Raw genomic sequence first — 57,406 nt, 5'->3', positions numbered from 1 at the left:
CCACCCGAACCTGTTGCCGGCCTTTTTCGCCAGCGATGTCGAAGCGGCCCTGCGCGGCAACGGACCCGCGACGCCCGCCGTCGCCGCAGCCTTTGCCGCCGCCGAGGACCAGCTGCGGCGCGGCTATGTCACCAAGCCGATCTTCTCGCGCGAAGGTGCGGGCGTTACGCTTTATCAGGACGGCCTGCGCCCCGAATCCGCGCCCGACGACAGCTATTCGCATCATCCGATGGTGGTGCAGGCCTTGGCGCCCTTGCCGGAATTCGACGGTTTCCATCCGGTTTTGGGCGCATGGATCGTCGGCGAGGCTTGCGTCGGTTTAGGTATTCGCGAAGATCGTGCGCGCATCACCCATAACCTTTCCCGTTTCAAACCGCATTTCATCGAGGGCTAGACATGTCGAAACGCAAACGCTCCCGCCATGTGGCGTTGATCCTTGCCGGTTCGGCCGTGCTCGGCCTTGCCGCTTGCGAGGATGAACGTGTCGATGCGCAATCCTTCCCCGATCTCGCGAGCTGTATCGCCGCGAGCAAGGAGAACAGCCTCTGGTTCACCGAGGCTGATTGCCGCACCAATTTCGCCGCTGCCGAGGCCGAATATCTCGAAACCGCGCCGCGCTACGAATCCAAAGAGCTGTGCGAGCAAGAGCATGGCGTGGGCAATTGCGGCGGCGATCCGGCTGCCGCGGCGGCTCCGGCAGGAACGCCGGCGGGCGAGCAGCAGGCCCAGAACAGCGGCGGCGGCTTTTCCTTCATGCCGCTGCTGATGGGCTACATGATGGGCTCGATGATGTCGCGCGGCGGCGGGATCTTCTCGCAGCCGATGGTGCAGAACGCCAACGGCAGCTATTCGACGCCCAAGGGCGACCAGAGCTTTGCCTCGAACCGCGGCACCGGCAAGGTCGCGACCTCGACCTTCAACAAAGCGCCTTCGACCATCGGCAAGCCGCCGATGACGCAGGCGCAGGTCTCGCAGCGCGGCGGTTTCGGCCAATCTGCAACCACGCGGTCGAGCGGTTCGCGCAGTTTCGGCGGCTAAGCGGGCTGCGGGCGGTAGCCAAGGCTTGCGGCTCGCTCGGGAAAAGCGCAATTTCAGCGCGTTATCGATGGAGCAGACATGACCCCCCAAGCCCAATCCGCCCGCAACCGCGAACTTTGCAACCTTGCTCCGGTCATTCCGGTGCTCGTGGTCGGTGATGCCGAGCGGGCCGTGGGGCTTGCCGAGGCGCTCGTTTCCGGCGGATTGCCGGTTCTGGAAGTGACCCTGCGCACTCCCGCCGCGCTCGAGGTGATCCGGCGCATGTCGCGGGTCGAGGGCGGCCATGTCGGAGCGGGCACGGTTCTGACGCGCGACGACGTGAAGCGCGCCAAGGATGCGGGCGCGAGCTTTGCCGTCTCGCCCGGCGCAACCGAGGCGCTTGTCCAGGCCTGTATCGACGAGGCTTTGCCGCTTTTGCCGGGGGCTGCCACCGCATCCGAGGCGATGCTGCTGCTCGAAGCCGGCTACGACATGCTGAAATTCTTTCCCGCAGAGGCCGCGGGCGGGGTCAAATACCTCAAATCTCTTGCCGGCCCCCTGCCTCAGATCAGCTTCTGCCCGACCGGCGGCGTGACGCTGGAGAGCGCGCCGACCTATCTGGCACTGCCCAGCATTCCCTGCGTCGGCGGCAGCTGGATCGCGCCCGATGCCGATGTCGCCGCCGCCGATTGGGCCGCGATCGAGGCCCGCGCCAAAGCCGCGGCAGCCTTGGGGCGCTAATGCCATGAGCGGCATTGTCGGGCAAGAGGCGGTCGCGATCGAGGATCTGGGCCGCGCCAAACGCAATGTGGTGATCCTTGCGATGGCGCAGGGCATTCTCGGTGCGCAGATGCCGATGAATTTTGTCGTCAGCGGGCTTGCTGGGCAGATGCTTGCCCCCAATCCCTGCATCGCCACCCTGCCCTTGTCGATGATCATTCTCGGCTCGGCCCTGTCGGCGCGTCCGCTCGCGGGCTTCATGGAGCGGCACGGGCGTCAGGCGGGTTTCGTGCTCTCCTGCATCGCGGGTGCCGCAGGTGCTGCGGTGGCCTTTGCGGGGCTGTGGTACAGCTCTTTCCTGCTCTTCACGCTCGGTGGGCTTTTGACAGGCGTCTATATGGCGGCACAGGGGTTTTACCGCTTTGCCGCGACCGATTGCGCGCCGGTCTCGTATCAGGGGCGCGCGATTTCCTGGGTGATGGCGGCGGGGCTGAGCTCGGCTCTGCTCGGTCCCTTTCTGGTGCGTCAGACCACCGATCTTGTCGCAGTGCCGTTTATGGCGACCTATGCGGCGATTATCGGGCTCAATCTGGTCGGACCGTTCCTCTTTGCCTTTCTCGACATTCCCAAGCCGAAAGCCTCGGCCGCCGGAGCAACCGGCGGGCGCAGTCTGCGCGCGCTGATCCGTACGCCCGAGATCGCGGTCGCGATGATCTGCGCCACCGTCACCTATGCGCTGATGAACCTCGTTATGACCTCGACGCCTTTGGCGGTGGTGGGCTGCGGCTTCGAGACGTCGGATGCGGCCAATATCGTCTCGGGCCATGTCATCGCGATGTTTTTGCCCTCGTTCTTTACCGGCCATCTGATTGCGCGTTTCGGCGCGGCGAGGATCATGGCGACGGGGCTGGTCATTCTGGCCGGTGCTGGTGCGGTCGCGCTTTCGGGCGTGGCACTCGGCCATTTCTATCTGGCGCTGGTTCTGCTCGGCGCTGGCTGGAACTTCGGCTATATCGGCGCGACCGCCATGCTCACCAAGGCGCAGCGTCCCGAAGAGCGGGCGCGCTTGCAGGGGCTCAATGACGCAGTGGTCTTTGGCGGGGTGTTTCTGGCCTCGCTCTCGTCTGGCGGGTTGATGAACTGCCTGAGCGGCAATGTCCAAACCGGCTGGAGCGCGGTCAATCTGGCGATGCTGCCGTTTCTGGTTCTGGCGGGTGGTGCGCTGATCTGGCTGATGCTGCGCCCGAAGGAAAGCTGAGCGCGACTGCCGGCAGGCGGCGGGCGGGGGCGCTGCCCCCGGCCCTGCGGGCCTCCCCCGGGATATTTCCGTATGAAAGATGGTGCTCAGAAAAGCGATTGCTGGCCGCCTTCGGGCGGCTCTTCGGCTTTGCCCTTGCGCGGTTTGGGCATTGCCGGATCGACTCCTTCGGGAAGGGCGGCCATGCGGCCGTCCTGGAATTCGATCTCGAAACGGGTCGCTTTCCGGGCGGCTTTGGCGCTTGTCAGCAGGCCATTCGGCCCGTGGATCACGGCAAAGCCGCGTTTGAGCGTTTCGGTATAGCCGAGCGTCTGGCGCAGGCGGTCGAGGCGCTCGAGGCTCTCGCGGCGTGCCGGCAGCGCGCGCGTGATGGCGAGGCCGAGGCGGGCGTCGAGTGCCGCCAGCCGGTCCTTGTCGCGCGCGATCCCGCGTCCTGCATCCGCGATCAGGCGGGCGCGGCTGTTGGTCAGGCTTTGGCCCAGACGGGTGATGCGTTCGCGGCGCAAAGCGAGAGAGCGGGCAAGCGTCGGCGGAAGTTTCTGTCCGAGCGCCGTGAGGCGCTGGTTGCCCGCCCGTGTCGCGCTACGCAAAAGAGCTGCGGGCAAGGCCAGCGCATTCAGTCTTTCGCGGCGCGAGCGGGCGAATTGGCGCAAGGCGGGCTCGAGCCGTCCGGCGAAAAGATCGAACCGTTGGCGTGCCGGATCCGTCAGGCTTTGGGGGCGACCCAAAGCGCGGCCGAGGTCCTGCAGGCGCTGGCGCGGCAAAGCGATGCGGGTTTGGGATGCGCGGCCCATGCGGCCCTGCAGATCGCCGAGCCGGAGCGCGAGTTCGGCGCGGACCGGCACCGCCATTTCGGCGGCGGCGGTCGGCGTCGGCGCGCGGCGGTCCGAGGCGAAGTCGATCAGCGTCGTATCGGTTTCATGGCCCACGGCGGAAATCAGCGGGATGCGGCTTTCGGCGGCGGCGCGCACGACCGATTCCTCGTTGAAGCCCCAGAGGTCCTCGAGGCTGCCGCCGCCGCGCGCCACGATGATGAGATCGGGGCGCGGCACCGGCCCCGAGCCGTCGAGCGCGTTCAGCCCGCGGATCGCCGCCGTCACCTGCGGCGCGCTTTCCTGCCCCTGCACCGCCACCGGCCAGATCAGGACGCGGCTGGGAAAACGGTCCCGCAGCCGGTGCAAAATATCGCGGATCACCGCACCCGAGGGCGAGGTCACCACCGCGATCACATCGGGCAGATAGGGCAAGGGCCGTTTGCGGGTCTCGTCGAAGAGCCCCTCGGCGGCCAGAGCCTTGCGGCGCTTTTCGAGCATCATCATCAGCGCGCCCGCGCCGGCAGGCTCGATCTGGTCGACGATCATCTGGTATTTCGACTGGCCTGGGAAGGTCGTCAGGCGACCTGTCGCGATGACCTCGATGCCTTCCTCGGGGCGCGTCACAAGCTTGGCCGCCTGCCCTTTCCAGGTGATCGCGGCCAGAACCGAGCGGTCGTCCTTGAGGTCGAAGTAGAGATGCCCCGAGGCCGGCCGCGAGACACGGCCAACTTCGCCGCGCACCCGCACGCGGCCGAACTGGTCTTCGATCGAGCGTTTTACCGCGCCCGAAATTTCCGAGACGGTGAATTCATGGGCATTCGAGCCGGCCTCGCCGTTATCTTCCGGCCCGTCGTCAAAGAGCTCCATCCCGTCCTCGCAAGGCTTGTTCCGTCAGGGCAGTCAGACTAGAACGCGGGCGAGCAAGAAGGAAGGGCTGCGCATGAATATCCTCATCCTCGGCAGTGGCGGGCGCGAACACGCGCTGGCATGGGCCATTCGCCAAAACCCCAAATGCGACCGACTGTTCGTTGCGCCGGGGAATGCCGGGATCGAAGGGGTGGCGCGCTGTGTGGATATCGACATCCTCTCCGCCCCCGCCGTCATCGCCTTTTGCGAAGAGGCCGCCGTCGATCTGGTCGTTGTCGGCCCCGAGGCACCTTTGGCGGTCGGCATCGCCGATGCATTGCGCGCGGCCAGCATACTGGTCTTCGGCCCCTCGGCTGCGGCCGCCAAGCTCGAAGCCTCGAAAAGCTTCACCAAAGAGATCTGCGATGCCTGCGGCGCACCGACCGCCGCTTGGGCGCGTTTCGACGAGGCCGGTCCCGCCCATGCCTATATCCGCGAAAAAGGCGCACCGATCGTCGTCAAGGCCGATGGTCTGGCTGCGGGCAAAGGCGTGACCGTCGCCATGACCGAGGCCGAAGCGATTGCCGCGATCGACGACGCTTTCGGCGGTGTTTTCGGGGATGCCGGCGCGGAGGTCGTGATCGAGGAATTCATGGAGGGCGAAGAGGCCAGCTTCTTCATCCTCTCGGACGGGGTCGATTGCCTGCCGATCGGCTCGGCGCAGGACCACAAGCGCGTCGGCGAAGGCGATACCGGCCCCAATACCGGCGGCATGGGGGCCTATTCTCCCGCGCTGGTGCTGACCCCTGCCCTGCAGGAACAGGTCATGGCCGAGATCGTGCGCCCGACGATTGCCGAAATGGCACGGCGCGGCACGCCATTCCAAGGCGTGCTCTTTGCCGGTCTGATGATCAAGGACGGGCGCGCGCGTCTGGTCGAATACAACGTCCGTTTCGGCGATCCCGAATGTCAGGTTCTGATGATGCGTCTGGGCGCGCAGATCCTCGACGCGATTCTCGCCTGTGCCGAGGGTCGCCTGTCCGATGCCCGCGTCAATTGGGCCGATGACCATGCGCTGACCGTCGTGCTGGCCGCCGAAGGCTATCCTGGCTCCTATGTCAAAGGCAGCGTGATTTCGGGTCTGGCGGATCTGCCCGACGACAGCGCGAACAAGGTCTTCCACGCGGGCACGGCCGAAAAGGACGGGCAGGTCATCGCGATCGGCGGTCGCGTTCTGGCGGCGACCGCGCGGGGGGCGAGCCTTCGGGAAGCGCGCGACCGTGCCTATGCTTTGGCCGATGCGATCGACTGGCCGCAGGGCTTTTATCGCCGCGATATCGGCTGGCGCGCACTTTAGGTCTTTCATCCCAGGAATTGGGTCATTATAGTTCACGCCATGACACGGACACGAAACATATCTTCGACCCAGAACGCGCAATCGAGCGCGCGCTTTGTCGTAAGCCTCCGTGGCCTGCTTCTTCTTACGCTTCACTGAGCGGGTCTCCGGGCCACCGCTCAGCGAGGATGCGCCCGGTTCCCAAAAGCTCAAGCGTAAGAAAGAACGAACCAATGTCCGATAAAAACCGCGTCGTCATCTTCGACACCACCCTGCGCGACGGCGAGCAATCGCCGGGTGCAACCATGACCCATGCCGAAAAGCTGGAAATCGCCGGCATGCTGGACGATATGGGCGTCGACGTCATCGAGGCGGGCTTCCCAATCGCCTCCGAAGGCGATTTCGCTGCCGTCAGCGAGATTGCGAAAAATGCGAAAACCTCGGTGATCTGCGGTCTGGCCCGCGCCCAATTCGGCGATATCGACCGCTGCTGGGAGGCGGTGAAACACGCCCGCCGCCCGCGCATCCATACCTTCATCGGCACCTCGCCGCTCCACCGTGCCATTCCCAATCTGGATATGGACCAGATGGCCGAGCGCATCGAGCAGACCGTCAGCCATGCCCGCAACCTGTGCGAGGACGTGCAATGGTCGCCGATGGATGCGACGCGTACCGAACATGACTATCTGTGCCGCGTGGTCGAAATCGCGATCAAGGCCGGTGCGACCACGATCAACATTCCCGATACCGTCGGCTATACCGCGCCGCGCGAATCCGCCGATCTGATCCGCATGCTGCTGGAACGTGTTCCGGGTGCCGACAACATCATCTTCGCGACCCATTGCCACAACGATCTGGGGATGGCGACGGCCAACAGCCTCGCCGCGGTCGAGGCCGGTGCGCGCCAGATCGAATGCACGATCAACGGTCTGGGCGAGCGCGCGGGCAATACCGCGCTGGAAGAAGTCGTCATGGCCATGCGCGTGCGCCACGACATCATGCCCTATACCACCGGCATCGACACCACCAAGATCATGGGGATCTCGCGCCGCGTCGCGCAGGTCTCGGGCTTTCCGGTGCAGTTCAACAAGGCGATCGTCGGCAAAAACGCCTTCCTGCACGAGTCGGGCATCCATCAGGACGGCGTGCTGAAAAACGTCGAGACCTTCGAGATCATGCGCCCCGCCGATATCGGTCTGAACGAGGCCAATATCGCGATGGGCAAACATTCGGGCCGCGCCGCGCTGCGCTCGAAACTGGCCGAGCTGGGCTACGAGGTCGGCGACAACCAGCTGAAGGATATTTTCGTCCGCTTCAAGGCGCTGGCCGACCGCAAGAAAGAGATCTACGACGAGGATCTGGTCGCGCTGATGCAGGACAGCGCCGCCAATACCGAAGACGACCACCTGCAGGTCAAGCATCTGCGCGTGGTTTGCGGCACCGACGGCCAATCGGCTGATCTGACCCTGCTGGTCGGCGGCGAAGAGAAGACGGTCCATGCCACCGGCGACGGTCCGGTCGATGCCTGTTTCAACGCGGTCAAGCAGATCTTCCCGCACGAGGCGCGTCTGAAGCTCTATCAGGTCCATGCCGTGACCGACGGCACCGATGCGCAGGCGACCGTCTCGGTCCGTCTCGAGGAAAAGGGCCGGATCGTGAACGGTCAGGCTGCCGATACCGACACCATTCTGGCCAGCGTCAAGGCCTATGTCGGTGCGCTGAACCACCTGATCCTGCGCCGCGCCAACACCGCGCCCGATGCCGATACCAAAGGCATCACGCAATATTCGCATTAAGCCCGCCACAAGCGTTCTGAGAGAAAAAATGAAGGCGCGGCAGGGTTCTGGCGCGCCTTTTTCAACGGGTTCGGGGAAATCGGCGCCAATCGTGCCGCCATCGGCGAACTGCCGCCAACAAAGTTCGGCGAATTTCGCCCATCGGCGGAAACGAACGAAAAAAATAGGTTTTCGGCGGATGATTGCCGCCTTATATGAAGCCAGTCGTAACGTGACATGCTGTCGCGGCTAGGCGACATGGGGCGTAATCGGCAGGCCGGCAAAGACCGGCGTGAAAGGAATTTCTGACATGGCTTTCGGCGGTTTGTTTTCGACCGATATCGCAATCGACCTCGGCACTGCGAATACGCTGATTTATGTCAAGGGTAAGGGCGTCATCCTCAACGAGCCCTCGGTGGTCGCATTCCACGTCAAGGACGGCAAGAAGCAGGTTCTCGCGGTCGGCGAAGACGCCAAGCTGATGCTGGGCCGCACCCCCGGTTCGATCGAGGCGATCCGTCCGATGCGCGAAGGCGTCATCGCGGATTTCGACAGCGCCGAGGAAATGATCAAATATTTCATCAAGAAGGTCTTCAAGCGCACGACCTTCTCGAAGCCGAAAGTCATCGTCTGCGTGCCCCATGGCGCGACGCCGGTTGAAAAGCGCGCGATCCGCCAGTCGGTTCTGTCGGCAGGCGCGCGCAAGGCGGGCCTTATCGCCGAGCCGATCGCGGCCGCTATTGGTGCGGGCATGCCGATCACCGATCCCACCGGCTCGATGGTGGTTGATATCGGCGGCGGCACCACGGAAGTCGCGGTCCTGTCGCTCGGCGATGTGGTTTACGCGCGCTCGGTCCGTATCGGCGGCGACCGAATGGACGAGTCGATCATCAACTATCTGCGCCGCAGCCATAACCTTCTGATCGGTGAATCTACCGCCGAGCGCGTCAAGACGCAGATCGGTACCGCTCGCATGCCCGACGACGGGCGCGGCGCCGCCATGATGGTGCGCGGTCGCGACCTTCTGAACGGCATTCCGAAGGAAATGGAAATCACCCAAGCCATGGTCGCCGAAGCTCTGGCCGAGCCGGTCCAGCAGATCTGCGAGGCCGTTATGGTCGCGCTTGAAGCGACCCCGCCCGATCTGGGCGCCGATATCGTCGACCGCGGCGTCATGCTGACGGGTGGCGGTGCGATGCTCGGCGATCTCGATCTGGCCCTGCGCGAGCAAACCGGCCTGTCGATCACCTTGGCCGACCAGCCGATGAACTGTGTCGCACTGGGCACCGGCAAGGCGCTCGAGTTCGAAAAGCAACTGCGCCACGTCATCGACTACGACAGCTAAGGCTTTATCGTGGCGCGTAAAGGCCCTGATTTCGCGTCTCCGGTCCGGCGAATTCTGGTTTCGCTGCTGGTTATCGTCCTGCTGGCCGCTTTCCTGTTCTGGAAGATCGACAGCCCGCGCGCGGAACGGATGCGCGCGGCTTTCGTCGACCGCTTCGTGCCCGGTTTCGAATGGGTGCTGCTGCCGCTGACCAAAGTCAGCAATATGGTGGCGGGCTACCAATCCTATGCGCGGCTTTACGACCAGAACCAGGAGTTGCGCCGCGAGCTGCAGAAGATGTCCGCCTGGAAAGAGGCCGCCGTCCAGCTGGAACAGGAAAACGCCAAGCTTCTGGCGCAAAACAACGTCCGCATCGATCCCGCGCTGACCTCGGTCTCGGGCGTGGTGCTGACCGATAGCGGCACGGCCTTCCGCCAGTCGGTGCTGCTGAACGTCGGCGCGCGAGACGGGATCGTCGATGGTTGGGCCACGATGGACGGGCTGGGTTTGGTCGGCCGCATTTCGGGCGTGGGGGAAACCACGAGCCGCGTCATGCTGCTGACCGACCCCTCCTCGCGCATTCCGGTGATCATCCAGCCCTCGGGGCAGCGCGCGCTGATGGGCGGCGACAACACCTCGCTGCCGGTTCTCGATTTCATCGAAAGCCCCGAGAATGTCCGCCCCGGCGACCGTGTCGTCAGCTCGGGTGACGGCGGGGTCTTCCCGCCAGGCCTGCTGATCGGCCAATTGGCGATGGCGACCGACGGGCGTTTGCGCGTGCGTATGGCCGCCGATTACGGCAGGCTCGAATTCCTGCGCGTGCTGCGCAGCCATCCCGCCGAGCAGCTTGCGGATTCGGGTCGTCTGATCCCGCCGCCGCCGCCGGAATTCGTCGGCCCCCGCATGCCCGACCGCCTCCCCGAGGCCGCCCAGACCGAGGGTGCGCCCACCGACAGCGGTCGGCAGTGATGGAGCATGTCCGCCACCGCCGCTACATCGGCATGATCCTGTATACGCTGGTCATGCTTGCGATTTTGCTGGTGCGGCTGCTGCCGCTCGCGCCCGGCAGCATCGGCTGGCCCGGACCCGATCTGATGCTCTGCGTGACGCTGGCCTGGGTGCTGCGCCGCCCCGAACAAGTGCCTGTCCTTCTGATCGGAGCGGTTTTCTTTATCGAGGATATCCTGATGCTGCGCCCGCTGGGGCTGTGGACGGCGCTTGTCATCCTCGCGACCGAGGCTGCACGTCACCGTGAGCACCGTTGGCGCGAGCTGCCGTTCATGGTTGAATGGCTGCGCGTCGCGATCCTGATCGCCTTGATCGTGCTCGCCAACCGCTTTGTTCTCGCGCTCTTCTTCGTCGATATGCCGTCGCTCGGTCAGGTCATCTTGCAAATGCTCGCCACCATTCTCACCTATCCGCTTGTCGTGGTCGTCACGCGTTGGACCCTTGGTCTGCGCCGCGCCGATTATATCGAGGCGGATATCATGAGGCAGCGCTGAACATGCGGAAATCTCCCAAGGAAATCGTCGAAAGCACCCGCAGCATCTCGCGGCGCGGCCTGCTTTTGGGCTCCGTCCAGCTTGGCGTCATCGGGGCCTTGGGGATGAAGCTGCGCTCGATGCAGCTCGATCACGCCGAAGAATACCGCATGCTTTCGGACGGCAACTCGATCAAGATCCGTCTGCTTCCGCCGGCGCGCGGGCTGATCCTCGACCGCAACGGTACGGTTCTGGCGGGCAACGAGCAGAATTACCGCGTCACCATCACCCGCGAGGAAGCGGGCGATGTCAGCGCCGTCATCGGCCGCCTGCGCCAGATCATCCCGATGAGCGACACCCAGACCGCCACCCTGATGAGCGAGATCGACCGGCGCAGCGCCGTCACCCCCGTCAGTGTCGCGGACCGGCTGAGCTGGGACGAATTCGCCTCGATCGCGGTGAACGCGCCCGCCCTGCCCGGCGTCTCGCCTGAATCGGGCCTTTCGCGCAGCTATCCGCGCGGTCCCGATTTCGCCCATGTCATCGGCTATGTCGGGCCGGTTTCGGATTACGACCTCTCGAAGATCGACGAGCCCGATCCGGTTCTGCGTCTGCCCGAATTCCAGCTCGGCAAGGTCGGGATCGAGGCCAAGCTCGAGGAAGAGCTGCGCGGCAAAGCCGGCGCGCGCCGTATCGAGGTCAACAGCGCTGGCCGCGAGATGCGCGAGCTTAGCCGTCAGGAGGGCCAACAAGGCGCGACGGTGCAGCTGACGATCGACGCGGGCCTCCAGAATTTCGCGACCCAGCGTCTGGGCACCGAAAGTGCCGCGGCGGTGGTGATCGACGTGACCAACGGCGATATCGTGGCGATTGCCTCTTCGCCGGTTTTCGATCCCAATATGTTCGTGCGCGGGATCTCCTCGCAGGATTATGGCGCGCTGATGAACCATGATCACCGCCCGCTGGCCGACAAATCGGTGCAGGGCGTCTATCCGCCCGGTTCGACCTATAAAATGGTCTCGCTGCTGGCAGGGCTCGAGGCCGGCATCATCAACAGCGGCTCGCATTTCTATTGCCCGGGCTATCTGCAGGTGGCCGGTCGCCGCTTCCACTGCTGGAGCCGTGGCGGCCATGGTTCGGTCAACGGGGTCCAGAGCCTCGAAAAATCCTGCGACGTCTATTATTACGAGCTCGCCCAACAGATCGGCATCGACCGGATGTCGGCCATGGCGCGGCGTCTGGGGTTCGGCACGCGCCACGACCTGCCGATGTCGGCCGTCGCCGAAGGGATTGCGCCCGACCGCGACTGGAAGCGCAAGCGCCACAATCAGGAATGGCAGGTCGGCGACAGCATCAACGCGAGCATCGGTCAGGGATATGTGCTGACCTCGCCGCTCCAGCTTGCGGTGATGACCGCGCGGATCGCCACCGGCAAGGAAGTCGCGCCGCGTCTGGTGCGCTCGATCGACGGCGTCACCCAGCCCGCGCCCGAGTTCCCGAGCCTCGGCATCGCGGAATCGAGCCTGCGTGTCGCGCGACAGGGCATGGATGCCGTGGTCAACAATGCCCATGCGACCGGCGCGCGCTCGCGCATCGTCGCGCCGGAGTGGCGTATGGCGGGCAAGACCGGCACCTCGCAGGTCCGCAACATTACCGCTGCCGAACGCGCACGCGGCGTGATCCGCAACGAGCAGTTGCCGTGGAACCGCCGCGACCACGGGCTGTTCGTCTGCTATGCGCCTTATGACAACCCGCGCTATGCGGTTTCGGTCGTGGTCGAACACGGCATGGGCGGCGGCTCGGCGGCGGCGCCGATTGCGCGCGACGTCTTGTTGTTCGCGCTTGCCGGCGGCATGCCGCCCCTGAGCGCCTATCCCGAAAGCCAGCGCGGCGCGATCGAGGAGATGCGCGCCAAGCTCAACCTCACGCCGACGGTGGCGGCGCAGCAAACGGCACGGACGCGGGCCTGAGCGGATGAGCTATCTCGATTACAAGGTTGCCCAGACCCCGACTGGCATCAAGAAGATCCTTTATCTCAACTGGCCGCTGGTCTTTCTGATCACCGCCGTCTCCTGCATCGGTTTCCTGATGCTCTATTCGGTTTCGGGCGGCGATATCGACCGATGGGCGGGGCCGCAGATGGTGCGTTTCGCGGTCGGCATGGTCTTGATGCTGGGGCTGGCCTTCGTGCCGATCTGGTTCTGGCGCTCGATTTCGGTCGTGGCCTATGTGGTCTGCGTACTGTTGCTGATCCTCGTGGAAACCATGGGCCATGTCGGCATGGGCGCACAGCGTTGGCTCGATCTGGGGCCCTTCAAGCTGCAACCCTCCGAGCTGACCAAAGTGGCCTTCGTTCTGACGCTCGCCGTCTATTACGACTGGCTGCCGGTCGAGAAGGTCTCGCGTCCGCTTTGGGTGCTGATCCCCGTCCTGCTGATCCTGCTGCCGACCGGCCTCGTGCTGATGCAGCCCGATCTCGGGACGTCGATCATGCTGATCGCGGGCGGCGGGATCGTGATGTTCGCGGCGGGTGTGAGCCTGTGGTATTTCGCGGGCGTCATCGCGATTGTCGTCGCCATGGTCACCGCCGTGATGGAGAGCCGCGGCACCGATTGGCAGCTGCTGCACGATTACCAGTTCCGCCGGATCGACACCTTCCTCGATCCGGGCTCGGACCCGCTTGGCGCGGGCTACAACATCATGCAGGCGCAGATCGCGCTCGGCTCGGGCGGATGGTCGGGGCGCGGTTTCATGCAGGGCTCGCAATCTCGGCTGAACTTCCTGCCCGAAAAGCACACGGATTTCATCTTCACATCGCTGGCCGAGGAGTTCGGCTTTGTCGGCGCGGCCTCGCTGCTGGTTCTGTATATGCTGATCCTCGGCTTCTGCCTGCATTCGGCACTGACCAACCGCGACCGTTTCGCCAGTCTCACGACAATCGGCATTGCGGGAACGTTCTTTCTGTATATGGCGATCAATATGGGCATGGTCATGGGGCTTCTGCCCGCCAAGGGCTCGCCTTTGCCGCTGGTCAGCTATGGCGGAACCGCTATCATGATCGTCTTGATTTCCTTCGGCATTGTCCAATCGGCCCATGTCCACAGACCAAGGTAGGCGATGAAGGTTCTTTTTGCGGCCCCCGCGCGGGATTGGGACGAATGGCATCGCGCCCTGATCGCGGCCGCGCCCGAAATGGACCTTGCCCGCGAAGGCGATCCTGCAAGTTTCGATGCGCTGATCTATGCGCCGGGCTATCCCGAGGACGGCAGCACGCTCGATTTCACCCCATTCACCAAGGCCCGCGTCGTCCAGAGCCTCTGGGCGGGGGTCGAGCGTATCGTGACCAATCCGACCCTGACCCAGCCCTTGTGCCGCATGGTCGACCCCGGCCTTGCGCGCGGGATGAGCGAATATTGCACGGGCTGGGTGATGCGCGCCCATCTCGGGATGGACCATTACACGCAAGACGGGATCTGGCGTCACGCGATCGTGCCGCCGTTGGCCTCCGCGCGGCGGGTGACCATCCTCGGCATGGGCGAGCTCGGCCGTGCATTGGCGCAATGCCTGCGGGGTTTGGGTTTTTGCGTGACCGGCTGGTCGGCCTCGGGTCGGCCGGTCGAGGGGATCACGGTCTTGGATGCGCCCGCATTGGGGCAGGCTTTGGCGGGGGCCGATATTCTCGTCTCGCTTTTGCCCGACACGCCGGCCACGCGCGGGCTTTTGAACGCGGAGACCTTGGCGATGCTGCCCGAGGGCGCATGGCTGATCAACGCCGGACGCGGCACGGTTCTGGTCGAGGAGGATCTGCTCGCGGCGCTTGATGCGGGGCGGGTGGGCCATGCCGTTCTCGATGTCTTCACGGCCGAGCCTTTGCCTGCCGGGCATCCCTTCTGGTCCCATCCGCGGGTGACAGTCACCCCCCATATCAGCGCCGCAACCCGCCCCGAGACCGCAGCCCCCGTCGCGGCCGAAAACCTGCGTCGCGCGATGTCGGGCGCGCCGCTGCTGCATCTCGTGGACCGCAGCCGCGGTTACTGAGGCGCGCGGCGAAACCTCGCGGTCGTAGTCCGGATCCTATGTCCGAACGCAGAGCCCGATCATGGGCAGGGGGGCAAGCGTTTTCCCGATTGTGGAAAAAGCCGCTCCCTGTTAAAGGTCACCTCCTTTCCGAACATCCGTCCTGGCCTCCGCGATCACGCGGTGCCGCAATCAGACATTCTGTTACCGGATTTTCCGATGCAAAGCTCCATGTTCCGCATGGCCCTGATCCTGGGCCTGCTTTCCGCCGTCGGTCCTTTCGCGATCGACATGTACCTTCCTGCCCTGCCCCAAATCGCCGAGGATCTGAACTCGACGCAGGCGGTGGCGCAGCAGACCCTTTCGATCTATTTCCTCGTCTTCGGCATCGCCCAGATGATCTATGGCCCGATGGCCGATGCGCTCGGCCGTCGTCGGCCGCTGATGATCGGGGTCGGGGTGTTCCTTGTCGCCTCGATCGGGGCGATCCTTGCGCCCGATATGACGACGCTGATCATTGCGCGGGCCTTTCAGGCCTTCGGGGCGGCGACGCTGATGGTGGTGCCGCGCGCGATCGTGCGCGACATGTCCTCGGGGCCGGATGCGACGCGGATGATGGCGGCGATCATGATCGTGATCTCGGTCTCGCCGATGTTGGCACCGATGTTCGGCTCGGGCGTTCTGGCCTTCGCGGGCTGGCGGATGATTTTTGCCTGCCTCGCCGCCGCGGCGGTATTGGCGCTGGCGCTCATCCTCTTCGTTCTTCCCGAGACCCTGCCGCGGGACGCCCGCCAACCCGTGCGCGCCGATGCGATGCTGCGCGGGCTCTGGACCTTGCTGCGTTCGGGCAAGTTCATGGGGCTTTCGATGATCGGCGGCTTTTCGATGGCGAGCTTCTTCGTCTATCTTGCCGCCGCGCCCTTCGTCTATGCCGAGGACTTCCAGCTCTCTCCCACGGGTTTCTCCTTCGTCTTCGCGGTCAATGCGATCGGCTTTTTCACCGCATCGCAATTCGCGGGTTATCTGGGCGAGAAACTGGGAATGGAGCGGCTGATCGCTTTCGGCGTGACCGGTTTCGTCTTTGCCATCGGTTTGCTGACGCTGGTCCTCGCGCTTGGGGGCGTATCTTTGCCGGTGGTGGTGATCGGGCTCTTCTTCGCCAATGCCTTCCACGGCGTGGTGATGCCCACTGCGATGGTCATGTCGCTTGATCCGCATCCCGAGATCGCGGGGCTTGCCTCTTCGCTTGGCGGCACGATCCAGATGCTGACCGGCGCGGTGATGATCGCGGTTTTCGGCCCGCTTTTCGCAATGGGCTCGCTCGGCATGGTTGGCGCCATCGCGATTTGCGGATTGCTGGGGTGGGTCGCGGCCTTTCTGGCGCTGCCGCGCCTGCGTCTGGCGCTGCGTCCCTGAAGTCGCCAACGGCGGATCCACGAAAAAGCCCCGCCCGAGAGATCGGACGGGGCTTTTTCATGAGGCGTTTCGCGCGCAGTCTTCGGGGGCGCGCGATCAGATGTTGATCTGCTGGCCCAGCTCGATCACGCGGTTCGAGGGCAGCCGGTAGAAGTTCGTGGCCTCGGATGCCGAACGGTAAAGCCCGACATAGATCCGCGCCGCCCATGCGGGCATCAGATGCGCACGCCCCACCCGCAAAGCGCGGCGGTTGAGGAAATAGCTCGTGTCCATCACATCGAACTTCAACCCGAAGCGTTTGGCATGGGCCAAAGCCTTGGGCACATTGGGCTGCTCCATATAGCCGAAGCGGCAGGTGACCGTGTAGAAGCGCGGACCGATCCCCGTGATGAGCAGCCGGTCCTCGGGATCGACGCGCGGGGTATGGGCGACCTCGACCTTGGTGATCAGGTTTTGCTCGTGCAGCACGCGGTTGTGCTTGAGGTTGTGCATGAGCGCGCTTGGCGCGATCGTCGGATCTGCGGTCAGGAAGACGGCTGTGCCGGGCACGATGGTCGGCGGCGATTTGGTCAGGCGGTCGACCAGAAAATTCAGGGAGATCGCCTCGCTGCTCAGCTTGCGCTGCAAAAGCGTGGTGCCGCGCACCCAGATCAGCATCAGGCTGATGACGCCCGCCGCGAAGACCAACGGGATATAGCCGCCGTCGATCACCTTGATGAGGTTCGCGACAAAGAAGATCAGCTCGATCGCAAGGATCGGCAGCATCAGCGACAGCACCCAGATCCAGCGCCAGCCCCATGCGTAATGGAAGACGATGATCGCGAGGATCGAGGTGATGACCATGTCGCCCGTCACCGCGATACCGTAGGCATTGGCGAGATTGGCCGAGCTGCCGAAAGCCAGCACCAGCGCCACCACGCCCACCATCAGGATCGAATTGACCCGCGGCATATAGATCTGCCCGAGCTGTTTGTCCGAGGTGTGCTGGATCTCGAGCCGCGGGGTCAGCCCAAGCTGGACCGCCTGTTGTGCGACCGAAAAAGCCCCCGAAATCACCGCCTGGCTCGCGATGACCGTCGCCATGGTCGCCAGAAGAACCAGCGGCAGGCGGAACCAGTCCGGCGCCATCAGGAAGAAGGGATTGCCGATGTTTTCGGGATGGGCAAGGATCATCGCCCCCTGCCCGAGATAGCTGAGCGTCAGCGCGGGCAGCACCAGCCCCGTCCAAGCGACGCGCACCGGCTTTCGCCCGAAATGGCCCATATCGGCGTAAAGCGCCTCGGCACCCGTGACGGCCAGAAAGACCGAACCGAGCACCGGCAGCGCACCAAAGCCGTTATGGATCAGGAAATCGAGCGCGCGCAGCGGATTGAGCGCCTGAAGGATACGGGCATCGTCGAAAATATGGGTCGCTCCGATGACGCCCATCGTGACGAACCAGACCAGCATGATCGGGCCGAAAAGCCGCGCGACCGCCTCGGTTCCCGAACGCTGGACGGCGAACAGGACCATGACGATGGCGCAGGTCAGCGGCACCACCCAAGGGGTGAAGGCGGGCGTGATGAGCTCGAGCCCCTCGACCGCCGAGAGGACCGAAATTGCGGGGGTGATCATCGAATCGCCGAAAAACAGCGAGACGCCGATGATGCCCAGAAGATAGATCGGCCAGGCGCGCTTTTTGCCCAAAGCGCCCTGCGCCTTGGCGACCAGCGACAGCGTGCCGCCCTCGCCGCGGTTGTCGGCGCGCATGATCAGCACGACGTATTTCAGCGACACGATCAGCATGACCGTCCAGAAGAGCAGCGAGACGATGCCGATCACGGCATCCTCGGGCAGGCCCTCTTCATGGGCATGGACAAGGGATTCGCGCAAAGCGTAAAGCGGCGAGGTGCCGATATCGCCGTAAACCACGCCGAGACAGGCAAGCACGAGGCCCGCACTCAGCTTTTGTTCGGTATGGGCGGGCGGCGCGGGATCTGCGTTGCTGTCGGGCATGGGCGCAAAGCTCTGTCCGGAATTGTCGTCCTCTTTCGCGGCGCTATCCGCTCCTGTGCCTTGATTGGTCGGGGATGGAGAGGTACCTGCGGGCTTGGTCTTGCCGCGGGGTTCCGGGCTGGTGTCGTCGCCGTCGTGATGATCACTTTCGGCCATCTGGGATGCACCCTATCTGAGACCCGACGATGCGGGCGTTTGCCGCGCATAGCAATCACGGCTTTGTCAAAACGGCAAGATGGCGCGTGAGGTTCCATCATCGCGCCCTTGCGATGTGACGCAACGCTCGGAAAATCCGGCGCTATTGGGCCAAAAGCCGCTCGTAGAGATGGGTCAGAAAGGCGCCCGCTTCGTCGAAAGGCGCGCGATCGGGGCCGAGAACCGCGCGAATCTGGATCTCGAAATCGGCATAATGCTGGGTCAGCGCCCAGATCGAGATGATGAGGTGATGGGGATCGACACGGGCAATCCGCCCCTCCTCCATCCATTGCGCGATGACGGCGGCTTTTTCCTCGACCAGCGCGCGCAGCCCCCCGCCGAGAATCGCCTCTAGACGGGGCGCGCCCTGCAGGATCTCGTTGGCGAAAAGCCGGCTTTCTTGCGGGAAATCGCGCGAGAGCGCCAGTTTGCTGTGCATATAGGCAAGGATCTGCTCTTTGGGTTCTCCGGCCGGATCCATAATGTGCAAAGGCGCGAGCCAGAGGTCGAGCAATGTCTCGAGAAGTTGGCTGTAGATCGCCTCTTTCGACGCGAAATAGTAGAGGACATTGGGCTTTGACAGCCGCGCCGCCTCGGAAATCTGGTCGATGGTGGTGCCGGCGAAACCGCGCGCCGCGAATTCGCGCAAAGCCGCATCAAGGATGATCTGGCGGTTCTTCTGCTGGATCCTGCTGCGGGGTCTGACGTGCTCGCTCATGCTCAAATCCGGTGCAATTCCAGTCGGGTGGCGAACGTCCGGCGCAGCTTCTTGGCCGGAGCATCACGCGGGAGCTTGACTGACTCTTTACCCGTGCTAGCCTGATCCTGACCAAATGGTCAATATTCGTGAGGGAATGATCGATGGTATCAAGGCAAAGGCCGACCCGAACGCGCGCAGCAGTAAGCTGCGTTCCGGCAGAGCGCGCCAAGACGCGCCCGAACAGCCCTTTGTCATCCACTCGATCCGCGCATCCGCAACCGGATTTGCGGCCCTGAGCCAAGGCTTGCCGGGCGCGCTCCCCTGTGGCCCGACAGGCTGACAGACGAAACGATAGACGGACAGACCCATTCAACCGACCGTTCGCGAGAAGACGGCGGCCAGACAGGAAGGACGGAAGATGACCAGCGACAGCGGGGCGGCTTCGGCCGATCGGACGATCGGCAGCAATATCCGGATCAACGGCGACAGGCTGTGGGCCAGCCTGATGGAAATGGCCAGGATCGGACCGGGCATTGCCGGCGGCAACAACCGCCAGACGCTGACCGATGCCGATGGCGAGGGACGCCGCCTTTTCCAGCGCTGGTGCGAAGATGCGGGCATGGTCATGAGCCTCGACCGCATGGGCAACATGTTCATGCGCCACGAGGGCGAGGATCCCGCGCTTGATCCGGTCTATATCGGCAGCCACCTTGATACCCAGCCGACCGGCGGGAAATATGACGGGGTTCTGGGTGTTCTGGCGGGGCTCGAGGTCGTGCGCGCCATCCGAGATCAGGGCATCCGTACCCGCCGCCCGATTGTCGTGACCAACTGGACCAACGAGGAAGGCGCGCGTTTCGCCCCCGCGATGATGGCCTCGGCGGTCTTCGCGGGCGAGCTGGGTTTGGAACAGGCCTATGACAAGCGCGATTCCAAGGGGCTGCGCTTTGGCGACGAACTGGTGCGGATCGGCTGGCAGGGCGACGAGACGCCCGGGGACCGCAAGATCCATGCCATGTTCGAATATCATATCGAGCAAGGTCCGATCCTCGAGGCCGAGGGCAAGGATATCGGGGTTGTGACCCACGGGCAGGGTCTGCGCTGGATCGAGTGCACGGTCACCGGCAAGGGCCAGCATACCGGCTCGACGCCGATGCGGATGCGGCGCAATGCGGGGCGCGGCCTCGCGCAGCTCACCGAGCTGGTCCACGAGATCGCGATGAAGAACCAGCCCGCGGCCGTGGGCGCGATCGGCCATATCGACGTCTATCCCAACAGCCGCAACGTCATCCCCGAGAAGGTTGTCTTCACCGTCGATTTCCGCAGCCACCTTTTGCCGGTGCTTTTGTCCATGGTCGCGGAATATCTCGGGAAAGCGCCCGAAATCTGCGCCGCGCTCGGCTGCGAGTTCAAGGCCGAGATCGTCGGACAGTTCGATCCGCCCGCCTTCGATCCCGTGCTGCTCGAGCGCATCCGTCAGGCCTCGGACGATCTCGGCTATAGCCGTATGGATATCGTTTCGGGCGCGGGTCATGACGCCTGCTGGATCAACAAGGTCGCGCCGACCGTGATGATCATGTGCCCCTGTGTCGACGGGCTTTCGCATAACGAGGCCGAAGAGATCAGCCCCGAATGGGCCGCGAAGGGGGCGGATGTGCTGTTGCGCGCCGTTCTCCAGACGGCGGAGGTTATCGGCGATTGAGGCATAGCGCGGGGGCGCTGCCCCCGCACCCCCGAGGTATTTCGATCAAAGCGAAGGAAGACGGATGAGCACGGTCATCAGGAACGGCACGATTGTCACGGCGGATCTGACCTATAAGGCAGATGTTTTGATCGAAGGAGGCAAGATCGCGGCAATCGGTCCGGGGCTGGCCGGTGACGAGGTTCTGGACGCGACCGGCTGCTATGTCATGCCCGGCGGGATTGATCCGCACACCCATCTCGAGATGCCCTTCATGGGGACCTATTCGGCCGATGATTTCGAAAGCGGCACGCGGGCCGCTTTGGCGGGAGGGACGACGATGGTGATCGATTTTGCCTTGCCCGATCCCGGCCAGAGCCTTCTGGACGCGCTCAAGGTTTGGAGCAACAAATCGGGGCGCGCCCATTGCGACTATTCCTTTCATATGGCGGTGACCTGGTGGGGGCAGCAGGTCTATGAGGAAATGGCCGAGGTTGCCGCGCGCGGCGTGACCAGCTTCAAACATTTCATGGCCTATAAAGGCGCGCTCATGGTCAATGACGACGAGCTTTTCGCGAGCTTCCGCCGCGTCGGCGATCTGGGCGGATTGGCGATGGTCCATGCCGAGAACGGCGATGTCGTGGCCGAGCTTTCGGCGCGGCTTTTGGCCGAGGGCAATACCGGTCCCGAGGCCCATGCCTATTCGCGCCCGCCTCAAGTCGAGGGCGAGGCCACCAACCGTGCCATCATGATCGCCGATATGGCGGGCGTGCCGCTTTATGTCGTCCATACCTCTTGCGAGGATGCCCACGAGGCGATCCGGCGCGCGCGTCAGGCCGGAAAGAGGGTCTGGGGCGAGCCTTTGATCCAGCATCTGACGCTCGACGACAGCGAATATGCCAATCCCGATTGGGACCATGCCGCGCGGCGCGTGATGTCGCCGCCCTTCCGCAACAAGCAGCACCAAGACAGCCTGTGGAACGGCCTGCAATCGGGTAGCCTCTCTTGCGTTGCCACCGATCATTGCGCCTTTACCACCGCGCAAAAGCGCACGGGGATCGGCAATTTCACCAAGATCCCCAACGGGACCGGCGGTCTCGAGGACCGTTTGCCGATGCTGTGGACCCATGGTGTCGGAACCGGTCGTCTGACGCCCAACGAATTCGTGGCGGTCAGCTCGACCAATATCGCCAAGATCCTCAATATGTATCCCAAAAAAGGCGCGGTTCTGGTCGGATCGGATGCGGATCTGGTGATCTGGGACCCGGATGCGGAAAAGGTGATCTCGGCAGGCGCGCAACAAAGTGCGATCGATTACAACGTCTTCGAGGGCCAACGCGTCAAGGGCCTGCCCCGCTATACGCTCAGTCGCGGGCGCGTGGCCTACCGCGAGGGCAAGATCGAGAGCCCCGAGGGCCATGGCGAATTCGTGGCCCGCGAACCCCAGCCTGCCGTCAACCGCGCGCTTTCGGCCTGGAAGGAACTGACCGCGCCGCGTCCGGTTTCGCGTTCGGGGATCCCCGCGAGCGGGGTGTGATGGCCTGCGGGGACGGCGCTGCCGTGCCGCGTTTCGGAGGTCTTGCCGTGATCACGCTGGTGCCGCGGTGGCGGCCCGACACATCCCCCGCAACTGCCGGACAAGAAAGGGAAGGCTGACGTGCAAAGCCGCAGTGTTATCCAGGCCGAAAAGGTCTCGCTGACGTTTCAGACCAATGACGGGCCGGTCCATGCGCTCAAAGACGTCGATCTCGCGATCGACAAGGGCGATTTCGTCAGCTTCATCGGCCCTTCCGGCTGCGGCAAGACGACTTTTTTGCGCACGATTGCCGCGCTCGAGCGCCCGACTTCCGGCGCGGTCATCGTCAATGGTCTTGATGCGGATGAAGCGCGGCGCGCGCGCGCCTATGGCTATGTCTTTCAGGCTCCGGGCCTCTATCCTTGGCGTACGATTGCTGGGAATATCTCGCTACCTCTTGAAATCATGGGTTTTTCAAAGGGAGATCGGAAAGAGCGTATCGACCGAGTCCTCGATTTGGTCGAGCTTTCGGGCTTTGCCGGAAAGTTTCCGTGGCAGCTTTCGGGCGGGATGCAGCAGCGCGCCTCGATCGCGCGGGCGCTGGCATTCGACGCCGATATCCTGCTCATGGACGAGCCTTTCGGCGCCTTGGACGAGATCGTGCGCGACCGGCTCAATCAGGCGGTGCTGGCGCTTTGGCGCAAGACCGGAAAGACCATCGGTTTCGTGACCCATTCCATTCCCGAGGCGGTCTATCTCTCGACCAAAATCGTTGTGATGTCGCCGCGTCCGGGCCGGATAACCCGCGTCATCGAAAGCCCGCTGCCCCCCGAGCGCCCGCTTGAAATCCGCGACACGCCCGAATTCATCGAGATCGCCCAACAGGTCCGCGAGGGGCTGCGCGAGGGGCACAGCTATGACTGACCGCAAGGGAGGCGCGGCATGAAGACGGTGCTTCCGGTTCTCGCGGTGGTCGCGGTGATCATTGCGCTCTGGTACGGGGCGGCGGTCTGGCTCAATGCGCCCTGGGCACGCGATCAGGCGGCACGGGCGGGCGAGACTTTGGGTTTTTCGCAACTGGTTTCGGCGACGATGGTGCAGGAGAGGCCTGTCCTCCCTGCCCCGCATCAGGTCGCGAAAGGTGTATGGGACGGAGTTTTCGGGCAGAAGATCACCTCGAAACGCAGCCTCGTCTGGCATTCCTGGGTCACGCTTTCGGCCACGATGGCGGGCTTTGCGATCGGCAGTCTCGCGGGGATCGCATTGGCGATCGGCATCACCCAAAGTCGGGTGATGGATCTTTCGGTCATGCCTTGGGCGGTCGCGAGCCAGACCGTGCCGATCCTCGCGATTGCACCGATGGTCATCGTGGTTTTCGCCAGCATGGGCATCACCGGACTTTTGCCCAAGGCGGTGATCGCGGCCTGGCTCTCGTTCTTTCCGGTACTCGTGGGCATGGTCAAGGGCCTGAGGACGCCCGACCGGATGCAGCTTGACCTGATGCGCTCGTGGAGCGCCCATCCCTCGCAGGTCCTTTTGCGCCTGCGCCTGCCCTCGGCGATGCCCTATCTTTTCGCGAGCCTCAAGGTGGCGATTGCGGCGGCTCTGGTCGGCACCATTGTCGGAGAACTGCCTGCGGGCGCGACCGCAGGTCTTGGCGCGCGGCTCTTGTCGGGGAGCTATTACGGGCAGACGATCCAGATCTGGTCGGCACTGTTCATGGCGGCAGCGCTGGCGGCGGTTCTGGTCATGCTGATCGGCGTGATCGAGAGGATCACCTTGAAGCGGATGGGGTTGGCGCGATGACGGGGGCTTTGTCGATGGCGGCCGTCTGGGTCGCGGCCTTCTGGCTCAACATCCGGCTGGCACGGCGCGAGGGCCCGCTTTACGCCTTTCTCGTCGCGGCGATCTTTGGCGCGACGGTGCTGGTGTTGTGGGAAATGGCCGTGCGCCTTTACCAGATCCCCAATGTCATCCTTCCGGCGCCAAGCGCGATCTGGCAGGCATTTCTGGGCAATCTTCCGCTGCTGTGGGGCGATTTTGTCCAGACCATCCTGAAAGGCGCGCTCTCGGGCTGGGTGCTCGGGGCTTTGGCCGCCATCGCGACCGCCATCGCCATCGACCGCAGTCCGTTTTTGCAACGCGGGCTGCTGCCGATCGGGAATTTCGTCGCTGCCCTGCCGATCGTCGGCATCGCCCCCATTCTGGTGATGTGGTTCGGCTTCGACTGGCAGTCCAAGGCCGCCGTCGTTGTGGTCATGGTCTTTTTTCCGATCCTCGTGAACATGGTCGCGGGGCTTGCTGCCACCGATGCGCTGCAGCGTGACCAGATGGCGACATGGAATGCGGGCTATTGGCAATCCTTGTGGAAGCTGCGCCTGCCCGCCGCCATGCCCTTCCTTTTCAACGGGCTCAAGATCACGACGACCCTTGCGCTGATCGGTGCGATTGTCGCCGAGTTTTTCGGCAGCCCGACGCGGGGCATGGGCTTTCGGATATCGACTTCGGTCGGACAGTTGAACATGGCTCTGGTCTGGGCCGAGATTGCCGTGGCGGCGGTCTCTGGGACCGCTTTTTATGGAATTGTCGCGTGGATCGAGAAAAAGGTGACCTTCTGGCACCCCTCGCAGCGCCAATAACGGGCGAAACCGCCCCTCAACAGTGGAGAGCAAGGATGAAGAAGTTCCTGACCGGTACGACCCTTTCGGCCGCTTGCGCTATTGGTTTCGCCAGCGGTGCCTTTGCCGCCGACGACCTGAGCCTTCAGCTCAAATGGGTCACCCAAGCCCAGTTCGCGGGCTATTATGTCGCCAAGGACAAAGGCTTTTACGACGAGGAAGGCCTGAACGTCACCATCAAACCGGGCGGCCCCGATATCGCGCCGGTGCAGGTTCTGGCCGGCGGCGGCGCAGATGTGACCATCGAATGGATGCCCGCAGCGCTTGCCGCCCGCGAAAAAGGCCTGCCCATCGTCAATATCGCCCAGCCTTTCAAGAAATCGGGGATGATGCTGACCTGCCTCAAGGAAAGCGGGGTCGCCGACCCCAAGAGTGACTTCAAGGGCAAGACCCTTGGCGTCTGGTTCTCGGGCAACGAATACCCGTTCCTGAGCTGGATGAACCATCTCGGCCTTTCGACGGATGGCGGGGCGGATGGGGTAACGGTCCTCAAACAGGGGTTCAACGTCGATCCCTTGCTGCAAAAGCAGGCCGCCTGCATTTCGACCATGACCTATAACGAATATGGTCAGGTGCTGGATGCGGGGATCAAGCCCGAGGATCTCGTGAACTTCAAATATGACGATCAGGGCGTCGCGACGCTGGAAGACGGGATCTATGTGCTCGAAGAAAAGCTCAAGGATCCCGCGATGGAGGACAAGCTTGCGCGCTTTGTCCGTGCTTCGATGAAGGGCTGGAACTATGTCAAGGAACACCCTGAAGAAGCAGCGGAAATCGTGATCGAGAATGACGAGACCGGCGCCCAGACCCTCGAGCACCAGACCTATATGGCGACCGAGATCGCCAAGCTTCTCGAAGGCTCGACCGGCGCTTTGGACGAGGCCGATTACCAGCGTACCGTCGCGACCCTGCTGTCGGGCGGATCGGATCCGGTGATCTCGAAAGAGCCCGCGGGCGCATGGACCCATGCCGTCTCGGACAAGGCTTTCGCGCAGTAGGCTTCGCCTGCCGACGCGACCGAAGGACCGGAGCGCCGCCTTTGACGCGGCGCTCCGTTTTCGTTCAGCGCTTGCAGAGCCGCGCGCTCCGGCATAGGGCAAGGGCATGAGCGATACCCCGAACGAGCCGAAAAAGCATACATTCATCGAGGATGCCCAAGGGCTTGCCTATGGCAGCTTCATGGCCTCGATCGGTGTTCTGATCCTGACCCATCTGGGCTTCGTCACCGGCCAGACGGCGGGACTGGCCGTGATGATTTCCTATGCCACGGGCTATGGTTTCGCGCCGATCTTCTTTCTGGTGAACCTGCCTTTCTACTGGCTGGGCTATCGCCGTTTCGGGCTGGGCTTTACCATCAAGAGCTTTATCGCGGTCGCGCTTTTGTCGGTTCTGGTCGCCACCCTGCCCTCGGAAATCAGCTTCGCGCATCTTGATCCGCTGGTCGGCGCGGTGCTCTTCGGCTTTCTGACCGGCTCGGCGCTGCTCGCGCTGTTCCGGCACGGGGCCTCGCTTGGCGGTATCGGGATCGTCGGGCTTTATCTTCAGGACAAGACCGGCTTTCGCGCGGGCTGGACCCAGCTGATTTTCGACGCTTGCCTATTTGCATGGGCCTTTGCGATCCGCGACTGGCAGACGGTTGCCTGGTCGTTCCTCGGGGCGCTGGTGGTCAATCTCGTCATCGCGATCAACCACCGCCGCGACCGCTACGTCGTCTGAGGACAGCTGCCTCCGGTCAAACCGGCACGCCAAGCGCGCGTTTGACATTGGCGGTCCAGCCCAGATAGCGCTGATCGCCGGCCATGATGGCGGGGCGTTTGATCAGCGAAGGCTTGGCCTCCAGCATCTCGACGGGCGTTTTGGCGCGCTCGTCCTCTTTCATGCCGCGCCATGTCAGGCTGGCCCGATTGACGAGTTTCTCGCCGAATTCATCGGAAAGAGCGGACCATTCCTGCGTGGAAAGCGGTGCGGTCTTCACATCGCGGAAGGTCACGCTCCACCCTTCGGCCTCAAGCGCGGCCTGCGCCTTCTGGCAGGTCGAGCAATGGGCCAGCCCGTAGATTTTCAGCTCTTTCGACATATCGGCTCCTTGGTATTGACGGGGCGACTGTGCCAAGGGCCGGACGGGAAGTCGAGGGGGGCATCCCCCCTCGGGACAGGTTCGGGCCTAGTGGCCGGATTTGTCGTCCTCGTCGTGGATGCGGGCCTTGATGCGGCGCATGCTGTACCAGACCGCAAGGATGACCACAGGCGTCAGCGCCGCGATCAGCACGCCTTTCTCGACGCCGATCTTTTCGGCGAAAGGATAAAGCGCATAGCCGAGCAGCCCGACCGCGTAATAGCTGATCGCAAAGACCGAGAGCCCCTCGACCGTGTGCTGGAGCCGCAATTGCAGATCGGCGCGGCGGTCCATGCGGCGCATGACCTCCTGGTTTTGCTCGCTGCGCTGGACATCGACGCGGGTACGCAACAGCTCACCCGCCCGTTCCGTCCGGTCGAGCAAAGCCTTGAGCCGCATTTCGGCCGATTTCGCGGTCCGCATCGCGGGGGCATAGCGGCGCGCCATGAACTCTGTCAGCATCTGGCGGCCCATAAAGCGGGTTTCGCGCAGAACCTTGATGCGGTCCATGACGATGGCCTCATAGGCGGCCGTCGCACCAAAGCGGAAGCTGTGCTGGGTCGCGGCTGCCTCGAGGCGCGAGGAGACCGACAGAAGATCCTGAAGCGTGGTCTCGGGCGAGCGGCTGTCGTCGCTCATGCCCTGCACGATCCGCGTGAGCTGCGGATCCAGCGCATTGAGCTGCTGCGTCAGATCGCGCGCCCGCCCGAGCCCGAGCATCGACATTGAACGATAGGTCTCGAGCTCGAGGATCCTTTGCACGGTGCGGCCGATCCGGCCCGGCCCGACGCCCGGCCGGACAAAGACCGCGAAGCGCATGAAGCCCGCCGGATCGATGCGGAAATCGCCCGCGACAATGGCGGATTCCTCGAGCACCCAGACCGCCGCCATGGAATCGCGGGCGAACCATTGGTTGAGCTTGGGCATGATCTCCTCCGGCTCTTCCGGCAGGGTCTCGACCTGGATCATCACGGCGGTGAGGCGCTTGCCGGGGGCGGCACGCTGCCAATCCTCGGGGAAGACTTCGGCAGCGGCGGGATCGAAGGGCCGCTGCGGCACGCCCGGCGTGAAGGCGGCATAGGTCACGAATTCGGTATGGCTTTCCCAGCGCAGCTCGTAGCGGCCAAGCTGGGCCGCAAAATGGCCCGCCGAAGTATCGGGGCGCGGCACGCCGTGGCGGTGGCAAAGATCGCTCAGATGTTCGGTGTCGCGGCTGCGGTCGCGGTTCGCGGCGTCATGCGGCTCCTTGAAGGCCAGAAAAACGGCCGTGCAAGGGGCCGTCAGCCGCGGCGAGGGCCGTGCATGCAGCTCGTTGACGAGATTATAGCGCTGGGGATGTTCGTCCGAGGGGTCCATGACGCGAGGTTACCGCCTTCTGCAGAAATAGAAAAACTCAAAACACATCACTCTTTCAACGCCCGCCGTCAACGCGGTTCCTGTACATCAGACATTCGTGATAGCCACCCCATTGCACCTTGATCGGGCAGACGGCAAATTAAGAAAAAATCGGGACAGTTGAGCGGCATGACAGTTTTCACGCGCAGAACACTTCTGGCAGGCAGCGCGCTTGCCATTTTGGCCGCCTGCAGCGGTCCGAGCAAGTTCAAAACCTATGACGGCCCGCCGGTCACCTCCATTCTGGTGAACAAGGGTGCGCGCAAGATGTACATGCTGAGCGGCAACCGCGCGATCAAGGTCTACGACATCGGCCTCGGCACGGTGCCGGTCGGGCACAAGAATTTCGAGGGCGACGGCAAGACCCCCGAGGGGCGTTACTTCATCGACCGCCGCAACCCCAACAGCCGCTACCACCTCTCGGTCGGGGTCTCCTATCCCAATGATCAGGACCGTGCTTTCGCCAATGGCATGGGGCTCGCGCCGGGCGGCGACATCTTCATTCACGGTCAGGGCCCTGAGGGGCAGATCCTCTCGAAACAGCGCCGCGACTGGACCGTCGGCTGTATCGCGGTGACCGATGAAGAGGTCGAAGACATTTACGCCATGGTCCGCGACGGCACCCCGATCATCATCACCGCCTGATCGGGGCGCGATGCTCCGGACGAAATGGCGGAGCGGCATTGGATGGCGCGCGACAGTTTCCCCCGCTCTTTCGCAACGAAAAAGGCCCCGCAATTGCGGGGCCTTTGTTTGTACGATCGCGGAGATCAGTCGATCATCGGCAACAGCGCGTCGATCGATTTCTTGGCGTCGCCGTAGAACATGCGGGTGTTCTCTTTGTAGAAGAGCGGGTTCTCGATGCCCGAGTAACCGGTGCCCTGCCCGCGTTTCGACACGAAGACCTGCTTGGCTTTCCACACTTCCAGAACCGGCATGCCGGCGATGGGCGAGTTGGGATCTTCCTGCGCGGCGGGGTTCACGATGTCGTTCGAGCCGATGATGATGACCACGTCGGTATTGGGGAAGTCCTCGTTGATCTCGTCCATTTCCAGAACGATGTCGTAGGGAACTTTCGCCTCGGCCAGCAGCACGTTCATATGGCCCGGCAGACGGCCCGCGACCGGATGGATCGCGAAGCGGACGTTCTTGCCGCGCGCGCGCAGCTTGCGGGTCAGCTCGGACACCGATTGCTGGGCCTGCGCCACGGCCATGCCGTAGCCCGGAACGATGATGACGCTGTCGGCATCGTTGAGCGCTGCCGCCACGCCTTCGGCGTCGATTGCGACCTGCTCGCCCTCGATCTCCATCGCGGGACCCTGCTCGCCGCCGAAGCCGCCGAGGATCACGCTCAGGAAGTCGCGGTTCATCGCCTTGCACATGATATAGGACAGGATCGCGCCCGAAGAGCCGACCAGCGCGCCCACGACGATCAGCAGATCGTTGCCGAGCGTGAAGCCGATGGCCGCAGCCGCCCAGCCCGAATAGCTGTTGAGCATCGAGACCACGACCGGCATGTCGGCGCCGCCGATGCCCATGATCAGGTTGTAGCCGATGAAGAAGGCGCAAACCGTGACCAGCAGCAGCATCAGCGTCGGAGAACCGATATCCGCACAGTAGAGCACGCCGAAAAGCAGCGAGAGCAGAGCCACGATCAGGTTGGTCATCTGGCCGCCCGGCAGCTTCTTCGGCTTGCCGTCGATGCGGCCGGCGAGCTTGCCGAAAGCCACGATCGAGCCGGTGAAGGTCACCGCGCCGATGAAGATGCCGAGAAAGACCTCGACCTTGAGCATCGCCAGTTCGGCCGGCGTTTTGCTGGCCAGAACCGTCGCGAAACCGCCGAGATTCTGGAGCTGGTTCTGCAGCTTCTCGATCAGGGCCGGATCATTGGCTGCGGCGTTCAGAAGCGCCTCGGGGGCAAGCTGGTCGCGCAGGTTGATCAGCCAGTTCAGCTCGAACTGGGCGTTGAAGCCGATGAAGACCGCAGCAAGGCCGACAAGGCTGTGCATTGCCGCGACAAGCTGCGGCATCTCGGTCATCTGGACGCGTTTAGCCACGACCCAACCGGCGCTGCCGCCGATGGCGAGCATCAGCACGGTCAGCCACCAGTTGCCGGCACCGGGGCCGAAAACCGTCGCGACAACCGCAAGCGCCATGGCTGCAATCCCGTACCAGACCGCGCGTTTGGCGCTTTCTTGTCCGGACAGGCCGCCGAGCGACAGGATGAAAAGAACGGCAGCAACCACATAGGCTGCCGTGGTAAATCCGAATTCCATCATCCCCTCCTTACGAGCGCTGGAACATGGCGAGCATCCGGCGCGTCACCATGAAACCGCCGAAGATATTGACCCCGGCCATCAGAACCGAAAGCGCAGCCAGAACGATAACCAGGCCGGAGCCCGAACCGATCTGAAGGACCGCGCCGACGATGATGATCGACGAGATCGCATTGGTGATCGCCATCAGCGGCGTGTGCAGCGAATGGCTGACGTTCCAGATCACCTGGAAGCCGACGAAGCACGAGAGTACGAAGACGATGAAATGGGCGAGGAAGGACGGCGGCGCGAACATGCCGACCAGCAGCATCAGCACCGCGCCGGCCACCAGAAGCGTCACCTGCGTCTTGGTCTGCGCCTTGAATGCCGCGATTTCCTTGGCGCGCTTCTCCTCGGGCGTCAGCTCTTTGGCCTTTTCCTTGGGTTTCTGCGCGGCAATCGCGGCCACTTTCGGCGGCGGCGGCGGCCAGGTCACATCGCCGTCAAAGGCAACGGTCGAGCCGCGGATGACATCGTCTTCCATGTTCTGGACGATGGAGCCGTCTTTGCCGGGGGTAAGGTCCGCCAGCATGTGGCGGATGTTGTTTCCATAAAGTTCAGAGGCTTGCGTCCCCATCCTCGACGGAAAATCGGTATAGCCGATGATGACCACACCGTTCTCGGTGACGAAACGCTCGTCGGGAACGGTCAGCTCGACGTTGCCGCCGCGCTCTGCCGCGAGATCGACAATCACCGAGCCGCGCTTCATGTTGTCGACCATGTCGCGCGTCCACAGGACCGGCGCATCGCGGCCGGGGATCAGCGCGGTGGTGATGACGATATCCATCTCGGGCGCAAGCTCGCGGAATTTCTTGAGCTGCGCTTCGCGGAATTCGGGGCTCGAGGGGGCCGCATAACCGCCCGTCGTCGCGCCGTCGGTCTGGGCCTCGGCGAAATCGAGATAGACGAATTCCGCGCCCATCGATTCAATCTGCTCGGCCACTTCGGGACGCACGTCGAAAGCATAGACCTGCGCGCCAAGCGAGGTCGCCGCCCCGATCGCGGCGAGACCGGCCACGCCCGCGCCGACGATCAGCACTTTGGCCGGCGGCACCTTGCCCGCAGCCGTCACCTGACCGGTGAAGAAGCGGCCGAAATTGTTCGCAGCCTCGATCACAGCGCGGTAGCCCGCGATATTAGCCATGGACGACAAAGCGTCCATTTTCTGCGCGCGCGAAATCCGCGGCACCATATCCATCGCGATCGCGGTGATGCCCTGCTTGCGCGCAAGCTCCAGCAGATCCGGATTCTGCGCCGGCTGGAAATAGGAAATCAGCGTTTGGCCCGCACGCATCCGCTCGATCTCGTCCTCGCGCGGAGGACGGACCTTGACCACGACATCAACGTCGCGCGTCAGATCGGCAGCCGTCGGCTCGACGGAAACACCCGCCGCCGTATAGGCCTCGTCGGTAAATCCGGCACGGGCACCCGCTCCGGATTCGACGAAGACTTCATGCCCCAGCTTTTTCAGATGGGCAGCAGAGGATGGAGTGATCGCGACCCGCGTCTCGCCATCCTGCAGCTCCTTTAACGCTCCGACTTTCATCGAGCCCCCCTCTTTGTGATTGTCACCGACGATCTAACATTGCTGCGTTAGCGATCACAAGTCCGCGAAAGCTATCGCAGCGCAGCAATGTTGCGCAGAAGGGTAAAATTCTTCTCGTTCTTTAGTGGTAAAAAGAGCAAAAAGCGCGCGTGTTCGCCATCCGTCCTAAAGCCAGCGTCTGACGGCGCCGCAATAACGGGCATAATCCGCGCCAAAACGCGCCGCGAGCCTTTGTTCTTCGCTCCGGATGAAAAGGTGCTTGAGCGTGAGCGCGAAGACCGGAAGAAGCACGAGGCCTGCCACGGTTTCCAGCGCCAGCATCAGACTCGCGAAGATCGCGAGATCGCCGAGATAGATCGGATTGCGCGAAAAAGCGAAGGGGCCGGTCGTCACGATCGCCGCGGGAATGCGGCCGGGCATGACGCTGGTGCGGGCGCGCATCATCGTTCCGGCCGCCCAGATCATCAAAGCCGCCCCTGCCCCGAACAAAAGAAAACCTGCCACGCGAAGGATCGGCGGCAGGTTAACCGGCAGGGCCAGCCCAAGGGCAAATCCGGCGGCGCAGAAAAGCGCGAGCCAGATTTGCGGCAGCTGGAGGAGCTTCGCCATCACGCGGCGGCGATGCCCTGTTCTGCTTTGGCCTGACGGCGGCGGGCATGCAGGACCGGCTCGGTATAGCCCGACGGCTGGACGCGGCCGAGGAAGATCAGGTCGCTCGCCGCCTGGAAGGCCACGCCGTCATAGCCCGGTGCCATCGCGCGGTATGCCGGATCATTCGCGTTCTGGCGGTCGACGACGATCGCCATCTTGCGCAGGCCGTCCATGACCTGTGCTTCGGTGACGACGCCGTGCAGCAGCCAGTTGGCCAAAGCCTGGCTGGAGATCCGGCAGGTCGCGCGGTCTTCCATGAGGCCGATATCGTGGATGTCCGGCACTTTCGAGACGCCGATCCCCTGATCGACCCAGCGGACCACATAGCCGAGGATGCCCTGGCAGTTGTTTTCCACCTCGGCCTGAATCTCGGCCTCGCTATAGTTGCGGCCGCCGGCCAGCGGGATCGAGAGAAGATCGCTCAGCGCATCGGGACGCGGGTTTGCGACCAGCTCGGCCTGACGCGCGAAGACGTCGACCTGATGGTAATGGGTGGCGTGCAGGGTCGCGGCGGTCGGGCTCGGGACCCATGCGGTATTCGCTCCCGCCTGCGGATGGCCGATCTTTTCGCGAAGCATGTCCGCCATCAGATCGGGGGCCGCCCACATGCCTTTGCCGATCTGGGCCTTGCCCGAAAGGCCGGTCGTCAGACCGATATCGACGTTGCGGTTTTCATAGGCCACGATCCACGGCTTGCCCTTCATCTCGCCTTTGGCAAGCATCGGGCCGGCCTCGATCGAGGTGTGGTATTCGTCGCCGGTACGGTCGAGGAAGCCGGTATTGATGAAGGCCACGCGGTCTTTGGCTGCGCGGATGCATTCCTTGAGGTTGGCCGAGGTGCGGCGCTCTTCATCCATGATGCCGAGCTTGACGGTGTTCTTCGGCAGGCCGAGCATTTCTTCGACGCGGTCGAAGATTTCGACGGCAAAAGCCACTTCGGCGGGGCCGTGCATTTTCGGCTTCACGACATAGATCGAGCCTTTGGCCGAGTTGCGCGGACCGTCTTTCTTCAGGTCGCGCATGGCGCAAAGCGCGGTCACGGCGGCGTCGAGGATGCCCTCGTAGACCTCGTCGCCGTCGCGGTCGAGCACCGCGGGCGTGGTCATGAGATGGCCGACGTTGCGCACCAGCATCAGCGAGCGGCCCTTGAAGGACACGGCCGATCCGTCGGGCGCGGTCGCGGCCACGTCACCCAGAAGACGGCGGATCGAAGTCTTGCCGTTCTTCTCGATTTCCTCGGCGAGCGTGCCGTCCATCAGGCCGAGCCAGTTGGAATAGGCCAGCGTCTTGTCGGCGCCGTCAACGGCTGCAACCGAATCCTCGCAATCCATGATCGCCGAGATGGCGGATTCGATGATGATGTCGGAGATGCCCGCTTTGTCCTGTCCGCCGACCGGCGTCGAGGCGTCGAGGTGGATGCGCACGAGCAGGTTGTTGTTGCGCAGGAAGATATCGGTCGGCTTGGCCGCATCGCCGATATAGGCCGCGAATTTGGAAGGATCGGCCAGCGCGGGGACGAGCTTGCCCTCGACCACCGCAAAGCTTTCCACGCCGGACCAGTCGCCTGCAGCCAGCGGAGCTGCCTTGTTCAGGAAGTCGCGGCCCCAAGCGATCACGCGGGCGCCGCGCGCCGCATCATAGCCCTTGCCTGCCGGCGCATCGCCCAAGGCATCGGTGCCGTAAAGCGCGTCGTAGAGGCTGCCCCAGCGGGCATTGGCGGCATTGAGCGCATAGCGGGCATTGGTGACCGGAACCACCAGCTGCGGGCCCGCGATCGAGGCGAACTCGGGATCGGTATTGGCGGTCTCGACGGCGAAATCGCCACCGACCGGCACGAGATAGCCGATCTCTTTCAGGAAGGCCTCGTAGGCCGATTGATCAAAGGCTTTGCCGCGGTTCTGGATATGCCAGTCGTCGACGGCGGCCTGCAGACGCTCGCGCTCGGCCAGAAGGGCGCGGTTCTTCGGCCCCAATTCGTGCAGCAATGCGGAAAGGCCTTCCCAGAACTGACGCGGCTCGACACCGCTGCCGGGAAGCGCCCGATCATTGATGAAATCCGCGAGGACGGAATCAACCCTCAAACCGGCTTTCTCGACGCGCCCCATGACAATTCCTTCCATAGCACTAGACATTTGCGGTTTACCTAAGCCATGCGCCTTCGGGTTGCAACGTCAACAGTGAACAATGGTATACATTGTTTGCGCGAAGACTGTCTCAAGAATACATTGAGAATACTGGTGCTGAAAAAGCCCGACGCGGGGGCGTCGGGCCGGCTGTTCAATCAGTTGGTGGCAGGCGTCGTGGTGGTCGTTGCGGCAGGCGGCGTTGTCGATGTGGCCGGAGCGCTTGGCGTCGCCGAGCCGGTCGCATTTTCAACCGCATTGCCTACGGCTTGGGCCGCATTGTCGACCGCATTGGCGGCATCGGTGCCGAGCTCGCGTGCCGTCTCGGCCGCGGCGCCGGCCGCGTCGGATACCGCATCGACAGCGCGACCTGCCGCATCGGAGGCAGCCTCGACCGCCTGGCCGGTCGCCTCGCGGGTCGCGGTCGCGGCATTGCCCACGGCCTCTTCAACGACGGTTGCGGTCGAGGAGGCGGCTTCGGTCGCGGCCGTGCCCAGCTGTTCCGCCGCCTCACCAGCCGAAGACGCGGCATCGTCGAGCGCTTCGGTGGCGGGGCTGGTGCCCGGGCTGGTGGTCGCGCCCGAAGCCGGGCTCGCAGCGGGATCGGCTGCGGGTGCCGGAGTTACGGGTGCGGGTGTGGCGGGGGTGGTTGCCTCGGGTGCCGGTGCTGCCGGAGCGGGGCTCGGCTCGACCGGAGCGGGCGTGCTCGGTTCGGTGGTTGCGGGGGCCGTGACGGCAGCCGGTTCGGTCGTGGTCACGCCGTCTTGCTGCATGAAATACTGCAGGACGAAATAGGCCACGGCCAGAGCCAGCAGGATCCCTATGATCAGCGGCAGCGGCGAAGAGCGGCGCTCGACCGGCTCGACATAGGTTTCTACAACCGGAGGTGCCTGCTCGCCGGCGGTCTGCGACTTTTGCGAGTCATTGGGATCGATATGCGTCATATGGTGCACTCCGTATGCTGTGGTCTTTGGATGTCGTTCGGATCGGCGGCCGCGTGGAGAAGCCTCGCGGCAGGGCTATTTGCAGGACGGGTACTTGGGTGATGAAGAAGCGCTCCATCCCTTGGCCGCAAGTCCGGCGCTGTCCTTTCGGTCTTTCTGTCGGAACCCGCTCCTTCTCCGGTTCCGCGTTTTCCGGTTCCGCCGTCATGGCAGGTTGCGCAGACTTGCGAGCCGGCAGTCCTGCGGGTAACACTCCATTTCCGCACAAGTTCCGCGCCTGTGCCGATTTTTACAAGGCGGAGGTTCCTCATGACCGAAACGCATTATCTGTCCGACTGGCAGCCCTACCCGTTCAATGTTCTGGAAACGCGTCTGGAATTCGACCTTGCCCCGAAAGGGACCAAAGTCAAATCCGAGATTCGCTTTCACCGCAACTCACCCGGCGATCTGGTGCTCGACGGTGCCGGACTGCGCACCAAGGCGCTCAGGATCGACGGGCGCGAGATCGCGCCAACCGATCTGCGCCAGACCGAAAGCAGCCTGACGATCGCGCAAAGCGCTTTGCCCGAAGGCGATTTCACCTTCTCGGCCGAGGTCGAGATCGATCCCGAGGCCAATACCGCGCTCGAGGGACTTTACCTTTCGGGCGGGATTTTCTGCACGCAATGCGAGGCGGAGGGTTTCCGCCACATCACATGGTATCCCGACCGCCCCGATGTGATGGCGCCGTTCCATGTCGTGCTCCGCTCCGACAAGCCGGTGCTGCTGTCGAACGGCAATCCGGTAGCGAGCGAAAAGGGCCGCGCCGAATGGCATGATCCCTGGCCCAAGCCCGCCTATCTCTTTGCGCTGGTCGCAGGCGATCTGGTCGCAATCGACGACCATTTCACCACCCGTTCGGGCAAGCCGGTCGATCTGCATGTCTGGGTGCGTCCGGGCGATCAGGACCGCGCCGATTTCGCGATGGAGTCGCTCAAGAAGTCGATGATCTGGGACGAAGAGGTTTACGGCCGCGAATATGATCTCGATGTGTTCAACATCGTGGCGGTCGACGATTTCAACATGGGCGCGATGGAGAACAAGGGGCTGAACATCTTCAACTCCAAACTGGTTCTGTCGAGCCCCGCTACCGCCACCGATCTGGATTACGAGCGCATCGAAGGCGTGATCGCGCACGAATATTTCCACAACTGGACCGGCAACCGCATCACCTGCCGCGACTGGTTCCAGCTGTGCCTCAAGGAAGGCCTGACGGTTTTCCGCGACCAGAGCTTCACCAGCGACATGCGCTCGGCCGCGGTCAAGCGCATCAGCGATGTCCAGACCCTGCGCGCGCGGCAGTTCCGCGAGGATCAAGGCCCCCTCGCCCATCCGCCGCGTCCCGACCACTTTCAGGAAATCAACAATTTCTACACCGCCACCGTCTATGAAAAGGGCGCCGAGATCATCGGCATGCTCAAGCGGCTGGTAGGCGACGAAAACTACCGCAAGGCGCTGGATCTCTATTTCGAGCGTCACGACGGTCAGGCCTGCACGATCGAGGACTGGCTTGCGGTCTTCCATGACGCGACGGGCCGCGATCTGACGCAGTTCAAGCATTGGTACACCGATGCCGGCACGCCGCAGCTGACCATGATCGAGGATTGGCAAGACGGGCACCTGCGCCTGACCTTCCGTCAGGAAACCCCCGCGACCCCCGGCCAAAGCCACAAGCCGCCGCGCGTCATTCCGATCGCGATCGGCCTTATCAGCCCCAATGGCGACGAGGTTCTGCCCACGACCGTGTTGGAGATGACCGAGGCCGAGCAGAGCTTTGTCTTCCGTGATCTGGGCGCGCGTCCGGTCGTGTCGCTGCTGCGCGGCTTCTCGGCGCCGGTGATCATCCGCCGCGAGATTTCGGCCGACGACCAGGCGCTGCTTTTGGCGCATGACACCGATGCCTTCACCCGTTGGGAGGCAGGCCATGATCTTGCGCTTGCCGCGCTGATGGCTCTGGCGACGGGCGGCGAGGCATCGGCGGGCTACAGCGATGCGATTGGCGCGCTTTTGGCCCATGCCGAGACCGATCCCGCCTTCACCGCGCTTTGCCTTGCCCTTCCGGGCGACGACGCGATTGCAACTGCGCTCGCGGCGCGCGGGATCACGCCCGATCCCGATGCGATCCATGCTGCGCGGGAAGGGTTTGCGCGCGATCTCGCCAGCCGCCACGAAGCGGCGCTTTCGCGGATCTATGCCACGATGGCACCGGTCGGGGCCTATCGCCCCGATGCCGAAGGCGCGGCGCGGCGCAGTCTGCGCCTTGCCTGCCTCGCGCTTTTGTCCCGTCTCGACGAGGGCGACCGCGCATTGGTCCTGTTCGGTTCGGCGGAAAACATGACCGAGCGTCTGGGCGCCTTGGGCCAGTTGATCGCGGTTGGCCGCGATCAGGAAAGCCTAGCGCTCTTCCGGCAGGAATTCGCCGCGAACCGGCTGGTGATGGACAAATGGTTCATGGTGCAGCCGCATCGCGCCAGCCCCGAAACGGCCGTGGCTCGGGCCAAGGCGCTGGCCGCGCGCGATGATTTCGACTGGAAGAACCCCAACCGGTTCCGCGCGCTTCTGGGCGGTTTCTCGGCCAATCATGCGGCTTTCCATCAGGCAGACGGCTCGGGCTATGATTTCTATGCCGATTGGCTGATCAAGCTTGATCCGGTGAACCCGCAGACTGCCGCAAGGATGTGTTCGGCCTTCGAGACCTGGCCGCGCTATGAAGCGGGGCGGCGCGAGAAGGCGCGGGCCGCGCTCCAGCGGATCGCCGCGCGCGAGGGGCTTTCGCGCAACACTTCCGAAATGGTCACGCGTATCCTTGCCGCCGGCAGCTGATCGCGTCGAACAAGCGCTTGCGGGCGTTCAAGAGGCACGGCAATAATCGCCTCATGAACGCCCGTGACGACATGCAAAGCCGGATTGAGCCGCTGATCAAAGAGCGAGCCCCTTGGCTTTATTCCGGCAAATGGCATCATACATTGGCGCGCGGCAGCCTGATGGGGCTGCTCCGTTATCCCCAGACTTTGGACCTCGCGGCGGAATACCGCGACCTGCCGACAGAGGAATTCATGCGCCGCCTCGCGATGCTGACGGTGCGCGACATGATCGTCGACGGGATCGAGCATATTCCTCTGGGCGGCCCCGCCCTGATCGTCGCGAACCATCCGACCGGAATTGCCGATGGCGTGGTGCTGAACCACCTGATTTCCGCGTTGCGCGGCGATCTTTTCATCTATGCCAACCACGACATCCTGCGCGTGCTGCCGCAAATGGAGACGCTGATCGCGCCGGTCGAGTGGCGGCAGGAAAAGCGCAGCCATGCCAAGACGCGGCAGACGATGGATTACACGCGCGCGGCGCTCGAGCGCGGGCGGATCGGGTTGATTTTCCCTTCGGGACGCCTTGCGAAACGGCGCGGGCTGACCCTGCACGAGCGGCCCTGGATGGCGAGTGCGGCAATGATCGCGCGCAAATTCGGGGTGCCGGTCATTCCGCTCAGGATCAGGGCGCGCAATTCCGCGCTGTTCTACCTGCTCGACGCGATTCATCCGACCATGCGCGACGTGACTTTGTTCAACGAGATCCTGAACAAGGCGGGCCAGACCTACCGCATCACCATCGGCGCGCCGATCGATCCGGCGAGCCTGCCAAACCGCAGCGAAGAAGGCATCGAGGCTCTGCGCGCAGCTGTCCTCAGCCTGCCCGAGCCCGGCGAAGGAGCCCTGCGTCTCAAGCAGCTCCGGCGGATGGAGAACCACAGGCTGGCCTCGGTCCGGCCAGCCTGATTGTCGTTGAAGCGGCCAAGCGCTCGGGGCTTAGCCGATCACCATATCGTCGCGGTGGATCAGCGCCGCACGGCCCGGATAGCCCAGAATGGCGGTGATCTCGTCGCTGCGGTGGCCTGCGATGCGGCGCGCTTCCTCGGCGGAATAGCGCATCAGGCCGCAGCCCGCGCGATTGCCCTGACGGTCGAGGATCACCACCGGTTCGCCGCGACCGAAATCGCCCGAAACCACGGTGACGCCCGCAGGCAGAAGCGACTTCCCGCGTCCCAACGCGGCGGCTGCCCCGTCGTCGACGGTGACCTCGCCCTTGGGCTTCATCGCGGCAATCCAGCGTTTGCGCGCGGCATGCGGGTCGGATTCGGGCAGGAACCAAGTCACTCTTGCGCCCGCCGCCACCGCAGACAGCGGATTGAGCACCGAGCCCTCGGCAATCGCCATGGCGCAACCGCCGGCCACGGCGGTGCGCGCGGCCATCAGCTTGGTCTTCATCCCGCCTTTGGAAAGGCCGGAGACCGGATCGCCGCCCATGGCGTCGATCTCGGGGGTGATGTGTTCGACCAGCGGCAAATGGACCGCCGAGGGATCGGTCTTGGGATTGGCGGTGTAAAGCCCGTCGACATCCGAGAGCAGCAAAAGCTGGTCCGCCCCGCAGGTCACCGCGATTTGCGCCGCCAGACGGTCGTTGTCGCCGTAGCGGATCTCGTCGGTGGCCACGGTGTCGTTTTCGTTGACGATCGGCACGACCCCCAGACCCAGAAGCGTCTGCATCGTCGCGCGGCTGTTGAGATAGCGGCGACGGTCGGTGGTGTCGTCCAAAGTCAGCAAAAGCTGCGCGGTCTTCACCCCATGCGGGGCCAAAGCCTCTTCATAGGCGCGCGCCAGACGGATCTGGCCCACGGCGGCAGCCGCCTGCGATTGCTCGAGGCTGAGCGCGCCCGCAGGCAGATCCAGAACCTTGCGGCCAAGCGCGATCGCGCCCGAGGAGACCAGCACGACATTTGTGCCACGCTGGCGCGCCTCGGCGACATCGTCGCAAAGTGCGCGCAGCCATTCGCCCTTCAGCCCCTCGGGGCCGACCAGTAGCGCCGAGCCGATCTTGACGACCAGCAGGCGGGCCTGTGCAAGATCGGGGATCAGGGTTGCCATTTCGTGGGTTCCAAAACTTCTTCGGCGGTCGGGCCGCGCGTCGGTTCGATCTCGGTCCAGAGGCTGCGCAGAACCTCGGTGACGCCGGTGCGGGCCACGCCCGACATGGTCAGGACCGGCCCGCCGACCTCGGCCTCGAGCGCGGCTTTCGCCTCGGCGAGGGTTTCGTCGTCCAAGGCGTCCACCTTGTTGAGAACCGTCACCCGCGGCTTTTCGGCCAGCAGCGGCGAATAGGCCTCGAGCTCGTTCAGAATAGTGCGCGCATCGCCCGCCACATCCTCGGATGTACCGTCAACCAGATGCAAAAGCACGGCGCAGCGCTCGATATGGCCGAGGAACTGGTCGCCCAGACCGCGCCCTTCGGAGGCGCCCTCGATCAGGCCCGGAATATCGGCCACAACGAATTCATGCCCGTCGACACCGACAACCCCGAGATTGGGATGCAGCGTGGTGAAGGGATAATCCGCGATTTTCGGCCGCGCATTCGAGACAGCCGACAGGAAGGTCGATTTGCCCGCATTCGGCAGGCCCAAAAGCCCCGCATCCGCGATCAGCTTGAGACGCAGCCAGATCGTGCGTTCGATCCCCGGCAGGCCCGGATTGGCGTGACGCGGCGAGCGGTTGGTCGAGCTTTTGAAATGGAGGTTGCCGAAACCGCCGTTGCCGCCCTTGGCCAACAGCACGCGCTGCCCCGCCTCGGTGAGATCCGCGATTACGGTCTCCTGATCCTCGTCGAGGATCTCGGTTCCGGTCGGGACCCGCAAAACGATGTCGTCGCCGCTCGCACCGGTGCGCTGCGAGCCCATGCCGTGCACGCCCGAGCGTGCAAAGAAGTGCTGCTGGTAGCGGAAATCGATCAGCGTGTTCAGCCCGTCCACGGCCTCGGCCCAGACATCGCCGCCGCGTCCGCCGTCGCCGCCATCCGGCCCGCCGTATTCGATGAATTTCTCGCGCCGGAACGAGACGCAGCCCGCGCCGCCCCCGCCCGAGCGAATGTATACCTTTGCCAGGTCTAGGAATTTCATGTTGTTCCCGTCCAATCTTGCCGGGACAATGCCCTTAGCCCGTTAATCCCTTGCGATACGCGCTCGACCGCCCACGATCAAGTGCCGGCGCAACAGCCGCACGACCCTTGGCGCAGGCCAGCGCAATCGCTCTTGACTTACCCGCATTGCGGAGGTCAAGCAAACCAAGGTCTATAAGGAGCCTTTGATGTCGATTTCAACCTTTTTCACGTTGATGCTCGCCATCGTGCTTGAAGTAATCGGCACAACCTTCCTGCAAAAGTCCGAGCAATTCACCAAATTGGTGCCGACGATGGTGACATTGCTGTGTTACGGCTGCTCCTTCTATGTGCTCACGCTGGTGCTGCGCAGCATGCCGCTCGGCCTGACCTATGCGATCTGGAGCGGGCTCGGCATGGTTCTGGTCGCGACCGTCGGCTATTTCGCCTTCGGGCAAAAGCTCGATCTGGCGGCGGTTTGCGGCCTTGGACTGATCATCGCGGGCGTCCTCGTGATCAATCTTCTGTCCAATTCGGCATCACATTAAAGCGCCCGACGCGCCGCACTCTTTCCTTTTGTCCAAGGCTTCCTAGATTGTGCAGTGGAAGGAGACAGGATGATCCGCTTCGACAACAGCTATGCGCGGCTGCCCTCCGGGTTTTTCACCCGGACAGCACCCACGCCAGTTCGTGATCCCAGCCTGATTGCCGTGAACGAGGAACTCGCGGCCGATCTCGGGATCGATGCCGGTTGGCTCTCGGGACCGGAAGGTCTGGCCATGCTTTCTGGCAACGCCCTGCCCGACGGCGCGACGCCGATCGCGCAGGCCTATGCCGGCCACCAGTTCGGCGGGTTTGTCCCGCAACTCGGCGACGGCCGCGCCGTTCTTTTGGGCGAGATCGTCTCGCCTGCTGGACAGCGCTTCGATATCCAGCTCAAAGGCGCGGGCCCCACGCCCTTCTCGCGGCGCGGCGACGGCCGTGCCTGGCTCGGGCCGGTTCTGCGCGAATATCTCGTGAGCGAATTCATGGCCGCGATGGGCGTGCCGACGACGCGTGCGCTTGCCGCCGTCTCGACCGGTGAAATCGTCATCCGCGAAATGGCCTATCCCGGCGCGATCCTGACCCGCGTCGCCTCGAGCCATATCCGTGTCGGCACATTCGAATTTTTCGCGGCGCGCGGCGATACGGAGCGGCTGCGGCTTTTGATGCAGACCGTGATCGCGCGCCATTATCCGCAGGCCAAAGGCGCGCTCGATCTGCTCGATGCGGTGATCCGCGCACAGGCGGCAACGATTGCGCATTGGATGGCACTAGGCTTTATCCACGGGGTCATGAATACCGACAACATGGCGGTGTCGGGCGAGACGATCGACTACGGTCCATGCGCTTTTATGGATGAATATCATCCGGATAAAGTATTTTCTTCGATAGATTCGAGAGGTCGGTACGCATGGTCCGAACAGCCGCAAATCGCGGTCTGGAACCTGGCACAACTGGCAAGCTGCCTCGTGCCGCTGATGGGCGAAGACCTCGAAGCTGCGGTCGAGGATGCGACCCGCGTCGTCCATACCTTCCCCGCGATCTATCAGGACGAATGGCTCAAGCGCTTTGCCGCCAAGCTGGGCATCAGCCGGCCCCGCCCCGAGGACCGCAGCCTGATCGAGGTGCTTTTGACACAAATGGCCGCCCAAAACGCCGATTTCACCCGCGTCTTCGCGGGACTGGCCGACGGGACTGCCGCAGCGGAATTCGCCGACCCCGCAGGCTTTGCCCAATGGGAGAAGCTTTGGCTCGATCGGATCGCCTCCGAAGCCGATCCGAAAGCGGTCATGCGCCGTGCCAATCCCCTCCGCATCCCGCGCAACCACCAGATCGAGGCCGCGATCTCCGAGGCGCGCGACGGGAACTTCGCGCTTTTCCACAAGTTGGACCGTGCCTTGCGCACCCCACATGAGGCTCGGGCGGAATGGGACGCGCTATCGCTCGCACCAACGCCCGACGAGGTGGTGCGCCGGACATTTTGCGGGACCTGATCGGTGAAGACATGACGGAAACGGCACGGACGGAACCTGCCCAAACGCTGCGTTTGGCCAGCTACAATCTGCACAAATGCCGCGGCGTGACCGGCCCCCATTGCCCCGAGCGCAATCTCGAAGTGATCGCCGCGCTCGATCCCGATGTCATCGCGCTGCAGGAGGTCGATTTCCGCTTCGGTGCGCGCCCAGAAGCGCTGCCGCGCGGGCTGATCAAGGAAATGACCGGCCTCGTGCCCGCGCCCTTTTTCGGAACGGGCGAAAACTCGCTCGGCTGGCATGGCCAAACCATTCTTTTGCGCCCAGAACTGGCCGAGCAAGCCGCGATCCGGCGTCTCCCCCTGCCGGGCCTCGAGCCGCGCGGGGCCCTGGCCCTGAGGCTGCCGGGGCTGACGGTCGTTGCGGTCCATCTTGGCCTCATGCGCTCGTCGCGTCGTGCGCAGCTTGCGCGGATTGTCTCGCAGGCGGCACGTATTGGCGGCTCCGAACTGGTTCTGACCGGCGATTTCAACGAATGGCGCGACAAACGCGGGCTCGAAGCGCTCGACCCGCTTCATGTCATTACCCCCGGCCCCAGCTGGCCCGCCCCCTTCCCGCGTCTGCGCTATGACCGGCTGGCAGTCTCGCCGGGGATCCGCGTGGACGACAGCGGAGTCTTTGTCACGCCCATCGCCCGCATCGCCTCGGACCATCTGCCGATCTGGGCGGATCTGACACTGCGCAGTTGATAGCGCTCGCATTGTCGCGCGTGCCGGAATCTCCGGCTTTCGTCGCAAATCGTCCTTTCACCGCGTGACGAAGGCGGCTACACATCCCGCAAAATCCGTTCAATGAGAGGACAGCGGAATGACCGCCATTATCGACATCTTTGCGCGCGAGATCCTGGACAGCCGCGGCAACCCGACCGTCGAGGTCGATGTGACGCTGGAAGACGGTACCATGGGCCGCGCTGCTGTTCCCTCGGGCGCCTCGACCGGCGCGCATGAAGCGGTCGAGCGCCGCGACGGCGACAAATCGCGCTACTTCGGCAAAGGCGTTCTCGAGGCCGTGGCCGCCGTCAACGGCGAGCTGGCCGAGAACCTGATCGGCGAAGATGCGACCGAACAGCTCGCGATCGACCGTCTGATGATCGAGATCGACGGCACGCCGAACAAGGCCCGTCTTGGCGCGAACGCCATTCTCGGCGTGTCGCTTGCCGTGGCGAAAGCCGCAGCCGACGCCTGCTCGCAGCCGCTTTACCGCTATGTCGGCGGCACCGGCGCCCGTATTCTGCCCGTCCCGATGATGAACATCATCAATGGCGGCGAGCATGCCGACAACCCGATCGACATTCAGGAATTCATGATCATGCCGGTCGCAGCGGAGAATATCCGTGACGCGGTCCGCATGGGGTCGGAAGTCTTCCACACGCTGAAGAAAGAGCTCTCGGCGGCTGGGCTTGCGACCGGCGTCGGCGACGAGGGCGGTTTTGCGCCGAACCTCAGCTCGACCCGTGACGCGCTCGATTTTATTCTGCGCGCGATCGAAAAGGCCGGCTATGCCCCGGGCGACGACATCATGCTCGCGCTTGATTGCGCATCGACTGAGTATTTCAAGAACGGCCGCTACGAGTTCTCGGGCGAAGGCAAATCTCTGACGGCAGCCGAGAATGTCGACTATCTGGCGGCTCTTTGCGCGGATTACCCGATCCTGTCGATCGAAGACGGTTGTGCGGAGGACGATTGGGACGGCTGGAAGCTTTTGACCGACCGTCTCGGCAGCAAGGTCCAACTGGTCGGCGACGATCTTTTCGTGACCAACCCCCGCCGTTTGGCCGAAGGCATCGAGCGCGGTTGCGGCAACAGCCTGCTGGTCAAAGTCAACCAGATCGGCACGCTTTCGGAAACGCTGGACGCGGTGCGGATGGCGGATCGTGCAGGTTACACCAGCGTGATGTCGCACCGTTCGGGCGAAACCGAGGACGCCACCATCGCGGATCTCGCGGTTGCGACCAATTGCGGCCAGATCAAGACCGGCAGCCTTGCACGTTCGGACCGGCTGGCGAAATACAACCAGCTTATCCGCATCGAGGAAATGCTGGGCGAGACGGCAGAATATGCCGGCCGCTCGATCCTGCGTGGCTAATCTATCGCACCGGTAAGGATGCTGTCACCTGACTTGAAAGCGGCTCTCGTGATCGGGGGCCGTTTTTCATTTTGGCGATGTCGGTTTGTTCTTCAGGCTCGAGCTTGTCGGCGGCTTCCCCTGCCGCAGGATTCGAGGATCACTCTCCCCATTTCTCCCAAGGCCACCAAGCGCTCGGCGGCGCCGTTGTCATATGCGGCCTTGGGCATCCCCCAAACGACCGAGCTGTCTTTGTCTTGCGCGAAACAGGTACTGCCGGTTTTGCGCATCCGGAGCATTCCGTCCGCCCCGTCGCGTCCCATGCCGGTCAGGATCACCGAGACTGCATAATCTCCCAAAAACGACGCGGAATCGAAGAGATGGTCGATGGACGGCCGGTGCCCCGAACGCTTTTCGCCCTCGATCAGCTGGCAGACCGGAGAGTTGCGCTGTCCGCTGATTGTCAGATGGGTATTCCCGCCCGGTGCGAGATAGATATTGCCCGGCAAAAGCGGCGCGCCGGTTGTCGCCAGTTGCACGGTCGGCAAGAGCTTGCCGTTCAACCTTTGTGCAAAGTTCGCCAGAAAGGATTCCGGCATGTGCTGGACCACCACCGTCGGCGGGCAGTTCTTCGGGAAATCGTTGAGAATTCTTTCCAAAGCCTCGATCCCGCCCGTCGAGGAGCCGATCAGGGCATAACGGCCGTTCCAGATGAAGGAGTCTTGCGAGAGGCTGCGGGTCGGCAGGGATTCCGGCGCGCGCTTCGTGACCCGTGCATGCGAGGCCACGACGACCATATCGGCCAAAGCGGAGAACGCTTCGGCTTTGCCGGCGTCGGTGGGTTTCCCGAGGCAGTCGATCGCCCCGATCGCCAAAGCCTCGACCGCGGCGGCGCTGCCGCGATGGGTTTCGGTAGAGACCATGATCACGGGCATCGGCGTCGTGGTCATCAGATCGGCAAGCAGTTGGAGACCCGAGACGCCCGGCATTTCAACGTCGAGGGTCATGACGTCGGGGCGGAGCTCCTTGATCTTTTCCTTTGCCTGAACCGCGTCGCGCGCCTCGCCCACGACCTCGATCCGCGGGTCCGAGGAAAGCGCCAGACGGATCAGTCGCCGCATCGTGAGGGAGTCGTCGACAATCAATGCCCGTACTGGCCGCATGATCAGCGCGCCCCCGAAGAAAGGTCGGTACTCTTTTGAAAGGCCATCCGTATTCCCGCTGTTGATTCCATGACCGAACATGACGGGAAGTCATAAATATACCTTTAACCGCCTAAAACTTTCGCCATTTAGCCCCACCACCTGCCGAAAAGCGCCAGACGCAACAGAGCGAAACGGCGCTGGAACTCGGAAGCGGCTGGTGGATTGGCATCGCCGTCGGCGGCGAGCGCCGTCAGAAACGGACGCACTTCGGCACCAGAAAAAAGCGCGGGCGCTGCCGTTTTCGGGACGCTTTTGCGACCCTTTCGCGCGCGGTCGAGCGCTTCCAGGCCCCTGCGGGCGAGATCCGAAATGCGGGCGGGGTCACGCACCGACAGCCCGAGACCCAGCTCTTCCAATGCGGGCAAGGCGGCCAGCCAATGCGCCAGACCCAAGGCCAAAGCCTGATCCGCGATGACGGCTTGCGCCGCGCTCGGCGCGCCCAAATGTCTGGCCGCCGCCTGCATCAGCGGACCGGCCGTTTCGCGGATATAGTCAACCACCTCGTCATTGGTTGCGAAGGGGATGCGGTCGCAATCGCGCCGGCGGGCCTCGGCCAAAGCGGCGAATTCACCCGCGGCCGGCCCCCATGCTTCGGCGAGCAACGGCAGGATCTCGTGCGCGCCGTTGTGGCCGAGCGAGAGCTTGTGCAGCTGGTCCACCCACCACTGCACCCGCATCTCGGCGATCATCGGCTCGTTAGATTGCAGCGGTGCGCGCGCCAGTTCGAGATTGAGCGCATAGAGCGTCCACAGCGCGGGCCGAGCCGCTTCGGGGGCGGCAAGGCTTGCTGCGAAACGGTCGGGATCGGCGGTGCGCAGTGTTTCGGCAATTTCGTCAAGGGTCATCGCGGCGTCAGCCCGTCTCGCAAAAGCTTCCAGTTGATCGCGTCGATCAGCGCCTCGAAGCTGGCGTCGACGAGGTTCGGCGAGACCCCGACCGTCGACCAGCTGCGGCCTTGGTCATCGGCGCTGTCGATGGTCACGCGCGTGACCGCGTCAACACCCGCGCCGGTGATGCGCACGCGGAAATCGGTCAGCCGCATCGCGTCGACCGCCTGCTGATAGGGGCCGAGATCCTTGCCCAGAGCATGCCAAAGCGCCGAAACCGGACCGCGGTCGCCGCCGTGTTCATCCATGCTTTCGCTGGCCGAAATCACGCGGTTGCCGGCGACATTGGCCACAACCACCGCCTCGGAAACCGAGATGCGGCGGCCGAGCGCGTTCAAGCGCCGCTCGATGGTGACTCGGTAGCGCTCGACCTCGAAAAAGCGCGGCATCAGGCCCAGTTCGTTGCGCGCCAGAAGCTCGAAACTCGCTTGGGCTGCATCATAGGCATAACCCTGATCTTCGCGGTTTTTCACCAGATCGAGGATGCGCGGAAGGGCGGGATCCTCGCGCGCGACCTCCAGTCCGGCCTCGGCCAGACGGGCACGCAGGTTCGACTGGCCCGCCTGATTGGACATGGGAATGATGCGCGAATTTCCCACGGATTCGGGGTCGATATGCTCGTAGGTCGCGGGGTTTTTCAGGATGGCGCTGGCATGGAGCCCCGCCTTGTGCGCGAAAGCCGAAGCGCCGACATAGGGCAGATCGCGCTGCGACGGACGGTTCAGGATCTCGTCGAGACGGCGCGAGATGCGGACCATGCGCGGCAGGGCCTCGGGGTGGATGCCGGTGGTGAAGGCCGAAGCGTAGGGCTCTTTGAGCATCAGGGTCGGAATGAGGCTGGTGAGGCTGGCATTGCCGCAACGCTCGCCCAGACCGTTCAGCGTGCCCTGGATGTGGCGCGCACCGGCATCGACGGCGGCGAGCGTGCAGGCCACTGCATTGCCGGTATCATCATGGGTATGGATGCCGAGATTGTCGCCCGGAATGCCGGCCGCGATGACCGCAGCCGTGATCTCGTGGATACGGGCGGGCAAGGTGCCGCCGTTGGTGTCGCACAAGACCACCCAGCGCGCACCGGCGTCCAGCGCGACCCGCAGACAAGAGAGCGCATAATCGGGATCGTCGAGATAGCCGTCGAAGAAGTGCTCGGCGTCGAACAAGGCCTCGCGGCCCTGCGCCACGAGATGCGCGATCGAGGCGCGGATATTGTCGCGGTTTTCCTCGAGGGTGATGCCCAAGGCCTCGCGGACATGGAAAGGATGGGTCTTGCCGACAAGGCAGACGGCTTTGGTGCGCGCATCAAGGACCGCCGCCAGAACATCGTCGTTCTCGGCCGAGCGCCCTGCCCGTTTGGTCATGCCGAATGCGGTCATCCGCGCCTGTGTCTGCGGGGCTGCGGCAAAGAAATCGCTGTCGGTGGGATTGGCGCCCGGCCAGCCGCCCTCGATGTAATCGACGCCGATTTCGTCGAGCATGCGCGCGATCTCGGCCTTTTCGGCGGCCGAGAATTGAACGCCCTGCGTTTGCTGCCCGTCGCGAAGAGTGGTGTCGTAGAGATAGAGGCGCCCGCTCACAAAAGCTCCTCCAGTTTTGCGGCGTCAAGGCGCGGACCGGCAATCAGCTCGACCCCCGCCTTGGACATGCGGACCTCGACACCGGCTTCGGTCAGCGCGGCCTTGAGCGTATCAACGCCAGAGAAATCTTTTGATACCATTGCATTGGCGCGAATATCGGAGAATTTGGACGAGAGCTTGTCCAGCAGATCGTCGAGCCCTTCGCCAGCCGCATCATCGCTCGCCGCCCAAGCGCCGATATCGGAGGAAAGCAGGCCGAGCAAAAGCCCCGACGCCAGCAGAGCTGCCGGATCGCCCTTGAGGCCATGCAGCACGGCAAGCGCGCCCGCGACGTTCAGGTCGTCGGCCAGAGCCTCGATCACACGCGGATCGGGCGCGGAGGGCGTTACGCCCGCCGTCAGCTTGCGCCATTCCCACAACGTGTCGCGCGCGGCTTGCGCCTTTTCCGCCGTCCAGTCCATCGGCTTGCGGTAATGGGTCGACATCAGGACGAAACGGATCACCTCGCCCGGAATGCCCTGATCGAGCAGATCGCGGACCGTGAAGAAATTGCCGAGACTTTTCGACATCTTCTTGCCCTCGACCTGCAGCATCTCGTTATGCAGCCAGATGCGGGCAAATTCGCCGTGGGGATGGGCGCAGCAGCTTTGCGCGATTTCGTTCTCGTGGTGGGGAAATTGCAGGTCGATCCCGCCGGCGTGGATGTCGAAGCTTTCGCCCAGAAGCTCTTCGGACATGGCCGAGCATTCGATATGCCAACCCGGACGACCGCGACCCCAAGGGCTGTCCCAGCCCGGCAGATCGTCGCTCGAAGGCTTCCACAGCACGAAGTCCATCGGATCGCGTTTGAAAGGGGCGACCTCGACCCGCGCACCCGCGATCATGTCGTCGACCGAACGCCCCGAGAGCGCGCCGTATTGCGCATAGGAGCGCACATCGAAAAGCGCGTGCCCCTCGGCGGCATAGGCATGGCCGCGGGCGATCAGCGTCTCGATCATCGCGATCATTTGCGGGATGTAATCGGTAGCGCGGGGCTCCGCCTTGTCGGAAACCACGCCCTTGATGCTCGGGCGTGCCGCGCCGAGCGCATCCATATCCTCGTGATACCAGCCGATGGTTTCGGCGGTCCGTTCACGGATCAGATCCTCGAGCGTTCCCTGTGCGCCCGCCTCTTTGCGCGCAAGTGCGGTCGCGTTGATCTTGTCGTCGACATCCGTGAAGTTTCTGACGTAAGTCACGGATTGCGTGCCATAAACATGACGCAAAAGCCGGTCCAGAATATCCATCACCACCACGGGACGGGCATTGCCAAGATGGGCGCGGTCATAGACGGTCGGCCCGCAAAGATACATGCGGATATTCTCCGCGTCGATCGGACGGAAGTCTTCTTTCTTGCGGGTCTTGCTATTCGTCAGACGGATCTGGACCATGACTTCCCCTTTTGCGGGCGTCATCTGGTCACGCTCAGCCGCCCGCCTGAAATTTTCAGCCGGTAATGCAGCAGTGAGTGGCGGTGCGTGCAAACATGAAGGTTCCATAGCGCAACTTCATGGCGCTGCCAAGACATCTCGCATCTGGTCGCTTGGGGGATGGTCCCTGCTCCGCGTCGAAGATCCCGAAGCGCCGGAGCGGCCGGTCGGGCGCGAAACGGACGGATGGGGCCGCGCGCCCAAGGGATGCGCGACGCCGTCTGAGCAGACGGCATCGCGCGGCAGAACATCAGCTCGGGAGCTGGGCTGCGAGCTGCTGGATCATCGTGTCCATCTGCTTGCACAGAGCCTCGACCGAGCTGTTTTGCGCGGTGGCTGCGGCGTCGAGCGTCTGCTCCATGCCCATCGACGAAACCGTGCCGGTCTTGCCTTTTTCCTGAGCAGCATCGCCCTTGGCCTTGTCGCCTTCCGGCAGCAGGGTCAGGAGTTTGGTCTGGATCTCGACCGCTTTGCCGTCGATGTGACCTTCGGTCTGGCAGTATTCAAGCACGCCGAGCTGGTTGCGGGCGCTTTCATAGGCCATGCCCATGTCCATCTGCGTGCCGGCAGCCGGAGCTTCGGTGGTTTCGGTCTGTGCCATGGCGAGGCCTGCAGTCAGGGCCAGAGCGGGCAGAGCAAGAAAGGCGCGGATCATCGGAGATCTCCTTGGATGAAACTACGCCGAACCTGACATGCCGCTTTTTCGGGTGCAACCGGCCTAGGCCGGAATCCGCCCAAAAAATCAGACATATTAGCGGAAAAGCACCAAAGAGCCCGGCGACCAGCTGATGCGGGTCCGTGTTCCGACATCCTGCACGTCGCGCCCGAAGACGTTGCGCATCGAAATGCGGACCGGCCGCCCCACCCCGTCGAAACGGGCCGAGCCGTCAAGGCGCACGTCGTAATAGGTCATGTCGCCATAGTAGACGACTTCGTCGATCACGCCTGCGGTCACGCGGCCGGTCGCGGCCGCCGCCTGACTTGCCGACAAAAGCGTCACCGCCTCGGGGCGGAAGCCGATCATCGGCCCCGCATCGCCCGGATTGGATCGGCTGACATTGCGGCGCGGTATCTCGACCACGCCGAAGCCCGGAGCCTCGATGCGCACGCTTTCCTCGTTTTCACCGAGGACATGGGCGGGCAGAAAGTTCATCACCCCGATGAAATCGGCGACGCGGCGGCTGGCGGGGCGCGCGTAAAGCGCCTCGGGGCCGTCGAGCTGGGCGATCTCGCCCTCGAACATCACGGCGATCCGGTCGGACATAACCAGCGCCTCTTCCTGATCATGGGTAACCAGAACGAAGGTGATCCCGACCTGACGCTGGAGCTTGATCAGCTCGACCTGCATCTGCTCGCGCATTTTGCGGTCGAGCGCGGAAAGCGGTTCGTCGAGCAGCAAAACCTTGGGCTTGAGGATGAGCGCGCGGGCCAAAGCCACCCGCTGGCGCTGGCCGCCCGAAAGCGCATGCGAGGCGCGTTTGCCGTAGCCCTTGAGGCCGACCATCTCGAGCGCATCCTCGACCGCGCGGGCCTTTTCTTCCTTGCTGCGCGGATCGCGCCGCAGGCCGAAGCCCACGTTTTCCGCGACGCTCAGATGCGGGAAAATCGCATAGGACTGAAAGACCATATTGGTCGGCCGGCGGTTGGCGGGGACATTGGCCATATCCTGCCCGTCGATCATCACGACGCCCGAGGAAATATCCTCGAACCCTGCTATGGTGCGCAAAAGCGTCGTCTTGCCGCTGCCCGACGGCCCCAGAAGCGAGAAAAACTCGCCCTCGCGGATGGTCAGATCGATGCCGCGAAGCGCGTGATAATCCGCGTAATATTTATGCACATCGCGGCATTCGATCATCGGCTTGCGCTCTTCGGTCGCCATTGTGCTGATGGCCTCGGATGTCGTCACGCTCATAGGAAGCCTCCGGTATCGGTGCCGCCGGTCCGCGCAACGCCGCGGCGACGGAAGTATTCGGCAATGGTCAAAAGGACGATCGACATCACGACCAGCACCGTGCCGAGCGCCATGATCATCGGGATCTGTTTGGGGAAACGCAGCTGCGAGAAGATATAGGTCGGCAGCGTCGGCTCTTTGCCGGCAAGGAAGAAGGCGATGATGAATTCGTCGAGGCTGATGGTAAAGGACATCAGAAGCGACGAAATCAGCCCCGGCATCACGAGGGGCAGGATCACCAGCCGGAAGGCGCTGATCTTGGTCTCGCCCAGATCATAGGCGGCTTCCTCGAGCGAGCGGTCGAGCGAGTTGAACGCCGTCGACAGGATCACCACCGCATAGGGCATGCAGATCAGCGTATGGCCGATGATCACCGTCATGATCGAGAGCTGGACGCCGACCGAGAGCAGGACGACCAGCAGCGACATCGAGACGATGATCTCGGGCAGCACCAGAGGCAGCATGATCAGCCCCATGATCGGCCCCTTGGCGGGGAAGGTGAACCGTGTCGAGGCGCGCGCCGCGAATACCCCGAGGCAGGTCGCAAGCACCGCCGAGCTGACCGCGATGATCAGCGAATTGCTCAGCGCCTGACGCAGGGTCGCATTGGCCCACATCTGCGAGAACCAGTCCGTGGTGAACCCTTTGAGCGGGAAAGCGATGATCGTGCCCGAGTTGAAGGCGAAAAGCGGCAAAAGCACGATCGGCGCGTAAAGAAACGCGAGATAAAGGACCGCGTAGATCCGAAGGCCACCGCCCCTCATTGTTTCACCTTCAGGAATCGCCGGTTGAGGAACAGGAAGATCACGCTCACGACCGCGACGATGATCATCGCCGAAACCGCCAGCGCCGAACCAAGCGGACGGTTGTCGAGGTCGAGCATCTGCGCCTGGATGAGGTTCGCGATCATCGGGATCTTGCCGCCGCCGATCAGCGCGGGGGTCACATAATCGCCGATCGTCGGGATGAAGACGATGAGCGAGGCCGCGACCACGCCCGGCATCGCCAAAGGCAGGGTGACGCGCCAGAAGGTCATCAGGCGGTTTTCACCGAGATCACGCCCCGCTTCGAGGAAGGAGCGGTCGATTTTCTCCAGCGCGATGAAGATCGGCAGAATGGCGAAGGGCGCATAGGCATGTGCCAGCGTGATCACCATCGAATTGACGTTATAGAGGATGAAGGTCAGCGGCTGCTCGATGATGCCGAGCGATTTCAGCCCCGAATTGATCACCCCGTTATAACCCAAAATCACCTTCCACAGGAAAACGCGGATCAGATAGCTGGTCCAGAAGGGAATGGTGATCAGGAAAAGCCACAGCGATTTACGCTCGGGCGCGACGACGAAGGACAGGAAATAGGCGACCGGAAAGGCAAGCGCGACCGTGACCAGAGTCACCAAGGCCGCCACGACAAGCGAGCGGGCCATGACTTTGTGGAAGATCGGATCGGACCAGACCGACAGGTAGTTTTCCAGCGTGAATTCGCGGATCACCGTGAGATAGCCGTCCTTGAGGAAGGAATAGGCCAGAATCGTTGCCAAAGGTGCGGCCAGAACCAGCACCGAATAAAGCAGCGGAGGAGAGATGAGAGACAGCCCCTGGGCAGCCTCTGAGCGGTTGTCTGCTGCCATGTCCCCCTCGACGTCGGAGCGATTGTATTTTCTTGATGGTTCTCACAACTTGCGATCAAGGGGAAGCCTTTTTGCGCCCCGATTGCCCCCCAAGTCGAGGCGATGCGGAAATGGCGCGCAGAACCTGCCTGCAACGGGCAAGGCGATCCGCCGAAGGAGGGCCCCGAGAAGGAATACGGGCGGTCGACCAGAAGGAAGACCACCCGCGCATGATGAAAATGGATCGTGCCAATAGAGCGACCTTAGCCGCCTAAGGGTAAAGATTGGGTTTCGTTTCCCCCCGCCTTTCCCCTGCCGCGAAGAAAAAATCGCGACAAGGGGCGCGCGCGGCCGTTCAGCCTGCCCCCTGCCCCGAAAAGCCGTCCGAAAGCGACAGCTCGCGCGCCGCCCGCACGATTTCCTCGCCATAGGCCGCGATACGCGCATCGGTCATGCGGTGAACCGGTCCCGAGACCGAAATCCCCGCCACCGCCTCGCCCAGCATGTCGAAAACCGGCGCGGCGATGCAGCGCATGCCGATGGTGCGTTCCTCGTTGTCGATGGAATAGCCGCGCTGGCGGATCGCGGCGAGATCCTTGACCAGTGCCTCGGGCTCGGTCAGCGTAAGCTCGGTAAAGCGCGTGAGCTCGGCCTCGCGCATGAAGCTGCGCAGGGCATCGGGCGCGGCATAGGCCAGAAGCGCCTTGCCGATCCCCGAACTATGGAGCGGCGAGCGCGTGCCCGGCGGAAAGAAGGCACGGATTGTTTCGTGGGTCTCGGCCTGGCCGATAAAGAGCACCGCATCGCCGTTGCGGATCCCGAGATTGGCGGTCTCGCCCGTAAACTCCATCAACCGGCGCAGCAAGGGCCGCGAGCGGTCGATCAGCCCCGAGCGGCGCATGAAGGCCATGCCGTGACGAAAAGCGGTAGGGCCGACATACCAGGCCTGCGTCAAGGGATCGCTTTCGACGACATTGCGCGCGGCCAGAGTCGTGAGCACGCGGTGCACGGTCGAGGGTGCCAGCTTCATGCGCGCCGCGATCTCGCTGAGCGTCAACCCCTGCCCCTGCGCGAGCAGATCGAGCAGATCCAAGGCACGATCGAGCGCACGCACGCCGCCCCGATCGTCGTTGAGGGTGGTGCTGGTTCCGCGCGGGCGGCCCCTCTTGCGGAGAATCGGTTCACTGTCTCGGGTCATTGAATCAGATTATTCCTTGCGTTGAAACTGACCTCCCGGGAATGGAAAAGGCCAAGGCGATGATTTCAATACTGAATATCACATATTTCCGCGATTGCGAAATTATTTTCAGAAAAATTGCAAAATAATTGGCCCCAGCGTAACGTCAATTCAACGAGGAAAAAGGATTATGCCAATGATCAGCCAGAACCCGGTTTTCATTCCCGGCCCGACCAATATGCCCGAAGCTCTGCGCCGGGCAGTGGATATTCCGACGATCGACCACCGCTCGGCGGAATTCGGTCGTATTCTTCATCCCGCGCTCGACGCCGTGAAGAAAGTCCTGAAGACCAAAGACGCAAGCGTCTTCCTCTTCCCCTCGACCGGCACCGGCGGCTGGGAAACCGCGATCACCAACACGCTCTCGGCTGGCGACAAGGTCCTTGCTGCCCGCAACGGCATGTTCAGCCACCGCTGGATCGACATGTGCGAGCGCCACAACCTCGACATGACCATCGTCCAGACGCCTTGGGGCGAAGGCATTCCGGCCGACCGTTTCGAAGAGATCCTCACCGCCGACAAAGGCCACGAGATCCGCGTCGTTCTGGCCACGCATAACGAGACCGCGACCGGCGTCAAATCCGACATCGCCGCGATCCGCCGCGCCCTGAATGCCGCAAAACACCCTGCGCTGCTCTTCGTCGATGGCGTGTCCTCGATCGGTTCGATGGACTTCCGCATGGACGAATGGGGCGTCGACATTGCCGTCACCGGCTCGCAGAAGGGCTTCATGCTGCCGCCGGGTCTGGCGATCACCGCCTTCTCGCCCAAAGCGATGGCTGCGGTCGAAACCGCCCGCCTGCCGCGCACCTTCTTCGACATCCGCGACATGGCGTCGGGCTATGCCCGCAACGGCTACCCCTATACGCCGCCGGTCGGCCTGATCAACGGCCTGAACGAGAGCTGCAAACTGCTGCTCGCCGAAGGCATCGACAATGTTTTCGCACGCCATAACCGCATCGCGACCGGCATCCGTGCCGCCGTCCACGCTTGGGGCATGGAACTCTGCGCCGTCCGTCCGGAACTCTACTCGGACAGCGTCAGCGCGATCAAATTCCCCGAAGGCTTCGACGGCAACAAATTCGTCAGCCATGCTATGGACCAGTATCAGGTCGCATTCGGCACCGGCCTGGGCGAGGTTGCGGGCAAAGTCTTCCGCATCGGCCACCTCGGCAGCCTGACGGATGCGATGGCGCTGCTCGCTGTTTCGGTCGCCGAAATGTGCCTCGCGGACATGAACCTGCCGATCAAACTGGGCTCGGGCGTTGCTGCGGCTCAGGAACACTACCGCCAGACTGCCGGCGTCCCGATGCTGAAAGCGGCCTGATATGTCTGAGGTTGCACCTTTCTACATTCCGACGCTTGGCGACATGTATGCTGCGCGCGAGCGGATTGCGCCGCATGTCCATGTGACGCCGGTTCTGACGTCGTGGATGCTCAACGAGCTGACGGGGGCTGAGCTGTTCTTCAAATGCGAGAACCTGCAGAAAGCCGGGGCCTTCAAGGCCCGCGGC

Annotated in this window: 49 protein-coding genes and 1 pseudogene (1 of these 50 cut by a window edge); 29 read left to right on the top strand and 21 right to left on the bottom strand. The window is 63.5% G+C overall.

Annotation, left to right across the window (positions count from 1 at the left end; translation table 11 throughout):
* From ACFFUC_RS05700 to ACFFUC_RS05685, 4 genes are all read left to right on the top strand, one after another.
* Positions 1-394: the 3' portion of a glutathionylspermidine synthase family protein gene (locus tag ACFFUC_RS05700; protein ID WP_377684371.1), read on the top strand. The gene continues 833 nt to the left of window position 1, outside the view; the window shows 394 of its 1,227 coding nt (coding positions 834-1,227); its start codon lies beyond the left edge, outside the window; its stop codon occupies positions 392-394.
* Between the two features lie 2 nt (positions 395-396).
* Positions 397-1,038 (top strand): DUF1190 domain-containing protein, encoded by a 642-nt coding sequence (locus ACFFUC_RS05695; protein ID WP_377684369.1) that lies wholly within the window; start codon positions 397-399, stop codon positions 1,036-1,038.
* Between the two features lie 78 nt (positions 1,039-1,116).
* Positions 1,117-1,758 (top strand): bifunctional 4-hydroxy-2-oxoglutarate aldolase/2-dehydro-3-deoxy-phosphogluconate aldolase, encoded by a 642-nt coding sequence (eda, locus tag ACFFUC_RS05690; protein ID WP_377684368.1) that lies wholly within the window; start codon positions 1,117-1,119, stop codon positions 1,756-1,758.
* Positions 1,759-1,762: 4 nt separating this feature from the next.
* Complete coding sequence (locus ACFFUC_RS05685; RefSeq protein ID WP_377684366.1) at positions 1,763-2,995, top strand: MFS transporter; 1,233 nt, start codon at positions 1,763-1,765, stop codon at positions 2,993-2,995.
* Positions 2,996-3,081: 86 nt separating this feature from the next.
* Here the strand turns inward: ACFFUC_RS05685 and xseA are convergent, their stop codons facing one another.
* Positions 3,082-4,677: an exodeoxyribonuclease VII large subunit gene (gene xseA / locus ACFFUC_RS05680; RefSeq protein WP_377684365.1), complete on the bottom strand. Its 1,596-nt coding sequence runs from the start codon at positions 4,675-4,677 to the stop codon at positions 3,082-3,084.
* 73 nt (positions 4,678-4,750) lie between these two features.
* On the opposite strand from xseA, the gene purD reads away from it, so the two are divergent.
* The 9 genes from purD (at position 4,751) to ACFFUC_RS05635 (ending at position 16,005) form a co-directional block, all read left to right on the top strand.
* Positions 4,751-6,013 (top strand): phosphoribosylamine--glycine ligase, encoded by a 1,263-nt coding sequence (gene purD / locus ACFFUC_RS05675; RefSeq protein WP_377684363.1) that lies wholly within the window; start codon positions 4,751-4,753, stop codon positions 6,011-6,013.
* 212 nt (positions 6,014-6,225) lie between these two features.
* Positions 6,226-7,788: a 2-isopropylmalate synthase gene (locus tag ACFFUC_RS05670; protein ID WP_377684361.1), complete on the top strand. Its 1,563-nt coding sequence runs from the start codon at positions 6,226-6,228 to the stop codon at positions 7,786-7,788.
* A gap of 289 nt (positions 7,789-8,077) precedes the next feature.
* The gene (locus ACFFUC_RS05665) at positions 8,078-9,112 is read left to right on the top strand and encodes a rod shape-determining protein (protein WP_377684359.1); all 1,035 of its coding nucleotides are present in this window, start codon (positions 8,078-8,080) and stop codon (positions 9,110-9,112) included.
* 9 nt (positions 9,113-9,121) lie between these two features.
* On the top strand, positions 9,122-10,060 hold the full coding sequence (mreC, locus tag ACFFUC_RS05660; protein WP_377684357.1) for a rod shape-determining protein MreC: 939 nt from the start codon (positions 9,122-9,124) through the stop codon (positions 10,058-10,060).
* Positions 10,060-10,593 (top strand): rod shape-determining protein MreD, encoded by a 534-nt coding sequence (locus tag ACFFUC_RS05655; RefSeq protein WP_377684747.1) that lies wholly within the window; start codon positions 10,060-10,062, stop codon positions 10,591-10,593. The genes mreC and ACFFUC_RS05655 overlap by 1 nt, the downstream gene beginning before the upstream one ends.
* A gap of 2 nt (positions 10,594-10,595) precedes the next feature.
* Positions 10,596-12,542, top strand: coding sequence for a penicillin-binding protein 2 (mrdA, locus tag ACFFUC_RS05650; protein WP_377684356.1), 1,947 nt, complete (start codon positions 10,596-10,598; stop codon positions 12,540-12,542).
* A 4-nt stretch (positions 12,543-12,546) separates the two neighbouring features.
* The gene (gene rodA, locus ACFFUC_RS05645) at positions 12,547-13,686 is read left to right on the top strand and encodes a rod shape-determining protein RodA (RefSeq protein ID WP_377684354.1); all 1,140 of its coding nucleotides are present in this window, start codon (positions 12,547-12,549) and stop codon (positions 13,684-13,686) included.
* Positions 13,687-13,689: 3 nt separating this feature from the next.
* Positions 13,690-14,610 (top strand): 2-hydroxyacid dehydrogenase, encoded by a 921-nt coding sequence (locus ACFFUC_RS05640; RefSeq protein ID WP_377684352.1) that lies wholly within the window; start codon positions 13,690-13,692, stop codon positions 14,608-14,610.
* Positions 14,611-14,808: 198 nt separating this feature from the next.
* Entirely contained in the window at positions 14,809-16,005 is a 1,197-nt protein-coding gene (locus ACFFUC_RS05635; RefSeq protein WP_377684350.1) for a multidrug effflux MFS transporter, read from the top strand.
* Positions 16,006-16,101: 96 nt separating this feature from the next.
* Here the strand turns inward: ACFFUC_RS05635 and ACFFUC_RS05630 are convergent, their stop codons facing one another.
* Positions 16,102-18,156, bottom strand: a complete 2,055-nt coding sequence (locus ACFFUC_RS05630; protein WP_377684349.1) for a potassium transporter Kup — start codon at positions 18,154-18,156, stop codon at positions 16,102-16,104.
* 142 nt (positions 18,157-18,298) lie between these two features.
* Positions 18,299-18,913 carry a TetR family transcriptional regulator C-terminal domain-containing protein gene (locus ACFFUC_RS05625; RefSeq protein WP_377684347.1) on the bottom strand — a complete coding sequence of 205 codons (615 nt, stop codon included), beginning with the start codon at positions 18,911-18,913 and terminating at the stop codon, positions 18,299-18,301.
* 400 nt (positions 18,914-19,313) lie between these two features.
* Between ACFFUC_RS05625 and ACFFUC_RS05620 the strand changes: the two genes are divergently transcribed.
* From ACFFUC_RS05620 to ACFFUC_RS05590, 7 genes are all read left to right on the top strand, one after another.
* Entirely contained in the window at positions 19,314-20,597 is a 1,284-nt protein-coding gene (locus ACFFUC_RS05620) for a Zn-dependent hydrolase (RefSeq protein ID WP_377684346.1), read from the top strand.
* Positions 20,598-20,661: 64 nt separating this feature from the next.
* Complete coding sequence (hydA, locus tag ACFFUC_RS05615) at positions 20,662-22,113, top strand: dihydropyrimidinase (protein WP_377684344.1); 1,452 nt, start codon at positions 20,662-20,664, stop codon at positions 22,111-22,113.
* Positions 22,114-22,233: 120 nt separating this feature from the next.
* Positions 22,234-23,016, top strand: a complete 783-nt coding sequence (locus ACFFUC_RS05610) for an ABC transporter ATP-binding protein (RefSeq protein ID WP_377684342.1) — start codon at positions 22,234-22,236, stop codon at positions 23,014-23,016.
* Between the two features lie 18 nt (positions 23,017-23,034).
* The gene (locus tag ACFFUC_RS05605; RefSeq protein WP_377684341.1) at positions 23,035-23,898 is read left to right on the top strand and encodes an ABC transporter permease; all 864 of its coding nucleotides are present in this window, start codon (positions 23,035-23,037) and stop codon (positions 23,896-23,898) included.
* Positions 23,895-24,731: an ABC transporter permease gene (locus ACFFUC_RS05600; RefSeq protein WP_377684340.1), complete on the top strand. Its 837-nt coding sequence runs from the start codon at positions 23,895-23,897 to the stop codon at positions 24,729-24,731. Before ACFFUC_RS05605 ends, ACFFUC_RS05600 begins: the two co-directional genes overlap by 4 nt.
* Positions 24,732-24,766: 35 nt before the next feature.
* Positions 24,767-25,768 (top strand): ABC transporter substrate-binding protein, encoded by a 1,002-nt coding sequence (locus ACFFUC_RS05595; protein WP_377684339.1) that lies wholly within the window; start codon positions 24,767-24,769, stop codon positions 25,766-25,768.
* A 106-nt stretch (positions 25,769-25,874) separates the two neighbouring features.
* The gene (locus ACFFUC_RS05590) at positions 25,875-26,486 is read left to right on the top strand and encodes a YitT family protein (RefSeq protein WP_377684337.1); all 612 of its coding nucleotides are present in this window, start codon (positions 25,875-25,877) and stop codon (positions 26,484-26,486) included.
* A 16-nt stretch (positions 26,487-26,502) separates the two neighbouring features.
* On the opposite strand, the gene ACFFUC_RS05585 is transcribed toward ACFFUC_RS05590, so the two are convergent.
* Both ACFFUC_RS05585 and ACFFUC_RS05580 read right to left on the bottom strand, forming a co-directional pair.
* Positions 26,503-26,847 carry an arsenate reductase family protein gene (locus ACFFUC_RS05585; RefSeq protein WP_377684335.1) on the bottom strand — a complete coding sequence of 115 codons (345 nt, stop codon included), beginning with the start codon at positions 26,845-26,847 and terminating at the stop codon, positions 26,503-26,505.
* Positions 26,848-26,934: 87 nt separating this feature from the next.
* Positions 26,935-28,242 (bottom strand): DUF3422 family protein, encoded by a 1,308-nt coding sequence (locus ACFFUC_RS05580; protein ID WP_377684333.1) that lies wholly within the window; start codon positions 28,240-28,242, stop codon positions 26,935-26,937.
* 168 nt (positions 28,243-28,410) lie between these two features.
* Here ACFFUC_RS05580 and ACFFUC_RS05575 point away from each other — a divergent pair, with 168 nt between their 5' ends.
* The gene (locus ACFFUC_RS05575; protein WP_377684331.1) at positions 28,411-28,926 is read left to right on the top strand and encodes a L,D-transpeptidase family protein; all 516 of its coding nucleotides are present in this window, start codon (positions 28,411-28,413) and stop codon (positions 28,924-28,926) included.
* Between the two features lie 125 nt (positions 28,927-29,051).
* On the opposite strand, the gene ACFFUC_RS05570 is transcribed toward ACFFUC_RS05575, so the two are convergent.
* The 5 genes from ACFFUC_RS05570 to ACFFUC_RS05550 form a co-directional block, all read right to left on the bottom strand.
* Positions 29,052-30,557 (bottom strand): NAD(P)(+) transhydrogenase (Re/Si-specific) subunit beta, encoded by a 1,506-nt coding sequence (locus ACFFUC_RS05570; RefSeq protein ID WP_377684329.1) that lies wholly within the window; start codon positions 30,555-30,557, stop codon positions 29,052-29,054.
* A gap of 10 nt (positions 30,558-30,567) precedes the next feature.
* A complete protein-coding gene (locus tag ACFFUC_RS05565) occupies positions 30,568-32,142 on the bottom strand; it encodes a Re/Si-specific NAD(P)(+) transhydrogenase subunit alpha (protein ID WP_377684327.1) in 1,575 nt (524 codons plus the stop codon).
* Positions 32,143-32,307: 165 nt separating this feature from the next.
* A complete protein-coding gene (locus ACFFUC_RS05560; protein ID WP_377684325.1) occupies positions 32,308-32,751 on the bottom strand; it encodes a methyltransferase family protein in 444 nt (147 codons plus the stop codon).
* The gene (locus tag ACFFUC_RS05555) at positions 32,751-34,898 is read right to left on the bottom strand and encodes a malate synthase G (protein ID WP_377684323.1); all 2,148 of its coding nucleotides are present in this window, start codon (positions 34,896-34,898) and stop codon (positions 32,751-32,753) included. The genes ACFFUC_RS05560 and ACFFUC_RS05555 overlap by 1 nt, the downstream gene beginning before the upstream one ends.
* 176 nt (positions 34,899-35,074) lie before the next feature.
* Positions 35,075-35,860: a hypothetical protein gene (locus ACFFUC_RS05550; RefSeq protein ID WP_377684321.1), complete on the bottom strand. Its 786-nt coding sequence runs from the start codon at positions 35,858-35,860 to the stop codon at positions 35,075-35,077.
* Positions 35,861-36,169: 309 nt separating this feature from the next.
* Between ACFFUC_RS05550 and pepN the strand changes: the two genes are divergently transcribed.
* Together pepN and ACFFUC_RS05540 are read left to right on the top strand one after the other, a co-directional pair.
* Positions 36,170-38,722, top strand: a complete 2,553-nt coding sequence (gene pepN, locus ACFFUC_RS05545; protein WP_377684319.1) for an aminopeptidase N — start codon at positions 36,170-36,172, stop codon at positions 38,720-38,722.
* A 53-nt stretch (positions 38,723-38,775) separates the two neighbouring features.
* Positions 38,776-39,672 (top strand): lysophospholipid acyltransferase family protein, encoded by an 897-nt coding sequence (locus ACFFUC_RS05540; protein ID WP_377684317.1) that lies wholly within the window; start codon positions 38,776-38,778, stop codon positions 39,670-39,672.
* A 30-nt stretch (positions 39,673-39,702) separates the two neighbouring features.
* Here ACFFUC_RS05540 and proB read toward each other — a convergent pair whose 3' ends face one another.
* Entirely contained in the window at positions 39,703-40,818 is a 1,116-nt protein-coding gene (proB, locus tag ACFFUC_RS05535; protein WP_377684315.1) for a glutamate 5-kinase, read from the bottom strand.
* Positions 40,806-41,843, bottom strand: a complete 1,038-nt coding sequence (gene obgE / locus ACFFUC_RS05530; protein ID WP_377684313.1) for a GTPase ObgE — start codon at positions 41,841-41,843, stop codon at positions 40,806-40,808. Before obgE ends, proB begins: the two co-directional genes overlap by 13 nt.
* 187 nt (positions 41,844-42,030) lie before the next feature.
* Here obgE and ACFFUC_RS05525 point away from each other — a divergent pair, with 187 nt between their 5' ends.
* The 4 genes from ACFFUC_RS05525 (at position 42,031) to eno (ending at position 45,981) form a co-directional block, all read left to right on the top strand.
* On the top strand, positions 42,031-42,369 hold the full coding sequence (locus ACFFUC_RS05525) for a DMT family transporter (RefSeq protein WP_377684311.1): 339 nt from the start codon (positions 42,031-42,033) through the stop codon (positions 42,367-42,369).
* 69 nt (positions 42,370-42,438) lie between these two features.
* Positions 42,439-43,857, top strand: a complete 1,419-nt coding sequence (locus ACFFUC_RS05520) for a protein adenylyltransferase SelO (RefSeq protein ID WP_377684310.1) — start codon at positions 42,439-42,441, stop codon at positions 43,855-43,857.
* A gap of 11 nt (positions 43,858-43,868) precedes the next feature.
* The gene (locus ACFFUC_RS05515) at positions 43,869-44,585 is read left to right on the top strand and encodes an endonuclease/exonuclease/phosphatase family protein (RefSeq protein WP_377684308.1); all 717 of its coding nucleotides are present in this window, start codon (positions 43,869-43,871) and stop codon (positions 44,583-44,585) included.
* Positions 44,586-44,703: 118 nt separating this feature from the next.
* Positions 44,704-45,981, top strand: coding sequence for a phosphopyruvate hydratase (gene eno, locus ACFFUC_RS05510; protein WP_377684306.1), 1,278 nt, complete (start codon positions 44,704-44,706; stop codon positions 45,979-45,981).
* Positions 45,982-46,073: 92 nt separating this feature from the next.
* Here eno and ACFFUC_RS05505 read toward each other — a convergent pair whose 3' ends face one another.
* The 9 genes from ACFFUC_RS05505 to bhcR all read right to left on the bottom strand — a co-directional run bounded on the left by ACFFUC_RS05505 (position 46,074) and on the right by bhcR (position 55,853).
* Positions 46,074-47,123, bottom strand: coding sequence for a protein-glutamate methylesterase/protein-glutamine glutaminase (locus ACFFUC_RS05505; RefSeq protein WP_377684304.1), 1,050 nt, complete (start codon positions 47,121-47,123; stop codon positions 46,074-46,076).
* A 128-nt stretch (positions 47,124-47,251) separates the two neighbouring features.
* Entirely contained in the window at positions 47,252-48,010 is a 759-nt protein-coding gene (locus ACFFUC_RS05500; protein ID WP_377684302.1) for a squalene/phytoene synthase family protein, read from the bottom strand.
* Positions 48,007-49,626, bottom strand: a complete 1,620-nt coding sequence (cimA, locus tag ACFFUC_RS05495; RefSeq protein ID WP_377684301.1) for a citramalate synthase — start codon at positions 49,624-49,626, stop codon at positions 48,007-48,009. Before cimA ends, ACFFUC_RS05500 begins: the two co-directional genes overlap by 4 nt.
* The gene (gene cysS, locus ACFFUC_RS05490) at positions 49,623-51,056 is read right to left on the bottom strand and encodes a cysteine--tRNA ligase (RefSeq protein ID WP_377684299.1); all 1,434 of its coding nucleotides are present in this window, start codon (positions 51,054-51,056) and stop codon (positions 49,623-49,625) included. The genes cimA and cysS overlap by 4 nt, the downstream gene beginning before the upstream one ends.
* A 289-nt stretch (positions 51,057-51,345) precedes the next feature.
* Positions 51,346-51,750 carry a pore-forming ESAT-6 family protein gene (locus tag ACFFUC_RS05485; RefSeq protein WP_377684298.1) on the bottom strand — a complete coding sequence of 135 codons (405 nt, stop codon included), beginning with the start codon at positions 51,748-51,750 and terminating at the stop codon, positions 51,346-51,348.
* A gap of 96 nt (positions 51,751-51,846) precedes the next feature.
* The gene (locus ACFFUC_RS05480) at positions 51,847-52,974 is read right to left on the bottom strand and encodes an ABC transporter ATP-binding protein (protein WP_377684745.1); all 1,128 of its coding nucleotides are present in this window, start codon (positions 52,972-52,974) and stop codon (positions 51,847-51,849) included.
* Positions 52,975-53,003: 29 nt separating this feature from the next.
* Positions 53,004-53,810, bottom strand: coding sequence for an ABC transporter permease (locus ACFFUC_RS05475; protein ID WP_377684296.1), 807 nt, complete (start codon positions 53,808-53,810; stop codon positions 53,004-53,006).
* Positions 53,807-54,676, bottom strand: a complete 870-nt coding sequence (locus tag ACFFUC_RS05470) for an ABC transporter permease (protein WP_377684294.1) — start codon at positions 54,674-54,676, stop codon at positions 53,807-53,809. The genes ACFFUC_RS05475 and ACFFUC_RS05470 overlap by 4 nt, the downstream gene beginning before the upstream one ends.
* A gap of 334 nt (positions 54,677-55,010) precedes the next feature.
* Positions 55,011-55,853 carry an HTH-type transcriptional regulator BhcR gene (bhcR, locus tag ACFFUC_RS05465; RefSeq protein ID WP_377684293.1) on the bottom strand — a complete coding sequence of 281 codons (843 nt, stop codon included), beginning with the start codon at positions 55,851-55,853 and terminating at the stop codon, positions 55,011-55,013.
* Between the two features lie 175 nt (positions 55,854-56,028).
* On the opposite strand from bhcR, the gene bhcA reads away from it, so the two are divergent.
* Positions 56,029-57,219, top strand: coding sequence for an L-aspartate--glyoxylate aminotransferase BhcA (gene bhcA, locus ACFFUC_RS05460; protein ID WP_377684292.1), 1,191 nt, complete (start codon positions 56,029-56,031; stop codon positions 57,217-57,219).
* A gap of 1 nt (position 57,220) precedes the next feature.
* Positions 57,221-57,406, top strand: a pseudogene (locus tag ACFFUC_RS05455) (threonine/serine dehydratase); the annotation flags it as partial.

Origin of the sequence: Paracoccus cavernae, assembly GCF_042430175.1 — a bacterium.
Lineage (GTDB): Bacteria > Pseudomonadota > Alphaproteobacteria > Rhodobacterales > Rhodobacteraceae > Paracoccus > Paracoccus cavernae.
Note: the sequence above shows the minus strand (reverse complement) of the source record. Positions and strands in the feature narration are given on the sequence as shown.

Bases quoted from the DNA above. Each gene is read 5' to 3' on its own strand.
- ACFFUC_RS05475 (WP_377684296.1), bottom strand. From the start codon at position 53,810: ATGAGGGGCGGTGGCCTTCGGATCTACGCGGTCCTTTATCTCGCGTTT.
- ACFFUC_RS05585 (WP_377684335.1), bottom strand. From the start codon at position 26,847: ATGTCGAAAGAGCTGAAAATCTACGGGCTGGCCCATTGCTCGACCTGC.
- ACFFUC_RS05655 (WP_377684747.1), top strand. From the start codon at position 10,060: ATGGAGCATGTCCGCCACCGCCGCTACATCGGCATGATCCTGTATACG.
- ACFFUC_RS05560 (WP_377684325.1), bottom strand. From the start codon at position 32,751: ATGGCGAAGCTCCTCCAGCTGCCGCAAATCTGGCTCGCGCTTTTCTGC.
- ACFFUC_RS05540 (WP_377684317.1), top strand. From the start codon at position 38,776: ATGAACGCCCGTGACGACATGCAAAGCCGGATTGAGCCGCTGATCAAA.
- ACFFUC_RS05500 (WP_377684302.1), bottom strand. From the start codon at position 48,010: ATGACCCTTGACGAAATTGCCGAAACACTGCGCACCGCCGATCCCGAC.
- rodA (WP_377684354.1), top strand. From the start codon at position 12,547: ATGAGCTATCTCGATTACAAGGTTGCCCAGACCCCGACTGGCATCAAG.
- ACFFUC_RS05685 (WP_377684366.1), top strand. From the start codon at position 1,763: ATGAGCGGCATTGTCGGGCAAGAGGCGGTCGCGATCGAGGATCTGGGC.
- ACFFUC_RS05505 (WP_377684304.1), bottom strand. From the start codon at position 47,123: ATGCGGCCAGTACGGGCATTGATTGTCGACGACTCCCTCACGATGCGG.
- ACFFUC_RS05600 (WP_377684340.1), top strand. From the start codon at position 23,895: ATGACGGGGGCTTTGTCGATGGCGGCCGTCTGGGTCGCGGCCTTCTGG.
- cysS (WP_377684299.1), bottom strand. From the start codon at position 51,056: ATGGTCCAGATCCGTCTGACGAATAGCAAGACCCGCAAGAAAGAAGAC.
- ACFFUC_RS05580 (WP_377684333.1), bottom strand. From the start codon at position 28,242: ATGGACCCCTCGGACGAACATCCCCAGCGCTATAATCTCGTCAACGAG.
- ACFFUC_RS05470 (WP_377684294.1), bottom strand. From the start codon at position 54,676: ATGGCAGCAGACAACCGCTCAGAGGCTGCCCAGGGGCTGTCTCTCATC.
- bhcR (WP_377684293.1), bottom strand. From the start codon at position 55,853: ATGACCCGAGACAGTGAACCGATTCTCCGCAAGAGGGGCCGCCCGCGC.
- ACFFUC_RS05670 (WP_377684361.1), top strand. From the start codon at position 6,226: ATGTCCGATAAAAACCGCGTCGTCATCTTCGACACCACCCTGCGCGAC.
- eda (WP_377684368.1), top strand. From the start codon at position 1,117: ATGACCCCCCAAGCCCAATCCGCCCGCAACCGCGAACTTTGCAACCTT.
- ACFFUC_RS05575 (WP_377684331.1), top strand. From the start codon at position 28,411: ATGACAGTTTTCACGCGCAGAACACTTCTGGCAGGCAGCGCGCTTGCC.
- ACFFUC_RS05695 (WP_377684369.1), top strand. From the start codon at position 397: ATGTCGAAACGCAAACGCTCCCGCCATGTGGCGTTGATCCTTGCCGGT.
- ACFFUC_RS05630 (WP_377684349.1), bottom strand. From the start codon at position 18,156: ATGGCCGAAAGTGATCATCACGACGGCGACGACACCAGCCCGGAACCC.
- hydA (WP_377684344.1), top strand. From the start codon at position 20,662: ATGAGCACGGTCATCAGGAACGGCACGATTGTCACGGCGGATCTGACC.
- pepN (WP_377684319.1), top strand. From the start codon at position 36,170: ATGACCGAAACGCATTATCTGTCCGACTGGCAGCCCTACCCGTTCAAT.
- ACFFUC_RS05485 (WP_377684298.1), bottom strand. From the start codon at position 51,750: ATGATCCGCGCCTTTCTTGCTCTGCCCGCTCTGGCCCTGACTGCAGGC.
- obgE (WP_377684313.1), bottom strand. From the start codon at position 41,843: ATGAAATTCCTAGACCTGGCAAAGGTATACATTCGCTCGGGCGGGGGC.
- ACFFUC_RS05550 (WP_377684321.1), bottom strand. From the start codon at position 35,860: ATGACGCATATCGATCCCAATGACTCGCAAAAGTCGCAGACCGCCGGC.
- ACFFUC_RS05515 (WP_377684308.1), top strand. From the start codon at position 43,869: ATGACGGAAACGGCACGGACGGAACCTGCCCAAACGCTGCGTTTGGCC.
- ACFFUC_RS05635 (WP_377684350.1), top strand. From the start codon at position 14,809: ATGCAAAGCTCCATGTTCCGCATGGCCCTGATCCTGGGCCTGCTTTCC.
- ACFFUC_RS05665 (WP_377684359.1), top strand. From the start codon at position 8,078: ATGGCTTTCGGCGGTTTGTTTTCGACCGATATCGCAATCGACCTCGGC.
- ACFFUC_RS05595 (WP_377684339.1), top strand. From the start codon at position 24,767: ATGAAGAAGTTCCTGACCGGTACGACCCTTTCGGCCGCTTGCGCTATT.
- ACFFUC_RS05555 (WP_377684323.1), bottom strand. From the start codon at position 34,898: ATGGGGCGCGTCGAGAAAGCCGGTTTGAGGGTTGATTCCGTCCTCGCG.
- ACFFUC_RS05520 (WP_377684310.1), top strand. From the start codon at position 42,439: ATGATCCGCTTCGACAACAGCTATGCGCGGCTGCCCTCCGGGTTTTTC.
- ACFFUC_RS05640 (WP_377684352.1), top strand. From the start codon at position 13,690: ATGAAGGTTCTTTTTGCGGCCCCCGCGCGGGATTGGGACGAATGGCAT.
- bhcA (WP_377684292.1), top strand. From the start codon at position 56,029: ATGATCAGCCAGAACCCGGTTTTCATTCCCGGCCCGACCAATATGCCC.
- ACFFUC_RS05565 (WP_377684327.1), bottom strand. From the start codon at position 32,142: ATGAAAGTCGGAGCGTTAAAGGAGCTGCAGGATGGCGAGACGCGGGTC.
- xseA (WP_377684365.1), bottom strand. From the start codon at position 4,677: ATGGAGCTCTTTGACGACGGGCCGGAAGATAACGGCGAGGCCGGCTCG.
- ACFFUC_RS05625 (WP_377684347.1), bottom strand. From the start codon at position 18,913: ATGAGCGAGCACGTCAGACCCCGCAGCAGGATCCAGCAGAAGAACCGC.
- eno (WP_377684306.1), top strand. From the start codon at position 44,704: ATGACCGCCATTATCGACATCTTTGCGCGCGAGATCCTGGACAGCCGC.
- ACFFUC_RS05525 (WP_377684311.1), top strand. From the start codon at position 42,031: ATGTCGATTTCAACCTTTTTCACGTTGATGCTCGCCATCGTGCTTGAA.
- ACFFUC_RS05605 (WP_377684341.1), top strand. From the start codon at position 23,035: ATGAAGACGGTGCTTCCGGTTCTCGCGGTGGTCGCGGTGATCATTGCG.
- ACFFUC_RS05590 (WP_377684337.1), top strand. From the start codon at position 25,875: ATGAGCGATACCCCGAACGAGCCGAAAAAGCATACATTCATCGAGGAT.
- proB (WP_377684315.1), bottom strand. From the start codon at position 40,818: ATGGCAACCCTGATCCCCGATCTTGCACAGGCCCGCCTGCTGGTCGTC.
- ACFFUC_RS05480 (WP_377684745.1), bottom strand. From the start codon at position 52,974: ATGGCGACCGAAGAGCGCAAGCCGATGATCGAATGCCGCGATGTGCAT.
- ACFFUC_RS05620 (WP_377684346.1), top strand. From the start codon at position 19,314: ATGACCAGCGACAGCGGGGCGGCTTCGGCCGATCGGACGATCGGCAGC.
- mrdA (WP_377684356.1), top strand. From the start codon at position 10,596: ATGCGGAAATCTCCCAAGGAAATCGTCGAAAGCACCCGCAGCATCTCG.
- purD (WP_377684363.1), top strand. From the start codon at position 4,751: ATGAATATCCTCATCCTCGGCAGTGGCGGGCGCGAACACGCGCTGGCA.
- ACFFUC_RS05570 (WP_377684329.1), bottom strand. From the start codon at position 30,557: ATGGAATTCGGATTTACCACGGCAGCCTATGTGGTTGCTGCCGTTCTT.